Here is a 56702-nt window from a genome sequence, read left to right on the forward strand (position 1 = left end):
TCAGGTGTGATTCGTATAAGCCATGTTGATTAGGTGAAACAACAATTCTAAACCTGTTCACTCGGCGGTTCTTGGCAACAACCTTCGAGTGAACAGTGGTTGTAGTTTACTTCAAATTTATGGAGTAATTGGTTCCTTCGGGTCATTCGTAAATGCCTTACACTACCGAACACGTTTTGCGTTAACCCGATATTGCGAATAAATATTTATCAGTCAGTAAGCAATATTAGCATTTTGTTTTTTATAGAAACTAATGCCGTAGTTGCTTAATAAGATCAAAAACAGTTTATTTAAGAAAACAATGTGGATTTAATACTTATTTTGCGAAAGCTTGGATGCATGATAAAATCCCGTTCTTTTCCTGATTTTATTGTTTCCTATGTGGAAGTTTTTATATCAACTGGCTTCTCCAAAGATATTTCATTCTTTATCTGGGCGAATGATCCCCTGGTTGGCTGCAGGTGCATCATCGACTCTGATTATTGGGATACTTTGGGGTTTGATATTTGCTCCGCCTGACTATCAACAGGGCGAAGCTTATCGAATTATTTATGTGCACGTACCCAGTGCTTTTTTATCAATGGCTCTTTATGCCTGGATGGGCTTTCTTGCCGTATTGCTTTTAGTCTGGCGTATTAAAATTGCTGGACTGTTAATTAGTCTTGTTGCTCAGGTTGGCTCTTGGATGGCCTTTCTTGCTCTGATAACGGGAAGCATTTGGGGTAAACCCATGTGGGGTGCCTGGTGGGTTTGGGATGCTCGGTTGACCTCTGAATTAGTTCTATTACTTTTATATGCCGCAATTTTAGCGACCCATCAAGCGGTAAAAAATAAAGAAGATGGAGACAAAATAATAGCCATATTAACCTTGGTTGGTTTAATCGACTTACCTATTATTCACTATTCTGTGTACTGGTGGAATACCCTGCACCAGGGGGCCACTTTATCTGCTTTCGCCAAGCCCAAAATTGATCCCAGTATGCTCTATCCTTTACTTTTGACCATGCTGGGATTTTTCTTATATTGCATGTGGGTTATTTTAGAAAAAGCTCGCAATGAAGTATTGCTGCGAGAGAGAAAACAATCCTGGGTCAAGATTCAGTTTGAGGGAGAACTTAAATGAATCAATTTTTTGAGTGGTTGACTATGGGAGGCTATTCCGTTTATGTTTGGCCAGCTTATGGTCTGGTTTGTGTGGTTTTGGTAATGAATATTCTAGGAATCAAATGGCAGAAGGCCCGTACTCGAGAAAAACTCCAACGATGGTTTAAGAGATAACACAGTATGATACCAGTAAGAAGGCGCAAGATATTGATGCTACTCTTTGTTATGTCTATTTTAGCTGTGGCCTCGGCTCTGGTTTTATATGCTTTAAGACAAAATATCAGTTTATTTTATTCGCCAAGTCAAGCAGTTGCAGGACAAGCTCCTCTTCACCATGCAATTCGTGTAGGAGGGATGGTTGAAAAAGGCAGTATTATTCGTGCTGCCCAAGGCTTGGAAGTTCAATTTAAGATAACCGATTTTGAAAAAACAATTACCGTAACTTACCTCGGCATTCTTCCTGATTTGTTCCGAGAAGGTCAAGGAATAGTAGCTGAGGGACAGCTAATCGACAATCATTCATTCCGCGCATCTCAGGTATTAGCAAAGCATGATGCCAATTATATGCCGCCGGAAGTGAAAGCTGCTTTGACTAAAAAGGTGAATCCATGATAGCAGAGGTAGGGCTGTTTTCTTTAATTCTGGCATTAGTTGTATCTATAATGCTGGCCACAGTTCCTTTAGTGGGCTTGCAAAAAAAGCGTATAGACTGGATGGATTCAGCAAAAATATATGTTGGCTTGCAGTTTTTCTTTGTCGCATTGGCTTATCTTTGTTTAACTCTGTGCTTTTTAACAGATGATTTTACTGTAGTTTATGTGATCTCAAATTCCAGCTTGTTATTGCCATGGTTTTATAAAATCTGCGCGGTCTGGGGGGGGCATGAGGGTTCCATGCTTTTATGGGTTGCCATTCTCAGTTTTTGGATGATACTGGTTGGCTGTCTCAGTTCCAGCCTGGATAAAGAAATGCGCACCCGTGTCTTGGTAGTGCTTGGTTGGTTAAGTATCGGTTTTATTCTTTTTTTATTGACTACATCCAATCCTTTTTTACGCCAGTTTCAAGTGTTAAATACTCAAGGTCGCGATCTGAATCCTTTATTACAAGACCCGGGATTCCTATTTCACCCGCCCATGTTGTATATGGGCTATGTAGGATTTTCTGTAGCTTTTGCGTTTGCTATTGCCGCTTTATGGGCAGGAAAAGTTGAGGCAAGCTGGTCTAAATGGACCAGACCATGGACCCTGGCAGCCTGGTGTTGTTTAACTGCTGGTATCACCCTTGGAAGCTGGTGGGCATATAGAGAGCTGGGGTGGGGGGGCTGGTGGTTCTGGGATCCGGTTGAAAACGCTTCTTTTATGCCTTGGCTAGTTGGGACTGCGTTACTTCATTCATTGGCTGTTACAGAACAACGCCAGCAATTTAAAGCCTGGACTATGTTATTAGCTATTGCCGCGTTTTCTTTAAGCCTAATTGGAACCTTTCTAGTGCGTTCTGGAGTTTTGACTTCAGTTCATGCTTTTGCTGTAGATCCTCAGCGTGGCCTATACATTCTGGGATTTTTGCTGCTAGTGATTGGTGGTTCTTTGCTGCTTTTTTTGTTTCGAGCGCAAACCTTACAAACAGACAATAGTCCAAGCCCGTTTTCTCGCGAAAGTGCTTTATTATTGAATAATGTGTTTTTGATAGTAATCATGCTTACGGTCTTGATGGGGACAGTTTACCCCTTATTAATTGAGAGTTTGGGCTTGGGTAAACTATCAGTAGGTGCTCCTTATTTTAATGCAGTTTTTGTTCCCTTGATGATTCCTATGCTGTTATTAATGGGGGTGGGAATTCATTTAAGATGGAATAGTGATAGTTGGCGCGCTGTGTTTAAAAAACTTAATGGTATTGCTTTGTTTAGCCTGCTTCTCCCTATTGTTTTATTACTCGCCACGACCAGTGAACTTAACTATTCTGCTCTAACGGGTTTGACTCTGGCAATGTGGGTTATCTTAAGTACGGGGAATGCTGTATACAAAAAAATTAATGAGCGAGGATTGGCGGGTATTGGGCAGGCATATTGGGGTATGGTTGTAGCGCATTGTGGTGTTGCTGCTACTGTAATTGGTATTGCTGTTTCTACTGCTTATGGTGTGCAAGATGATGTACAGCTCGCTCCTGGAAAAAAATTGGATCTGGCAGGATATTCTATTGAATTCATTAGCCAAGAGCCTTTAATTGGTCCCAATTATAAAGGAACAAGGACGCAATTTAAAATAAGCCATCTGGGAACGACTAAACTGATTTATCCGGAGAAAAGACTTTATACGATTGGCCAAATGGCTATGACTGAATCAGCCATAGATGTAACTCCATTCAGAGATATTTATGTGGCACTAGGGGAGCCTTTGGCTGATGATTCCTGGTCCGTGCGTCTTTATTATAAACCTTTCGTGCGTTGGATCTGGGCTGGGGGGTTCTTGATTTTGGCAGGCGGTTTTTTTGCTCTGACGGATAGAAGATATTATCAAAAAAGAAAAGAAGTGGCTGAGCGTTCTCAGGAGTTAAAAGTATGACAAGGAACCGATGGCGTATCATTCCCATTATTCTCTTTTTACTGCTTAGCATCTTTCTGTGGCGAGGCTTGTCTATCGATCCTCATAATTTGCCTTCAGCCCAGCTCGGAAAATCAGTACCTGTCTTTACCTTGCCTCAATTACAAAAACCGGACTCATCTTTTAGCTCAACCCAATTGCGAAACCAGGTTGTGTTGTTAAATGTATGGGCCAGTTGGTGTGAGGCGTGTGTTGAGGAACAGGTTTTCATGTTGCAATTAGCACGTGAAGGCGTTCCAATTTATGGTTTAAATTATAAAGATAAATCAGTAGATGCGCTGCAATGGTTAGAGCAATGGGGGAATCCATATCAATTGATTGCTCAGGATACTGAAGGCAGGGTGGCTATTGATTTAGGTGTGTATGGAGCACCCGAGACTTTTGTTATCGATAAGAAAGGCATAATACGCTATCGACATGTGGGTATAATGAATCAGGAAGCCTGGTTAAAAGAAATTTTACCTTTAATGAAGAGCCTGGAGCAGAACTCATGAGATCAGTTCATTTCATAGGTTGGAGTTTCATTATGCTATTAATTACCTCATTAACTTTTGCAAACAGCATTTACCCTCTGGATTCAGCTAAAAAAGAAGTACAATTTAATCATCTCTTAAAAGATCTGCGTTGTTTGGTTTGTCAAAATCAGGATTTAGCCGATTCTAATGCCGAATTGGCAAAGGATTTACGATTACAGGTTTATCAATTAGTAAAAGAGGGGAAAACCGATACTGAAATAAGCGATTATCTTACCTCACGTTATGGAGATTTCATTCTATTTAAACCCCCCATAAAAGCAGTGACCTTATTACTCTGGTTTGGTCCATTTTTATTTCTATTATTGGGCTTTGTTATTTTTTGGCGAACATGTTTTAAGCGGATTCCTTATGAGTGAATGGTGGTTGGTTGGTGTACTGGTTGGTATATCATTGGTTGCAAGTGGTGTAATTATCTATCCTTTAAGGCGTAATCTTAAGGTAAGTTTGTTAGTGATGCCCATTATTTTTGCGCTGATATCAACTGGATATTTTTTTTGGGGAAGCTTTGCTGATTGGCGGAAATACCTTCACCATAATAAATCTCGGGTTTTAGCGCAAGAAATGCTTAAGTCCGTTAAGAACCCCCAGGAGTTAATTGATAAACTTGCTGCAAAATTGGATGACGCTCCCGAGAGCGCCAAAGGCTGGTATCTTTTAGGACGTTTGTATACCAGTCAAAATGATAACCAGAACGCTTCTAAAGCTTTTGCTAAAGCATATTATCTTAAACCTGGGGAGGAACAGTTTGCAGTCAACTATGCCCATAGTTTATGGGAGATAAACAGTCAGCAATTCAGCCCGAAAATAATAGAGATTTTTGATGTCTTATTAAAAAATAACCCCAAACAACCCGATGCACTAGCGATGCTTGCTATGAATGCATTCCTGAGCCATGCTTATGAAGATGCAATAGTTTATTGGCAACGTCTATTGAACTTGGCACCTGAGCAATCAGAAGAAGCTCTAGCGATACGCAAAGCCATTGCCAAAGCACAGGAACATATCAATACAGGGAGAGCAGAATGAATGATAAAGTATATGAAATTCTTGAATTAGTTGGGACATCTCAAGAGGGTATAGAGCAAGCCATTGACAATGCAATCACCCAAGCGGCAAAGTCATATGGTAAATTGGATTGGTTTGAGGTATTGGAAACACGCGGCTTTATCGATGATAATAAAGTCAAATATTATCAGGTCCATGTCAAGATTGGTTGTAACAAATAGGATGTTAGACTTCACTATCTGAGGCATTGTTATTAAGTTAAAGGATTTGATTCGTATCCGTTCGGGCTGAGAAAGCGCTTCAGCGCTGTCTCGAAGCCTTGGTGGCCTGGTTCTAGGCTTCGAGATGGCATAAATGCCTCTTCAGCCCAATTTTTAGGCTAATGTACGCCAATTCTGGGTCGTATCATGCTCATAGAAAGATCGAGGTAATTGATGCATCATGATATCTTCACTCAGTCTCACAGAACTCTTTTAATGCCTTAAGAAAATGGTTTCCATAATGTGTGAGTTTGTGTTGACCAACGCCCGAGACTGCCAGAAGCTGTTCCGTATTTTGAGGTTTTGTTTGAGTCATTGCATGCAAGGTTGCATCGCTAAAAATCATAAATGGAGGTTTATTTTCTTCTTCGGCCAGTTGTCGTCTTAAGGTGCGTAAGACTTCAAATAAGGGGCTATTCTCTGGTTTAATGGAGTTTTTGTCTTTAGTTTTCTTTTTCGTTCCTTTGAGATCATTATGAGGAATAGTAAGGGAAATTTTTTCTTCGCCTTTTAACAAAGGAATAGCTTTGGAATTTAGTTTTAACACATTGAAATGGCTGATGTCCTGAATGCAATAATCTTTATGAATGAGCTGCCAGGCAAGTTGTTTCCAATAATTGGCGGACTTATCTTTTCCTATGCCAAAAGTACTCAAACGATCATGGCCAAATTGCTTTATTTTATCAGTGAAAGCCCCTCTTAGTACTTCAATGGTATGAGTTAATCCGAAACTCTGTTTTAATCGATAAATACAGGAAAGCAATTTCTGAGCATCTACTGTTGCATCTGCCATTTCTGGTGGATTATCACAGACATCACAGTATAGGCACTCAGTGTCACAGGGTTCATCGAAATAGCGCAGGAGGATTTGGCGGCGACAATGGGTGGCTTCGGCAAAAGCCAGCATGTGATTCAATTTATTGGTTTCTACTCTTCTTTGTTCATCAAGTGGGGTATTAATTATCCATGAGCGCAATCTGGCGCTGTCAGCGGCATCGTAGAGAAGAAGAGCTTGGGCTGGTAATCCATCCCGACCTGCCCGACCAGTTTCTTGATAATAACCTTCAATGTTTTTAGGTAAATCATGATGGACAACAAAGCGTACATTAGGTTTGTCTATACCCATCCCAAAAGCTATAGTAGCAACAACTATATCAATGCGATCATGGCGGAATAAGGTTTGCACTTCACGTCGTTCGCTATGTGCAAGGCCGGCATGATAGGCTCGAGCCTTGAATCCCATGTCCTTTAATTTTTCAGCGAGACGCTCCACGCTGCTTCGTGTTCCACAATAGATGATGCCCGATTGTTGGACTTCAGATTGTAAAAATTGATTTAACTGTTTTGCTGCGTTGGTTTTAGGGACTACTTTATAATGAATATTAGGTCTGTTAAATGAGGCAACGTATTTTTTAGGTTGATAATTTAATTTGACCACAATGTCCTGGCGTGTTTGTTTATCGGCAGTCGCCGTTAAAGCAATGATTGGGACTTCCGGAAAATGTGTTTTTAACAAACCTAATGCTGCATATTCAGGCCTGAAATCATGACCCCATTGAGAAACACAATGAGCTTCGTCTATTGCAAATAAGGCAATAGGACATTCTTCCAGGCGTTCAAGAAAAGAGGCACTGATGAGGCGTTCCGGAGCGATATAGAGTAAATCCAATTCCTCATGATGCAGCTGTGCCAGTACCTTTCTGGCTTCCTCGCTGGTTAATGAGGAATTGTAATAGGCTGCACGAATACCCTGTAATTTCAGAGCTGCAACTTGATCTTCCATTAATGCAATTAATGGAGATACGACAATTCCTACCCCTGATCTGACTATTGAAGGTATCTGATAACAGAGTGACTTCCCACCACCAGTGGGCATAAGGACAAGCACATCCAGCCCTGAGATGACATCATTTATTATATTTTCTTGAGGTGCTCTAAAAGAATCGAAGCCGAAATAGTCTTTTAAAACAGCTAGGGCATTTTTATTTGCCAATTTAGGTTGCGCTAAAGTTTCCATGTGATTATTCTTGTTCTTCTTTCACAGGCGCTGAAAGTTGGCAATAATATCATCTTTTAACTCTGTATCATAAATAAACTTTCACGAGTTTTTTAAATGAATAGCCTCCTATTTGTAACAGCATTCAGATCAAATAAATTTGTTAGTTTGGATTGAGTAAAAACCTTTAGATGCACTTGTTGCTGATCAAGATTTTACGATTGAAGATCGCAGCAATATCGCGGTAAGATGAGAGTACCTAATAGTACAGGTTATAAATTTACTGGGTCTAAGGACGGTTTATGGATTTTGAATTCACAGAAGAACATTTAGCTTTTCGGGAGATGTCAGCAGATTTTGCCCAAAAAAAATTAGCCCCAATGGCGGATAGTTGGGATGAGCACTGTCAATTTCCAGTTGATGTACTGCGGGAGGCCGCCCAATTAGGTATGGCTGGAATGATGGCACGAGAGGATATTGGTGGTGCTCAGCTAACCCGTCTGGATTCTGCCTTAATATTTGAGCAATTAGCAACTGGCTGCATTAGCACGAGCGCTTATCTTTCGATCCATAATATGGTTACCTCCTTAGTAGATCGTTACGCAAGTAAAGAGTTGCGCGCGGAATGGGGGCCGAAACTCACTTCAATGGAAGCACTTTCCAGTTATTGCCTTACTGAACCCGGCGCGGGTTCAGATGCTGCTTCCTTGAAGAGCAGAGCGGTCCGGGATGGTGATTATTATGTTCTTAATGGAGCAAAAGCCTTTATCTCGGGTGGTAGCATCAGCGATGTTTATTTATGTATGGTCCGGACTGGAAATGAATCGCATTTGGGGATTAGTTGTTTATTGATTGAAAAAAATACCCCAGGATTAAGTTTTGGTAAATTGGAAAAAAAACTGGGGTGGCGCAATCAACCCACCTGCATGGTGTATTTTGAGAATTGCCGAATTCCAGTTGCTAATCGTGTGGGTGAGGATGGGATGGGGTTCAAATTGGCACTAAACGCATTAAATGGGGGGCGAGTTAATGTTGCTTCTTGTTCCTTGGGAGGAGCACTGGCTTGTTTGCGACTGACCCAAACTTATATGCATGAACGGGAACAATTTGGAAAATCATTAACAAAAATGCAATCTTTGCGTTTTTATTTTGCGGATATGTTAACTGATTATGAAGCAGCGCGATTAATGGTTTATAGGGCTGCAAGAGCAATGGATAATGAGGATGTCAATGCGCCAATGTACTGCGCTATGGCTAAACGCCTGGCTACTGATGTAGCATTTCAAATTAGTGATAAAGCCATGCAGTTGCATGGTGGTTATGGTTATTTACGTGACTATCAAATAGAAAGAATATTCAGGGATTTGAGAGTACACCAAATTCTTGAGGGTACTAATGAGATCATGCGTGAAATTATTGCTAAAGCAAGTTTGGATGAAGACTACGTTATTGGATAACAGGAGTTAAGTGATGAATTTAATAGAACAAGAATTGGATAGTAGCGGTATTTTAACGTTAATCTTGAATAGACCAGAAAAACTAAATGCGTTGAGTACTGATTTATTAGGTGCTTTAGCTGAACTATTTAGATCAGCAAAAATAAATCCTAAAGTTAAAGCTTTAATTATAACGGGTAATGGTAAAGCTTTTTGTGCTGGTGCAGATATTAACAGGCTTGCCGAATGTACTGCTCAAACAGGCTACGAATTTGCTTGTCATGGACAAGAAGTATTCCGCATTCTGGAAACCATGGGTAAACCGTCTCTTGCTGCAGTAAATGGGTTCGCTTTTGGGGGAGGATGTGAGTTAGCCATTTCCGCAACTCTCAGAGTTGCCTCATCAAATGCCATGTTTGGCCAGCCTGAAGTGAAATTAGGAGTGATCCCAGGATATGGTGGTACCCAGCGATTAGCACGCTTGGTAGGAAAAGGACGAGCATTGGACCTTTGTTTAACCGGACGTTTTATTAATGCTGAGCTTGCTTTAAATTGGGGATTAGTTAGTGAAGTTGTGGCGCCGGAACATTTGATAGAGCACAGTAAAACCTTATTAAAGAGCATATTAGGCATGGCACCTTTAGCTATAGCAGGAGTAATGCAGGTTATTGATTATGGCTATAATATGTCCCTGACTGATGCATTGCATTTGGAAGCTGTACACTTTGCCAAGTTATGTGCTTCAGAAGATAAGAAGGAAGGAGTAGATGCATTTCTTAATAAGCGTGCTGCAGAATTTAAAGGAATATAATCATGAGTGAAGAAGTGCTTTTTAGTCATGAGGGTTCGGTGGGGTTCATTACTTTAAATAGACCCGGGGCGTTAAACGCCCTTACTTTACCTATGATTATTGAATTGCAGAAGCAATTAGAACTTTGGAAAGAGGATAACAATATTCAGGCAGTAGTTTTGCGTGCCACACCTGCTAATGCTTTTTGTGCTGGTGGAGATGTACGCTGGCTCTATGAGCGACGGGGTAATGATTCCGAACAAATGCAATTTTTTTGGCATGAATACCGGTTAAATCATTTCATCCATCAATTTGGCAAGCCTTATATATCTTTAATGGATGGTATTACCATGGGTGGAGGAGTAGGCGTCTCCATGCATGGTAGTCATCCAGTGGCTAGTGAGCGCTTTATTTTTGCTATGCCTGAGTCCAGTATCGGTTTTTTCCCTGATATTGGAGCAAGTCATTTATTAACCCAATGCCGTGGTTTTTTGGGTATTTATCTGGGGCTAACGGGAAATAGATTAGGCCCACAGGATGCAATGAAAACAGGATTGGTGAAGCAGATTATTACTTCTGAAAAAATGCAGGATATGGTTAATGAATTAATCAATTTGGATTTGTCAGAAGATGCCCACGCTCGTGTAGACCAATGCTTGAATGCCTATGCCAGACCACATTCCGAAAGTGAAGTAACTCAGATTAAGCCGATGATTGATGTATGCTTTTCACATCCGACTGTTGAAATGATTAGGAGCTCTTTGCGGAGCTGCGAAGGGGTTTGGGCGGAAGGAGTAGATAACACCTTAGGGCAAAAATCACCCTTAAGTCTTAAAGTAATTCTTTTGCAACTTCAAAAGGCAAAAGGATTATCCTTGGCTGAGTGTTTGAATATGGATTTCAATTTAGTGGGGCATTTTATGGGGGATAATGACTTTTATGAAGGGGTAAGGGCATTATTAGTGGAAAAAGATAAAGATCCTCAATGGAACCCTTCACGTTTGGATTTAGTCCCTGAACACAGAGTAGTTAATTATTTTGAACAATCTTCTTTTGGATTGGAATTGATAGTGTCATAACATTGGTCAGTAATGACAAATTAGCTTGTAACCATGAAATGAAATACAGGAATGAAAAATATAAAGCACAATTAAAGCTGCAATGTATTTACTTATTTCCCCATATCTCGTTTCGAAGGGATACTTCTATAGAGATTCCTGTTTTAAACATCGTTGGTTCTTGTGTTTAGTACAGTTATGAGCAAAATAATACTTTAACCCGGATACAAATATTTCGTTTCCATTATCCATAAGAAAGATTCGTTCGGGCTGTAATTCCACATAATTGGAATCTCGAAGAACTGCTGTATACAAAGTATCTGCATAGGAATATATCCATTTGTTGAGGAAGGGGAGTATTTTCTCCGGATCGTTACTAAAGAAATTTTGATATACATCAACAAGCAATGTATTTTTCATTTCATAGTTATTTTTAAAATAAAAATTACTACGATCCTTGCGGTATTCTATAAAAAGGGGTGACTTTGGATTGTTCTTTATTCCAGCAATAATGTTTAAAGAGATAATCATTCCTTTTGCTGATTCAATTTTTAATTTTGTTCCTAAAAAATCGGTGTCATTATATTCACTAAGGTAGGAATTTAAAAAATTAATGGCGTTATCATCTAAGGGATCAAAATAGCTATGAATGGTGAATTGGGTAGCTAAGTTGGTTTCGGGATCATAACTACAAATAATGTACATGTTCACGTTAAATTTGTCAGGAGTGATGTTTTGAACTATGGTTTCATCAATTTGTTTATTTACCTGTTCGCAGTCTAATTGTTGATTTTCCAGACTGCTGGATAAGCGAATAACCTGGGTTGGATAGTCAATATAATATAGGCGCGGTTTTCTGGACACAAAAAAAGGTTTTTTAAGAGCTATTCTTCTTAATACAAAGAGGAGAATAAAATGTCTAAAAAGCGAGCTTATTATACGGCGGCCAAGAAGGCAAAAATAACGCTAGCTGCGATTGAGGGGAAACTCACACAAGCGCAAATTACCAGTGAATACGGTGTTCACGCAACGCAGGTAAAAACTTGGAAGCAATCGGCCATCAAAGCCATTAACGATTTATTCTCTGGGGCTAATGAAAAAGAAGCCAAGTCCCAAGAGCAGCTTGTTGAGGCATTATATCAAGAAATTGGTCGACTTCAAGCGCAGCTATCTTGGCTAAAAAAAAAGCATGAACTTTAGTCTGGATGAAAAGCGCGTCATGATTGATCCTCTTGCCGAGCTCACCATTCGTGAACAATGCTTGCTATTAGACTTGCCTGTTTCAAGTTATTATTATAGTGCCAAGCCCATTTCTGTCGAAGATGAAGCGCTTATGGCGCTACTTGATGAGCACTATCTGCAGTATCCATGTGAAGGTAAAATTAAGCGGGCAAGATGGCTGTCAAAAGAAGTAGGCTATCCTGTTGGTAAACGTCGAGTAAAAAAGTTGATGGAAATGATGGGGTTATCGACTGTTTACCCAAAGCCAAATACAAGCGTTCCCAATAAGGAGCATGAGGTGTTCCCTTATTTATTAAAAGAGGTGGATATCACCAAACCAAATCAGGTTTGGGCCGCAGATATCACCTACATCCGCATGAAAGGAAAGCATGTGTATTTAGTAGCTATTATGGACTGGTATAGTCGTTATGTGATTGGATGGGCTATTTCACCTACTATGGAGGCTGAATTTTGTATTGAGGCGCTTAGAAACGCTTTGCTGCATTCGCGTTGTGAGATCTTTAACACGGATCAGGGTTCTCAATTTACCTCAAAAGATTGGATAAATACGCTAAAATCTCACCACATTTCTATCAGCATGGATGGGCGAGGACGTTATTTAGATAATATATTTATCGAGCGATTGTGGCGTAGTGTTAAGCAAGAAAAAATCTACCGGTATGATTTTGATACAATTGAAGAGGTTGAGCTGGCCTTAACGGAGTATTTTGAGTATTATAATAACCGAAGGCTTCACCAGTCCTTTAATTATTTAACGCCCGCAGAGGTGTATTATGGCCGGAAAAGACCATAAACCCTAAATGAGAGCGTCATGACTTACCCACAAGGCCCACAGGCCTATACGAGAAAGTGAAGCTCTCCTGACCTGTGGACTTGTGGATAAGTCATTCTGATAGAGTTGTGGTAAAATGACCTAAGACAATTCGTAGTAGCAATCACTATTCATACGGTATTGAGTAGGTTTAAATAGGTTAATTTGAGTGAATTTTTAACTATAAATGATGGATGAATAGCTCTTATTTTTCCTTAATTTTGTTCCAGACATGCGGACCCATATCAATACTTCGCTCAAATTGTTTGTCTTTATTGACTGATTCAAGTTCATTGGAAAAAGATCTTACTATCGTGTTTTTGCTCACAGGATTTTCTGAAAAGATCATCGTGTCAGAAGGTACTTTAGATTGGCTGAAGGCACAAAGGGGTAGAATGACAGGGAGAAGAAAATACGTATGTCTCATGGTAAACTCCTTTTTATTTTTAAATTAAATCATTTAATTTTGTTACGGATTTTATAAAGACACTTAAGATTAAATTATAGTTCAGATTGTTCGTTTATATGTTGATTCGATTACTTATCACAGAATGAATTCAATCGGCTGAACATGGATTGACTTCATTACTATGTTTGGAATTGAAACTATGGGGCTAAAAAAATCAAGATGAATGAGAACAAATAACGAAAAAATTGTTACTTTCCTTCTTTTACCTTAGAATTCACTAATTGTACAAACAAACTTATTTAGAGAGCCTTATGTCTGATTTTTATCAAGACTTTAATAAAAGACGAACTTTTGCCATTATTTCCCATCCTGATGCGGGAAAAACTACTGTTACCGAGAAATTACTTTTATTTGGAGGTGCTATTCAGCTAGCTGGTACGGTTAAAGGTCGTAAAGCAGACCGACACGCCACTTCTGACTGGATGGAAATGGAAAAAGAGCGGGGGATTTCGATTACTACCTCAGTAATGCAGTTTGTTCATAATCAGCATGTGATGAATTTACTTGATACGCCGGGACACGAAGACTTCTCTGAGGATACTTATCGGACATTAACTGCTGTCGACTCTGCTCTAATGGTAATAGACGTAGCCAAAGGGGTGGAGGATAGAACAGTGAAATTGATGGAAGTATGTCGTCTGCGTGATACACCAATTATGACTTTTATCAATAAACTGGATCGCGAAGGGCGTGAGCCTATTGATTTACTCGATGAAGTAGAATCTGTACTGGGTATCCAGTGCGCGCCTATAACTTGGCCGGTAGGTATGGGTAAACGGTTTAAGGGAATTTATCATCGCTATGAGGATATAGTGTATCTTTATCAGCATGGTAAAAATGCCCAAAAACAAGAGGCTATGCAGATTAAAGGTTTGAATAATCCTCAGTTAGATGAGTTATTAGGTGATAGCGCAAAAGAATTACGTGAGGAAATTGAGCTTGTGAAAGGGGCTTCACACGAATTTAATTTAGACCAGTATTTGGCTGGTAAAATGACTCCGGTTTATTTTGGCTCTGCTATAAATAATTTTGGTATTAAAGAGCTTTTGGATGATTTCGTTCAATATGCTCCAGGCCCACAGCCTCGTGCAACTCACGAACGCAAGGTGCTGCCTCAAGAAGAGAATTTTAGTGGTTTTGTATTTAAAATCCAGGCAAATATGGATCCGAGACATAGAGACAGAATAGCTTTTTTGCGCATCTGCTCTGGAGCCTATAAAAAAGGAATGAAATTAAGTCACTTAAGAATTGGCAAGGAGGTACAAATTGCCAATGCATTAACATTCATGGCGGGTGACCGTTCCCATACTGAAATTGCACTGGCCGGCGATATCATTGGTTTACATAATCATGGAACTATCCGTATAGGTGATACCTTTACACAGGGTGAGCAATTAAAATTTACTGGTATCCCTAATTTTGCGCCTGAATTATTCCGCCTGGTACGTTTACGAGATCCTTTGAAGAGTAAAGCCTTACTTAAGGGATTAATTGAACTTTCTGAGGAAGGTGCAACACAAGTATTCAGACCATTAAACAGTAATCAGTTAATTCTGGGAGCAGTTGGAGTGTTGCAATTTGATGTCGTAGCTCATCGCTTAAAACATGAATATAAAGTTGATTGTATTTACGAAACGGTAAGTGTGTCCTGCGCTCGTTGGGTTTATGCTGAGGACGAAAAAGCGATAACTGAATTTCGAACTAGGGCTTTTGATTATTTGGCTTTAGATGGCAGTGATACTTTAATGTATCTTGCTCCCACCAAGGTCAATTTAGCTATGGCAGAAGAACGTTATCCAAAAATTAAATTCTGCTCAACCAGAGAACATTAAAATACAGAGTTTTCATCTAAAGCTCAGTAAAAGCGGTTCCGTAGCCCGATAAGTAACTTTTTTATAAATTAAGCCTGGTTCTCACCGGGCTTGCTTGACGAGTTGGAGTATCACAGTACCAAGACATAAATATTAGCTCCTATTGAGCTCCCGTGTTTCACCTCGCTTATGCAAGACTTAACCAAAAGGGATCAACAAACCAATTGGAGCCATCCACAATGTGAGAATATATGTATGTCTTGGACTCGATTTTTAATTAATCTATAGTTAATATTTTTTATTAAGAAGTACAGGTAGCACGCACTAAATGAGTTCCAAGATTAGTGATTTGAACCTTGGCACCAGAGTCAGCACTAAGTTTTATATTTTCGCCAGAGTGCAAATTCACTTGCAATGATTGTCCTACAGTTAAAGTAATGTCATTTATTTTACCTTTTTTGGCTAAGGCTTTCGCAAATAATTCAACATTCTCATCTTCCGAGGTGATCTTACAAGTGGCTTCAACTGACCAAAACATATAGTTTATAAATAATTGAGGATCATGAGGTGGCAATTCAAACTCAAGAGTGACTCCTTGTTGCAGTGAATGGCTGGTCATTGAGAAAGAGGGAGCACTAAAAGATGTTAATGCACAAAGTAAAGTAAAGCCGATTTTTCGTAACATAAAACGCTCCATAGTGAAAAATTAACGAACCAAGATACATTTTTTTTGCTGGTTTGGCAAATTTAAAAACAATAAGGCAAGAGGAGGAAATCTATGCTTTGACAGGAGTTAACAGGGGAATTATAGTTCCCCTAAACCTTTTGAGATTGATTCAGTCATGATTTTTGCATCTCCAAAAAGCATATACGTATTGTCATGATAAAATAGAGTGTTTTCAACCCCTGCATAACCTGGTGCCATGCTTCTTTTAACAAATAAGACAGTCTTTGCATTTTCAACTTCCAATACTGGCATACCATAAATAGGTGAACCAGGATCTGTTTTTGCAGCGGGGTTAGTTATGTCATTTGCACCAATAACAAAAGCCACGTCACAGGTTGCGAAATCTCGATTGATTTCACTTTGTTCAAAAACTCGGTCATACGGAATGTTTGCTTCAGCAAGCAATACATTCATATGTCCAGGCATCCGGCCTGCGACTGGGTGTATAGCAAAACGTACTTTTATGGAACGCGCTTCCAGGGCATTAACTAGCTCTTTGACGGCGTGTTGTGCATGTGCTACTGCCATACCATATCCTGGAACAATGATTACATCTTTTGCATTGCTTAAAAGAAATGCGGCATCTTCTCCATTAGCTTGTCTTATAGTCCGTGACTCATCGCCGACATTAGTTTGAGCAGCGCTTCCAGAAGAGTTAATACCTCCAAAGATCACATTAAAAATAGAGCGATTCATTCCCACACACATGATGTAACTTAAAATCGCCCCGCTAGAACCTACTAAAGCACCGGTAATGACCAATAGATGATTACTTAAAGTAAAGCCTATACCTGCAGCAGCCCACCCTGAGTATGAGTTAAGCATGGATATTACCACTGGCATATCTGCCCCGCCTATAGGTATTATTAATAAAACACCAATTAGGAAAGCGAGTCCTGTTAACACACTGAAAAGTAATAAAGTTTGATTGTTTAAAAATAAAAGAAATAAAGCTAACAGGGACAATGCTATAATCAGATTTACCAGGTTCTGACCTGGAAATTTAATTGGTATTCCCGTCATCAGTCCTTGTAGTTTTAAAAAAGCAATTACGGAACCTGAAAAAGTAATAGCACCAATGATTAACCCTAAACTCATTTCAACCAGGCTGGCTTTAGCTATATCTCCGGGAAAACCGATGTGGAAGGAATCTGGAGCCAAAAAGGCACAAAACGCCACCAGTACTGCTGCCATACCTACCAGGGAGTGGAAGGCCGCAACTAATTGAGGAATAGCGGTCATATTGATCTTTAGGGCAATTAAAGTTCCAATAATACCGCCGGCTATTATCAAGCTAATGAGGATAAGGTGATGGTGCACGTTTGGCATCATCAGTGTAGAACCTATGGCAAGTACCATACCTGAAATTCCAAGAAGATTACCTCTTCTTGATGTTGCCGGACTTGCTAACCCTTTCAATGCTAATATAAAACATATGGCTGCTAATAAATAAAATAGTGGAACAATTGAATTCATAACCGGGTCCATCCTTTAAAACATTATTTTTTATACATGCGCAGCATGCGTTGAGTTACAACAAATCCACCAAAAATATTAATTGATGTAATGAATATTGCTAGTCCTCCTAGCCAGGTAATAGTTCCTAATAATTCATTGCCCGCCGCAATGAGAGCTCCCAAAACAATAATACTGGAAATGGCATTGGTTACAGACATTAAAGGAGTATGAAGAGCCGGTGTGACCTTCCAAACCACGTAATATCCAACAAAACAAGCCAGAACAAAAATGGTCAATATGGTGATATAGGGATTGCCTAAGGTATTAATATCATGCATTTTTTAACTCCTTTGCAGCTTGGAAAGGTAAGTATTGGCCGTCATGACAAAGAAGAGCCTGTTGTATGATTTCATCTTCAGGATTAAATTGTATTTCAGAAGACTTGGCAGCCAATAGATTGATCAAATGAACCAGATTATTAGCGTAGAGATCACTTGCTGTAGCGGGTACCAGACCAGCAATATTACTTAATCCTATTATTGTTATTTCATTATGTTTAATGGTTTTATCAAGAACACTGAGCTCGCAATTTCCTCCGCGTGAAGTCGCTAAATCTACGATTACTGATCCGGGCTTCATCAGATTTACTGTTTTTTTAAGAAGTAAGATAGGGGCTTTTCGTCCAGGGATTAAGGCGGTAGAAATTACTATATCTGCTAATCTGGCGTATTGGTCTATTAGCTCTGCCTGTAATTTTTTGTACTCGTCACTAGTCTCTGCTGCGTATCCCCCTTTGGTTTCACTGTCTTGCTCCTGGCTTACTTCTATGAATTCAGCACCTAAACTTTCAACCTGTTCCTTTGCTGCTCGTCTTACATCAAATGCATAAACTACTGCTCCTAAACGCTTGGCAGTTGCAATCGCTTGAAGACCAGCTACGCCTGCGCCAAGTATTAATACTTTCGCTGGTTGAATCATACCGGCTGCCGTCATCATCATGGGTATTGCTCTATGATATTGATTGACTGCTTCCAAAACTGCCCTATAACCTGCCAGGTTTGCTTGGGATGATAAGCTATCCATACTTTGAGCACGACTGATCCGGGGAATAAGACTCATTGAAAATAAATTAACGTGTTGTTCTTTACACCATTCAATCAACGGGCTTTCAGGTTCATTATCTATATGGCCTATGATCAAGGCATGTTTTGGCAGACCTGCTAAATCTTTGGGGACAGGTTCATTAATACAAAGAAGAATATTAGTTTGTTTCAGGAGAGTCTGTTTGTTACTTATAACTTGAACACCCACTTGCTCATATTCCTTATCAGCAAAACCTGAAGAAAAGCCTGAATTTGTTTCAATGGCCACTTCAAAACCCAACTTAATATATTGTTTGGCTGAGTTAGGCGTAATTGCCACGCGAGTTTCATTGCCAGTTTCCTGGAGGGTTGCAATCATCATGGGAAATCCTTTTACCGTTTTATATAAGCTATCCTATTGTAGTTTAGAATAATTTGCTACTCGTTGCAGTATGATTTTTAAAAAACGAGGAAACTGGGCAAATAAAAAGGGCGTATAAACTACGCCCTTTTTAACAATTCGATATAGACAGCAAGATTGAGTACAGTCCTAATTCTTTAAGTGGATTCCTCCGGAGTGCTTTTTGCTTCTTAGTCTTTGCTAAGCTTGCGCACCACACTCTCAATCTGGCTTCCAAGTTTGGAATGTTGGCTGAACAATGGTTACCGCCTATGATTCTATGATAGGCTAGTCACATTGTTAATTCCACTTGTTTGGTTCATTATTTTGCAAAGATATCGTTAATTATGAGCTTAAAGCACTCTTCCTCGAAAATGAGTTAGAAAAAATGTGGAGCAGTGGTCTTTTTGCAGTATAAGCACCACTACCTGTTCTTAAGAAAATCTGCGTAAAATAGATTTTTCCATTCTTATCTCGGGCAATACCTATCCCTGTCAGATTATAATTTCCTTCAATATTTCTTTTGTGGCCTGGACTGCGCACCCAGTTATAAACTACATCTTGCGCGTCCTTGTAGTTATAGGCAACGTTTTCAGCCCCTGCATTTGAGTTTTTGATTTTTGCATGCAGACGGTTGATGCGATTGTTAAAATATTTATGACCAAAAGACATGCGATGGTTTGCCATGTCAAGAGAGTGTTGTTTCGCTTCTTTAACGATGTTGTTATCCATTTGCAGAGGTGATAGACCCTGGTTTTGTCTGTATTTATTAATATGGATTAAAATAGCATTTTGGATGGCTGCATCTCTGTCTTCTTTTTGTACTGGTTTACCAGCATGAGATGACTGAAATAAACCTAATGTAATGGAAATTATTATTGCTCTGGCCGAATGAAAATTCATCGATAGCCTCTTTTGTTATTAGAAAAAAATTGAGCTGAATGGTTACTGAAAAACAGTCATTTGTCTATAGGGTTATTGCATCAATATTTGCAACCCTGTAAATTAATCATCCATTTTTATAAAAATTGGAGCCAGAAAACGCAATGATGAATCAGATGAGCGCTTTTATTCGTTTGCTGCTATCCAGGTTTTTTCTATAAAATCGGTACATGGGTCCTGAAGGGATAAGCGGTACAAAAGTCACTTTACTAATGACTTAATTTTTTTATTGTCTCGTCAAGCTCTTCTACTTCTCCAGAGTAATGATAATAAATTCTTTTATGAAGACAATCTATAATACATAGTGGCTCTTTAGGTTGATCTCCAAATTGTTTAAAAATCCAGAAAACCCCTTCCGCATGCTCATTTTTAATTTCTTTTAATAAGTCTCGCATCTTATCTTCTTTTATTTCAGAATGGGAACAAACTATTCCAGATGAGGCAAGATTTATTTCATAGGCATAATATTTTTCTTTCATAAAAATACTCCCTTATACTCATGACTCTTTTTGAATTAGATAAAAAAATAATTTACTAATTGTTTAAATTATAGCCTTTTATGCGAAAGAGGAGTGGAAAAATATAAATGATTGTTATCTTCGACATACCGAGAAACACAACAACTTTCAAGAACCTGGTTCTGGGGTGATTGTACTGATTAAATTATCTAATTGGGATGTTGCTTAAAGATTAACAGAAAAACCTAATAATACACCGTGTAGCGATGGAATATTGGATACATGGCCTCTTTTCGTATAGGCATTTATTTTTAAATTAGCCTCGTTACTGTACACTCCCTGATAGAGCAAACTTAGAGTGGCGAGAGCAGTAATAGGATAACCAAAGCCTGCTTGTATTTCTCCTGCTAATTGGGATAAGTCATTGATTGATTTTTGTTTAATTCGCCAGTTTCTATATGCAACTCCTCCTTTGAGCTGAGCGAAGAATTCACTTCCGCACAATGGGTCGCTTTTAGCGGTAATCAATAAATCAAGCATGGTGCCTAATGTGGATTGAACAGGAATCCAATCTAAAACTTCCAATGTTTCATAAGGAATATGCAGACGAATGTGACTTCCATTTTGGACACCAAGTTCCAATCCTAATGCAATGTCACCGCTAAGCATCATTTCATTGCCTAGTGCCAGCCGGGCTAATACTGCATCACTATCTGTAGAGTAGGTATTTGGATATTTGCTTTTTCCAACACTGGCAGTTACTGACCACGGTTGGTCTTGTGAGGTTGATTCAGGATAATAACGAACACCATTAGCGAATACATTTATTGATAATATAATTCCAATTATGCCTAATTGTAATTTCATTCTCATAGGTTATGTCTCTAATCTAATCAGTATATTCTGACAAGCGAACTGAACAACTTATGGTATCTTGGCAGGGATTTTAAATTTGGCGGAGAGAGAGGGATTCGAACCCTCGATACGTTGCCGTATACACACTTTCCAGGCGTGCGCCTTCAGCCACTCGGCCACCTCTCCAACCGGGCAAGCTTATCCTTCTGCGGATATAAAAGCAAGATCATTTAAAAAGTATTCAAAAGCTATGATTTAAGTGATGTACTAAAATTGAAGGACTATGAACTGAACTTGAGCCAGAGCCTGTAAAAGAATATCAAAAGACGGTTGTTTTATACTGATTTTTAGGGTGTGACCTCGCATTAATATAAGAATATTTCCGAGCCCTTTTGTTCAACTTAAAAACAAATAGTCCTTTATTTTTCAATCAATTCAAGTATGATTTTTTCATTAATTGACCTAAGTGAATAGAAGTAAGGCGAAAAGAATTAGAATGTCATTCTGATACCGAAAATAGCCCACACACCCAGTATCAAGTGTTGGATTTCTTTCATGCAACACAATATCTGGCAAAGGCTTCTCATGCCTTTAAGGGGTAACTAAAAAGAAAATACTTTATGATAAATGGTGTTAAAATTTACTGTAAGTGTTGATTGGTGACTTTTCACGATATACTATTCGTTTTTAAATTTTTTAAAGAAAGATTATGTCTGTAGAGCGTTCGATTCAAAAAGGTATTTCTGATTTCACCTTTATTATCGGTAGAGGTTTAATGTACGGAGGCGGGGCAGGGCTTTTAGTTATGGCTGTTGTAGGTACAGTGGCAATTGACCTGGTGATTCTTGCCGCTGCGGAACGCAACCATAATTCTTTTTTAACCGGCTTTGTATTAGGGTCTATGTTTTCCAGAGGAAACGTAGATCCAGTACCTCTGCTTATTGCTTCACCAATCACTTCCATTATTGCTGTTGTTTTATCAGTTGCTCTGGGTGTCTCTGGGGTAGGTGTTGGAATATTAATAGGTTGGGGGGTAGCTGCTTCATTATTGGCTATTGGTTATGGGCTTGAACAATTGTCGAAGGCAATTGCTCCTGAACCCGAACCTGATGAAGATCTTGGTAACTGTTTTTCTCCTTGTTTTTAATCTCAGACCTATAATTTTAAGTAATACTGGTTTTAATAAGCGCTGAATTTTTGTCCAGTGCTTATTAACCTGATTTGGGCAATTCATGAATTGTCTGCATATTACCCCTGCTTTATCACCACACCGTTCGCACAATTTGTCCTGATATTGTATATACTAATAAGTATGTTGCTTTTTTTCAAAATATGGTGTGACTATGTTTATACGGACATTGATCGTATCTTTAGGCCTTAGTTGCTCCTGTGTAGTTTGGTCCTTTCCTTGTTATTATACTTTGGTTAAAGACAGTTGCTGGACTAAATACAATGTATCTGTTGATGTGATTGATCCCGTAACCTCAAGCAAATTATTAACAGTCACTGTACCCTCTGGAAAAAGCTGGGTCAGAGAAACTTTCGACTGTCATGCTGCCCAGGGCTTAATTTACATAGCAAAATTTAACCCTGTGTTTTGGAAAAATGACGCGGGAAAAACTTATCAGGGGCTAAGAAATTGGTTTCTTCCTGGAGCAATTAATCCTGGTGACACAGCATGGACTATCCCTGTATGTTATCCTAAAGATTTTTCAGAGGTGCCACTACCTCCTGAAGCTGATGGTAATTGTAAATGTGATTTTTCCGTGATCCCACCTGTGGAACCTAAATAACCAATAGCGTTACATTCTATCTTTGTGTATGATTTCTTGTATGATTTGTGATGGAGCAAACGATTGATTACCTTAAGAAACAAGATTGGACAAATGTTGATTGTTGGCTTTCAGGGCTGTGAGATAAATGAGCATAGCCCCATAGCGCACTGGTTGTCTGATGACGGATTAGGTGGTGTTTTATTATTTGATCAAGAGCTGAATACAGGTTTGTATGGAAAAAATTTAAAAAACCAGGTTCAAATTAAGCAACTGATTCGGCAACTAAATCATTATGGATCTATAAATCTTGAGCTCGGTGAGGCATTGCCCTTATTAACTGCTATTGACTATGAAGGTGGGGCTGTAGACAGACTAAGTAAAATAGAAGGATGTATGTCTACTTTGACGGCTGTGGAATTAGCTCATTTAACTGCACCTGCTTTGGAAGAAGAATTTAGTCAAATGGCATCTACTTTACAATCCTTGGGTTTTAATTTGAATTTTGCCCCGGTAGTTGATTTGGATTTAAATAACCAAGAGGGGATTATTGGTAAATTAAAACGAAGTTTTTCAAATGATCCCGCTCAGATTGTTCGTGTTGCTCATCAATTTGTTGATGTTTTTAGTCGTTATGGCATTGCCTGTGCGTACAAACACTTTCCAGGTCATGGAAGTGCTGTTGGTGATACTCACGAAGGGTTTGTTGATGTCACTGATACGTTCAAGCCTGAAGAGCTGGTTCCTTATCAAAGTTTACTTCTGGATGTTTATAAACCTACAATGGTGATGACTGCTCATGTAATCAATAAGCATTTGGACAGTAAAGGATTACCTGCAACTTTATCCTCTGAAATTTTGACGGGGATATTACGTGGCGATATGGGCTATGATGGGGTGATAGTTAGTGATGACTTACAAATGCAGGCTATTTCAAAACATTACTCCCTGGAGGAGTCTCTTAGTCTCACCATTAATGCCGGGGCTGATATGGTGATATTTGCAAATCAGTTAGGTAGTATTACCGCCCCTGAAGTGATTGACTGTGTTGAGCAATTAGTCCTTCATAAAAAAATAGATCAACAACGAATAGATGATGCCTATAGACGAGTGATGCGTTTAAAGCAACAAATTAATTGTATTGAGTTAGTTTAATAGTCGGAATGGATCCTCCCATCTTGATCTACAGTTAAAGTTCTGAATATCAAAGAGGGACCAAACAGATATAGCTAGACGACTTGGGATAGGTCGAACCTCTGTAAGAAGAATATTGAATGGAAATAATATAATTTTTGAGACTGATAAATGATGAACAACATATTGATAACAGGAAAGACAGAATTTATAAAACTACCAAGTAGAGTTAGCATCCCGTCTTCTGAGCTTTTCACAAAACGATATGTTCAAATTTAAGCTCCTGCCATGCAATCTGGTTAGCCCTAACAATTAGTTTGTACTTAATGGCAAAGTGATTTAATTGAGTTTTTATCTTTAACATTTCCAGCTTGCAATAGGCAATAATAGAAGCATAAATATGATTACACTGTGTTTTGACGGTTCTAGTGGGAGACTTGGTTAAGCTTGCGTTTTGCTTAATTGATTAGTTGTACTCTTCAATCCGCCACCGTTTCTGGTACACTTCATAAAGACGTTCGGCACTACTTAGCATGTCATTAGAAACAAGATAGAGAATTCCTGTTGAACCGTTTTCGTTTTTGAATATTTTTTTCAGGAGCCTCACTGGGAAGTCTAGGCCTTTAAGCCAGACTGTTTGGGCTGCATCCTCTTCAACATCTAATGCTCTTACTTGTTGGTACCGTCCGTTTTTGGCATCGTTTTCAGATAAAGCTAACGTGCGTTTAGACTTAATCCCAATGATAAACGATTTTTGAAGGCCTTTATGGATGTGAACCATATTGGCCTTCGAGCCAAACCAGTTGTCCGCCAGAACATAATCAAACATCACCTTGTTGATTATGGCCTGGGCAATCAGGTTTTGAAATAATTGATTCTTGGTCACTGATGATTTTCTTCTGGTTTGTCTGGTTTTAATATCACAATAAGCGATATCTTTTTTAATCACCTCATATCCTATGGGTAGGCTGAAGTCAGCGTAGCGAACCATGCACGACAAGATGTTTATCCCTTTGAGTACAGTCCCTTTCGCATGAGAATAATGCCAGCAATTCACTTCATTCTCATCGGTGTAAGGTTTTTCCTCAATGGAGTCATCAAGAATCAATACTCCACCAACTGTTTCTTGCGACCTAACTGGCTTTTTTACATAGCACCAAAGTGATTTTGAACCAAAGTCCTCAAGACGAAGAAATCGGGTTACTTTGTCATGAGCAAATGCTCCATCAACCAAATCAGACAACCCTGTAGCTGTCGCATATTTATTTTGGAAAATTAAATAATCACTATAGAGATCAAGCATATCCATTGAATCCCTCCCTAAAATTAAGGGCGGAATTCTAATGCTTTTTGTTCAATCTGCAAGTCCATGTGCGTAACATGAGTTAATAAGCGTATCTTCAACCCAGCGGATATTCCGATAACAAGCACTTTCACTGATCCCATAACTACGCGAAATATGAAAATATGTTCTATATTCGCGCATATACTCCAGCGCCATCAGCAGCCCATCTTCAATGGCTAATTTATTTGGCTTACCCCCCTTCGATTTTAATAAAGTATCAGCCTCACTCAAGATTCTTGCCATCACATCAAACGTTGTACGTTTAATACCTTTGAGCCTACGAAATCCCTATTGGGATTCATCTTTGATTTGTTCAAACTTCATCAACGCCCTTGCCAAAAACTTAGAAGCCTAATCAAATCATGGGGTTATGCAAGAGCTCTATTATCGAGGTATCTTTATCTTTTAAGCTGATATAAGTAGATTGGTTTTCGGGTTAAACGTTTTCGTTGCCATTGGCGAAATGACGAGGGCGTACTTTCTTATTAAAGCCAGCGAGGAAGTAAAACGTTCAGGGAGGGTGCCAACTTCAAAGCATTGAAGGACACCATGCGTTTATGATAATGTAATTTTTTTCGGTACGGGGTTATGAATAGGTGTTACCGGGAGAGTGCGAAGGTGCATGTTCATCGGCACTTTTAGGTGCAAAGAAAGAGGTTGTCGCGATAGTGGCTACCTTTCGAGGACGACTGCTATCGGGTCGAGTTGACATTGCATTGACAATCTCACTAAATAACGCTTGGCAATTATCTTTCTTGCTACCCCCTTCTCGTTCGGCATCAAAAATTAAGCATTCTTTATCATTTAATTTGCCCAAGTAAACCTGATGATAGGTATCACTCTTTTCCCATGGATCTTCTACTGGAAAAGTAATGATAGTATGTCCAGGCGTTGGAAGCACCGAATCCACATTTAAATCTTTGACTGCTTCTGCAGCGAAGGTCTGAACTTCATGCGGGGTCTTTGTAACCACAAAAGCAGAATGTTTGCCATCCTGACCTTGTTGACGTAAAGCGTGCTGAAGATGTTCCTCTGCCACTGCTGCAGCATAGACCTCTGTATTTTTTTTGGATAGTACGTCGGTTTCATTGGTTCCAGTAATTTGATTTCTGGCATAAAGATTGGCAAGCGGGCCGCAAAGTCCAGCTTCCTTTTCACGTCCAAGTGCTTTTAGCATTTTTCCTTGTGTACTGTAGGTGGACTCAGGGCTTACAGAAGAACCTTGTGCAGCATTGTCTGAACTTAATTCCTCGTCATGCAATGCTCTCCAAATCGAGGCTAACCTCATTATGGTCCTTATTTATACTATTTATGAATATATAATATACCATATACAGGGGATTAGCAAATGGTGTATCCGCAGCGAATTGCCTCAAATTACCTGTTGCCCAAGTACCATCTAAATAAGTATGTAAATTGCATCGTTGCCTCATTTATTAAACCCGTTGATAAAGTACGCATTGAATCAAGGATTAAGAAAAAGTAAGATAAAGCACACACTCCTTATCAACGATTAATGGCATCAAATTGCCTTAATTTAGAGCAGAAAAAAACGCTTCAGGATAAATTTATTACACTTGACCCATTCGATTTACAAAAAAACATCCAAAAGAAGCTAAAATTACTATTTAAGCAAGTGACTGTTCAAAATACAAAACAGAGAAAGGCCATTTAATAAAACAATTGAGCACTGATGGAACTAAAGCCTGTGGATATGATGGACGAATCCTTCGGACCAGCCTGCGTCCTGCGGGACGTGTGGTCAATAGCTATGGATAACGAAAAGATGTTATCCATAGCTATTGACCACACTCACAGGCTTCTCGCCCACATACCCACCAGGCTCAATAACAATTATTTTTTAACTGCAATAAAATCTCTCAAAAGCAACACCTATTTTGAGACAACGACTCAGTACTTCTTTGTCCTTCGGCAACACCTTTCATTGAGGCATCAGGCTTTTTAGGGCGGGGGGATCGCCCATTCAAAGGTATGTCATTTATATTTAACCGGTGTTCATTTTTTAATCCATCGACCCATCCCATCCCATCTCATTAGAGTTGAGCCAATGTTCCATTCATGAAAGAAAACCCTCTTAAATGTAAAGAATCAGAAAATAGGATATCCGTTAATATTCTGTTAATAAAGTGAACGTATTATGTAATTGTAAACCATTTAATTTAAATAGGATTAATTATGAAGAATGTACAAGAAGTAACAATTGGTGCGGTTATAAAAGCCATTAAGAACAATTTTATCAGTGCTCATGAGGTTGCGCGCGTTGAGAAGCAAAGCGGCATTGAGTACCCAGGTCACTCTGGCTATAACTGTTCGGAACGAGCAGACTTAAAAACTATCTTGGAACGGTTAGGTGGACCACATATCAAAGCGGTAGATGCTGTTAATAATGGCCACGACAGTAATAAAACGCCACTCCATCCATTTGCAAAAGAGGCCTTGATACAGCAAGCGAAACATAATCAGGAAAATGGGTTATCCCCGTTTCTTCCGCATAAAGACTCGCGTTCGCAAGAAAGTCTCAATCTGGACTTTGGCCATTTTCCAAAACCTGCTATGAGATAATTTAAAACCTCAAGCAATATATCGAACCCAATTCTACTCACCTCGCCTCAACCATAGCATGGAATTCGAAATGATAAATATAAATTCACTATGTACTTTTTTTGTGATACTGGTTATAATATGTGAATTATTATTAAGAGAGAATGGGTATGAAAAAATCAATCTACGATTTACCTTCAGAGATAGGAAAGGAAATTTCGGGTCACCTACCTTCGATAAAAGCCAAAACGAATGCTATATTAGATAAACATACCCGAACCTTATTTCAACCCCCTGCCATTTTATCCAAATTCCTGGAGTTTGTGGCTCATGGAAAGCAAGACCATGCAGAAAAAATATTTACAATAAGGAAAAAAAATCCCCACCAGCTCCAGGAGTTATTACTTGAACGAGGCACAGTGACCGACTATTCAGGTCGAACCTTTACCAATATTTCAGCGTATGAATACGCTTATTGGGCAAAGGACAAGCATATGTGCCGGATGCTTGAATCGCATATGGACGAGAATACAAAAGCGGCGATGCTAAAGCGCTGCGAAGCGATAGAGAGCAATGGGTTAACCTATAAGCAACATGGGGTCGAGGTTAAGAATTCAAAGCATTTTGACTTAACCCCACTCAAAACAGCACTGAACAATTATATTGATGGTTATGATAACTGGGAGAGCTCCCAGAATTGTGACGCCATGAAGGCGGCATGGATGGAGGTTGGAAAAGAGCAGCGCGATGTTCCAGTCCATGTGGCTAATGAATATTGCCGTAAAGACCGCTCGTTTGACCCAACACCTCAGTTTAATGAGGACAAATTACCCCGTAAGTTAGCGTTCCACAATTATAATACAAACAAAGGCGAATCGTGGTTCCCCTTGGTTATTTCTGATTCTTCCGGGCTTGCGGTTGATTTTGCATTAATTAGGGCGGGGCGTGGGGTGGGCGCGGCGGGGCCGTGGGGGTTGGACGCTTTCGGCGGCGCCGGATGATTTGGCGGCTATAATCCGCCTTGATGAAGTAAGAACATTAGATCTCACGCAGTCGCGTAAAAACCTGGAGCCGACAAAACCTGGGCTTGAGATTGATAACCGTATTTTTTAATGGCGTGCGTGAGCAGACCGGCGGCATAGGCCGCCGGGCTAAAATCCCAGCACACATTTAAAAACCATTCAAGTAGCTCCTGGTACTGCCAACTTTCTGTTGTTCTTACCCACCACATGACCCAGAGATGTAGGTACCTTCTGATCTTTTTGGGAGACACCCCATCTTTGACCATAAGATTAATCTGCTCTCGTGCTTTTCGTAACGTCCTTGCGTGCGGGACAATAGTGTCAAGCCCAGGCGTTTGATGATTAATTGCAATCTCTGTACCCCCCCCCACAATGAGGTTAGATTTTGCGCAGTACCCGCCGGGATAACTGCTCTATCATTTGCCTGTATCACATGGGTGTTATCCTGGGTTTGCGTCCCAGGATAGTGTATTCCGAGAAAGTGGAATCCTTTCTCAATGTTGCCTATGCGTGTCTTTTTGCGCGATAAACTGAGCCGTCTTTCATGCAACACCTCCATCATGCGCTGTTTGCAACGGTTAAGCTGACGGCTGGTTTGGCACAGAATAAGAATGTCATCCTGATACCGGATATAGGTTACATCCATCGAATTGAAGGCATCATCCAATGGCTTTAAATAAATGCCACTAAAAAACTGAGACAGCGGCCCACGTAGCGCAATTCCCTGATCGGGATTTTTATATCCGCGAGGGGTTTCAATGGGATTGATAATAATTTGTTCTAGCATGGATTGGACATTGAGATCGTTATAGTGCTTTTTGATATCTTGAATCAATTGGTGATGCGGGATGGACTTGTAAAACGATTTGATGTCAGCGCGGATGATGTATTGTGGTTTTTTTTCCAAAAGCACTTGCCGGATACGCCGCGTGGCAAGCCGTACACCACTTGGTCCATGAAGATGGTAGCAATTGGGGTTCATCACGTAAGGGAAGGTAGGTTTTATTTGTTTGAGCAAAATATTTTGGAAAATCCTGTCCGATAAATGCAGCTGATCAACCATTTCATCTGGAAAATAATGGCGCTTAAGATGGCGCGGTGTATAGCTGCCATTCACCATGGATTCAACACCCCGCACCAGCCAATCATCTATTTCTCGTGCCATGAAATGCACGTCGTGATTAGGGTTTGCATGATGTTTTTGTTTGTGAATTTTGGCGAACAACTTGCGGCCAATATTCACCATGTCGGCAATACTCCATCGTTTCATGTTGATTTTTGTTCTGTATGTTCGTGGTGTGAGGCCAAGAGCGGGATGACTCCTATTTAAAAAAATTGCTAAAGCGGATAAAGCGAGTATCTTGATGTTCGCAAAAACAATAAGGTACAAGGAGTTGCTCAACAATGACACCCGAGATTATATCCGTTTTAGCTGCTTTTGCACCTTTATTTACACGTCCTACCTGGAACAATATCAATACGCTTTTCATTGGTGCCATCCTTTGTCGAGGGGCAAGGCGTATTACGAGTATTTTACGTGTTATGGGCTTAAGCGAGGTTAAAAATTTCTCAAAATATCATCGTGTATTGAGTCGTACACAATGGAGTGGTTTAACTGCCAGCAAAATTTTATTTGGTCTTTTAATCACACTGCTTCCTGAATCATGGCCCAAGATTGTTGCTGTTGATGAAACACTGGAGCGCCGACGCGGAAAGAACATCAAAGCCAAAGGAGCATACCGTGATGCTGTTGCGTCCAGCCAATCACGGGTGGTTATTTGTTTTGGTTTGAAATGGGAATGCATGACCTTGATAGTACCGCTTCCTTGGTGTAAAAGACCATGGGCTTTGCCTTTTATGGTTATCCTTTCACCATCAAAAAAGTCAGATGAGGCCTCAGGAAAAAGACACAAAACATCGATAGACTGGACCATACAAATGGTGCGTTGTGTCAGCCGATGGTTGCACCGTACCCCTTGGATTTTGGTTGGTGATGGCGCCTATGCTTGTATGGCCCTTGCAAAAGTCTGTATAAAAAATGGTGCAACACTCATATCCAGAGTACGAATGGATGCGCAGTTATTTGAATTTCCTGAGGTCAAGCCAGCGGGAAAGCGTGGAAGAAATCAAATTAAAGGACAGCGTATCCGGCTCAAGGAATTACTAGTAGATACTAAGACATGGGATACACTTCAGGTAAAGTGGTATGGTGGTGAACAAAAAACTATTGAGTGCTTAACCTTTGAATGCCTATGGTATCATGCAGGCGTTCCACCAATAAGGCTACGCATAGTGCTTGTTAAAACACCCGATGGTAAGAATGAGGCGGAGACATTTTTCAGCACCAATACGGAAAATTCACCGACACAAATTATTGAGTGGTTTGTTTTACGCTGGAACATTGAAGTTACCTTTGAAGAAACCCGTGCCCACTTAGGCATTGAAACACAGCGTCAGTGGTCAGATAAGGCTATTGCAAGAACTACCCCTCTGCTTATGGGACTACTTTCGATATTGGTACTGGTTGCCATTAAAATGCATGAAACTAAAAAATTGTTAGTGCAAGAAACTACATCATGGTATGACAAAAAGGGCGAGCTCACCTTAGTCGACATTATTACAGCCATAAGAAGATCAATCTGGGTGAAGATGTATTTTTCAATGTCTAAAAATTACGAAAATAATACGGATTCTTTAAAAATAACCGAAAAAACTGCTAACTTATTGATTTATCAACTGGCTTTGGCTGCATAATTGGCTAAAGTCGAGATTATAAGATAAGATATAATATACTTTACGAAACAAGAATGTTGGAGTCATTAATATGCCAGGAAAAAATAAAGAAAAAATTTGCGCTCACCACAGAACTCCGCTATGCCGGATTAATAAGCCACAAAAAAACAGCAATGCCAAACAATCCTATGAGCGAATTGCTTGTGTATTTCAGGGAGGAGGGGCATTGGGTGCTTATCAAGTTGGCGCTTTTCGGGCAATTCATGAAAAAGGCTATCAACCAAATTATCTCGCTGGCGTTTCAATTGGGGCTATCAATAGCGCCATTATTGCCGGGAATCCAAGAAATACACAAATCGAAAAATTAATGACATTTTGGGAAACCATTATTCCCAAACTGTGGAGCGATCCCTTTATCGAGGATGATGTGCCTGATTTTGCACGTCATATACACAATCATTGGGGATCTTTACACGCCCTGACATATGGTCTGGAAGGGTTTTTTAAGCGCAGATCGCTTCCGCCTACTCCTCTTTCCCACGATACACCTGATAAATTAAGTTATTACGATACCAATTGTCTGCGTGGAACACTTGAAAATTTAATCGATTTTGATCGCATTAATGATAAAAAAGTTACGTTATGTCTTGGGGCCGTAAATGTTGTTTCTGGTGAAATGGATTTTTTTAATAACCAAAAGATAACGTTGACGCCAGATCACGTAATGGCAAGTGGTGCTTTACCTCCGGGCTTTCCTGCAGTTAAAATTGGCGATGATTATTATTGGGATGGCGGTATTTATGCCAACACCCCTTTAGTTACCGTGCTGGATGCTTTACCCGAACAGGATACTTTATGTTTTGTTGTGGATTGTTTCAGTCTTATGGGCAAGCTACCCAAAACCATGGATGAGTTGGAAGAAAGACAGAAAGATATCCGATACGCCAGTCATTCTCGTCGATTGACAAACGTTTATACCAGCCGTCAGAATTTACAAGCAGCCATTCAATATCTTGGCGAAAAATTAACGCCTGAAGCCAAGGCAGATCCCAAAGTGCAAAAAATTCTTGAGTTAGGACACAGCAAACATTTCAGCGTCGTTCATATTATTTATCGTGGCACTTCGTTTGCTCATTCATTTAAAGACTATAATTTTGCTCACTCAGCTGTTAATTACCGAATGAAGACTGGTTATCAGGACGCGATGGGAGTATTGAATAAACCTGATTGGGAGAGGAAGTCTGATAAAGCTTTAGCTTGTTCTATTTATGGAGTTCCCTCGGATTATTTTGAACAGCATTAGAGAGGCAAGATATCATGTATTGCGGATTAACTGATGAGTGCCCCCGTAATTGGGAAAGACCCAAATTTATTTGATTTATAATAATTAGATGATGATACGCTTGAAGAATTTTGCACGTTGCTTATATTCACAGTTGGCGGAGAGGCAGGGATTCGAACCCTGGGAAGGTTGCCCTTCAACGGTTTTCAAGACCGCCGCATTCGACCGCTCTGCCACCTCTCCGACAGGCAAGAATACTATCGTAAGCCCTGTGCTTTTGCAAATATTTTTTTTATTTTTATAAAGAAACCACGTATCCTGTCAGAATCGCCGGGTAAGTGTCTGCCACTGAGTCCGGATTAATCCGAGCCGCGCGCGTCAGCAAGCGGAATTCTTTAAAAATATTCAAAATACCTATTGACACGGTTTTTCTGTAAAACTGATGTTTTTCCATATCAAACGTAAGTCATGCAATATGCATGCCCTAAGATCCCCAAGATCACAATGTAGCCCCTTTCACTAATAAAACATCTCCCTCCTGAGGTCAGATTTTTTCTTAGCCCTTAGTGGCGTTAAAACTCGAAAAATGCGTTCAAAAAAAGTCATGTTATGATTGCCGTATCAGCATTAGTAACGCAGTGGTAGATGATGAAACGCCAAGAAATCAAACAAGTTTTAGATGAGTTAACAAAAGATATCGATAGTCTTGCCGACAAAAAGGCCGTGACTATCATTAAGGTATTGGTTAATTTGGTCGAAATGCTTGCCGAAGAAAATGCTTTGCTCAGAGAGGAAAACCAAGTATTACGTGATGAGATAAACCGCCTTAAGGGTGAACAGGGCAAACCTAATATTCGCGGTCAATCCAAAGGTAGCAATGGCGATAATACAGGCAATTCCAATCATTCATCTGAAGGAGATCGCAATAAACGTGGTAAAGGGAACAATAAAAACACAGGCAAAGACAAAAAAAACGTACGTATTGATAGACGTGTTACGATTGCTCTGGACAAAGCAACGCTGCCAGATGACGCCAAGTTCAAGGGTTTTGAGATTCGAATCATCCAGGATCTAAAAATCATCACGGATAATGTTGAATTCAAGCTGGAAACGTATTACTCACCATCTTTGAAAAAAACCTTTATTGCGCCGATTCCTGGCGAATATAAGGGCAGTGAATTTGGTCCTGGGGTTAAAGCGCTGGTCATCACATTATACCGTGATGCAGGGATGACGGAGAGCGCCATTGAGCGCTTTTTAAAAACATGTGGTATTCAAATATCACATGGTAAAATTGCTTCCATGCTGACAGAAGGCAATGATATTTTTCATCAGGAAAAAGAAGATATTGTCGATGCCGGTAGCAACGCAGGCTTGTACCAGCAGATGGATGACACAGGCAGTCGTGTTAACGGCAAAAATCACTACACCCATGTTTTATGTAATGACTTTTTTACAGCATACTTCACTCGTCGTAAAAAAGATCGCTTGACCTTATTGGAGTTGCTGTGTCGAGACCAATTAAAGTTTATGTTTAATCAGGAGGCTTATGAGTTAATGGATGAGTTTGGTCTCGCAAAAAAATGGTTGGATCAAATTAAACCAATGCTGCATGCACAACCCCTCACACGTGAATCAATCGATAGTTTGATGGGAACACTTTTTCCAAATCCAAAAAAACACAGCACGAATCGACGCATAATTCTTGAGTCAGCAGCTCTTGCCTATTATCAGCACTCGAAATACTTCATCCATTATTTAATGACAGATGATGCGCCTCAGTTTAATAAATTGGCCCTACATCATGCGCTGTGCTGGATCCATGAAGGTCGTCATTATAAAAAACTCACTCCATTCTCAGATATGAATCAGAATATATTGGCTGTATTTCTTGAGCAATTATGGGATTTCTACCATGCATTATTGACTTACAAGACGGCTCCATCTCAATCAATGGCCCAACAACTATCAATGCAATTTGATACTTTGTTCGCAACCACGACAGGCTATGATGTTTTAGATCAACGCATTGCAAAGACACGTGCTAAAAAACAAGCGTTATTATTGGTGTTAGACCATCCATTTCTGCCATTGCACAACAATGCCTCTGAATTAGGGACACGGTTTCAAGCAAGGATACGCGACATCAATCTCCAAACGGTCTCCCAAAATGGCACCAAATCAAAGGATACGTTTGCCACGATTGTACAGACGGCCAGAAAACTGAAAGTTAACGTTTATCAGTATATTTACGATAGGGTGACTAAAAAATTTGAAATGCCATCATTGGCTGAATTAATCTTACTTAAAGTGCGGCAGGTTCCATGCACCACATAAGCATCTCGAGATAATTCCGCTTGCTGACGCGCGCGGCTCGGATTAGTCCGGGCTCAGTGGCAGACACTTACCCGGCGATTCTGACAGGATACGAAACCACTTATAAACCACCAGGAATTTTGACTACACTAATTTTTTGTAAAAACGATTCCCGTTAAAATTGCAGAATATATTTATCGTAGTTTCGTTTATAAGCAGGGCTTTTTTGATACTGAAGCAATGCATTATTTATTGCATTTAACAATTCACGAGCTCCGGAATTAACTGCAATCCCTACTCCGTTACCATAAAGAAAGGAGGGACCTATTGCATAGAATTTACCTGAGGAATTGGCTTCCCAATAGATTGCTGTTGGATTATCAACCAAAACAAAATCCACTTTATCCTGGCCCAGGCTTTCCACCAAAAGCTCATCAGATTGGTATTCTTTAATGATAGGATTTTTAATTCCCATTGCATTAATCTGCTCTTCAAAAATAGTGCCTGTAGCTACACCGATTTTTTTATTTTTTAATAATTCCAAACTAAAAGTGGGTTTTACTCCCTTAGCCGGGTATTTAGTTAAAAAACGCGAATAGCTTAATAAATAGGGATTACTGAAACTAACTCGTTTAGAGCGTTCAGGTGTAATTGTAATGTAACTTACAGCAGCATCGATGTTTCTATTTTCAACTGCTGATAATAATTCCGAGAATTGCATTGTGCGAAAATCACAAGTACGGTTCATTATTTTACATAGACTGGTCATCATATCTATATCAAATCCATAACTTTCGTTGTTTGTTCCTTGCATGGCAAAAGGGGGCAGAAATCCGTCAACTCCAACTTTCAATGGAGTATTTAGGGTATTAACCTGTGCATTTAAAATGGGAATGGCGCACATCAAGGCAATTAGTATTCGTTGGATGAAATTCATTTAATCTTCATGATATATATAGTGATACTTTTTAGTATAACAAAAAAAGTCTCAATCACAACGAAGATGTTTTATTTTAGATTTTTGAAATTTCTTAAGTGGATCAAAATACTAGTGATTAGTTATTTAAATTTAAGAATAAGGTTAAGATTGTTCGCAAATTAGCTGGTCCTAGGTATAATGTCCCAATTTTCGTGTCCCTGTTGCCCTGATGCAACAGATACAATTTAAAGGTGTTGGTTATGAAACGAGTTCAGATGCTATTCTTGTTAGGTTTTATTATTGCTTTATCTTCCTGTTCAAAATGGGGAAAAGATGATGAGGACAGTAACCCCTATAAAGGAATGACCGCAAAACAACTTTACGTGGAGTCTCAAAAGGCTCTAAAGAAAGAAGAATATGCTACTGCTGCAAAAAAACTTGAAGCCATTGAATCAATGTATCCATTCAGTGATTATACAGAAAGCTCACAAATGGAATTGATTTATGCTTATTACAAAAACGAGGATTATCCTTCTGCCGCAGCCACTGCGGAGCGTTTTATCCATCTCTATCCGCGGGCAAAGAACGTGGATTATGCCTATTACATGAGAGGATTAGCTAACTTCCAGCAAACTCGAGGCGTCTTTGCCAAGATCCTGCCTTTAGATGAGTCATGGCGTGATCCTGGCACACAAACCCAAGCCTACATGGATTTTTCAATTTTGATTCAAAAATTCCCTAACAGTAAATATAAGGCAAATGCGTTACAGCGGATGATTTACTTGCGTAATATGTTCGCTCAGCATGAACTCAATGTTTCTTTGTTTTACTTTAAACGTAGGATGTATGTAGCTGCCATTGAAAGAGCAGGCCACTTGGTCAAGAACTATCCTCAGGCACCTAGTACTCAACAAGCATTAACTGTAATGTATGAGGCGAATAAGGCACTAGGCCTTAACAAAGCCGCTGAGGACGCGATGAGAGTATATCAAGCTACCTACCATACATCCAAAATGCCACGACTAACCTACACTAAAGGATAGTCGCAGCCAATTACAGACAAAAAGTGAGGCTGTAGCCAGGGATTTGATAGAATCTTCCTGGTTACGGCTATTTATTCAACCCGGCCCCAATTGATACTATTAATCTGAGAGGGGTTTAAATTAATGCCCTCAGTAATAGCCAGATTCTGCCAGAGTCCATTTGTTAAGCTGGACATGCTTCCTTGATAATTTCCTTAACAGGTGTGTCTGATTGAGTTGGACTTACTAAAACCGCTAACAAATCATTGGTTAGCTCTCTGAGTTCGCCTGCAAGCAACGTCAAAGCAGCATCTTCTCGTTGATACTCTTCATCAAGCTTTCCGAGTTCATTAAAGTCATCAATTAGAAACTCAAGGCTTTTCAATTTCTTAAAGGTGAAGTCATGGGTTAGGGTAAATTGGATTCGTTCTTTCCAAATAATGGAAATTTCGGCAGTAGCCATTCCTTGCGCTAATAAGGTTAAAATCTCTTCAGCCGGTAGTTCATATCCTTTACACAGTACCCGTTTTTTTTCATCATCAAGAGAAAAAAGAAGACACTCTGAGGCTAATTGAAAATCTGCAGGAAGTGTTTCTGGAGAATGTATCCATTCTGCAAAACGTATCGCAAGATTTTCCGTATGGGTTAGCGGCTCTATGGTGATACCTGCAACTGATTTTCTTAACAGAGACGTAAGTTGAGATGCCTGGGTATTACTCGATGTGTTGATGATTAAGCGTTTACTCACATTATCCAGAATCGCTGGAAGTCTTTTTTGGACACAGAAAGATTTTGGTAATAACTCAAATTCAAGATCTTCGGCAAGTTGTGCTTTTTCAGTACGTTTTACGGTACGTCCATGCTGCATTTCAATCATTTGAATTTTCTCTGCCAGCATCTTATTAATGACGCCACGAGGAAGTATACGCTCCTCTTTCCCCATACAAATAAGCGAACTTCCAGCCACTTCATGAACCAGTTCATCTGCAAAGGCAGGGAGCCAGCCATAAATAAAACGGGCGTGAGGTGGGCATGGCTTAAGCGTTTCTTCAGATAATGAGGCGTTCAAATCACACGCTTCATCCAGATCATATTGATATATAAGTGCATTATTAAACCACATATTTTGTCCTTTGAGTAAAATTGGAATGTTAACATGAATTAATTTTTGCTGCGAAGAGTATCCCTTGGTTTTAGCTGCTTGAATGAGGAAGCCCGTATCGAAGTCTCGCTAATCAACCATAAATAAGAGTGTTTTCGTTAGATATAGGCTCGGATTTAGTAATCATAAGATACAGTAAGTACCTATGGCTATAGTTCTATTGTAGGGCAATTTATAGAATTCAATATTTAAATTCGCAGAGTAGTTACGCATTAGAAAGGCAAAGAGCTTTTCCTGATAGAAGAAAGCAAGGGACCTCTTGGATTTTGACGCCATAACATTAGGTATTTCTACCATGTATGTTGCATGATCGACATTTATTTTAAAAGGGAGAAGGTTTTTCTTACTGGCTTTCTCCAGAGCCCAAGGGATGGAAATAGTTTCCATGAAGCCATAATGGATGGTGAGCTTACAAATTCGTTCATCCAGACATGATATTTCATAACGCTGGCTGAAATGAACATGAGGAATATTATCTACGATATAACTTACAATTAAGACATGCTCAGGGACTGAGCGGCTTAGTTTGAGGAAGTGGAGAAAACTGCCGCCACTGTTATCATAAACATCTGTTATAAAAATTGCAGTAACCCCGGGGAGTTGATTGAGGCTTTTGTATTGTAATTGTTTTAGTATTTTGTAAATATCTTCTTTATTCAAGTAGAAATTTTTTCTTAAATATTCAAGCCCATATTTCCAGGTATACATAACAAAGGCTATGAATAAGGCAAAAACTACTGGCACCCAGCCTCCAGTCAGAAATTTATGAGCATTTGCACCCAAAAAGGCCAAATCTATCACTATGAATAAGCCAAATACTAATCCTACTTTAAATTTCGACCAATACCAGATAGCTAGTGCTGTATAGGCAACCATGGCATCCACCATCAACATATCAAAATTTACAGCTATTCCATAGGCATGAGCCAGTCTATCTGATGTTTGGAAAAACAAAGCAAAGAATAATGTGCCAATAAAAAGAATCAAATTAATTTGAGGCACATAAATTTGTCCTGAACGATCTCTGGAAGTTTGTATTATGGGTATTCTGGGGCAAAGGCTAAGGAGAACAGCTTGTTTAGTTAGGGAAAAAGTGGCTGTAATTACGGCCTGGGATGCAATGATGGTTGCAATGGTAGCTATTAAAATTAAAGGCAGATAAAACCAGGGAGGAGCAATCATATAGAATGGATTCTCAATGGCTTCTGGATTATGTAATAAATTTACCCCCTGACCAAAATAGCTCAACAATAGGCAAGGAAGAACCAAGATAAACCAGCTGGTTCTGATTGGACGTTTACCAAAATGCCCAATGTCTGCAAACAAGGCTTCCCCGCCTGTCATAACAAGAAAAACACCCCCCAACAATAAATAACCATTTAAACCGGCATTATATAAAAAAGTAAAACCGTAGTAGGGATTTATGGCTTTCAGGATTATCGGATCCTGGATAATCTGTATTAAGCCAAGAGTTGCTATAGTAAAAAACCAAATTAATATTAAAGGACCGAATAGATAACCTATACTGGAGGTGCCTTTGGCCTGAAGGGAAAACAACGAAATAAAGATAAGGCATGCTGTTGGGAGAATATAAGGGGTAAATGTACTCGAAAGAGTACTAATTCCCTCTACAGCACTAATGACCGAGATGGCTGGAGTCAGCATCCCATCTCCCAATAAAAGCCCAGCTCCAAATATAGCGATAATATAAAATAATGGTTGGTATTTAGTATTCTTATGTTTCATTAAAGCCAAGAGAGCAAGAATTCCTCCCTCACCCTCATTATCTGCTCGAAAAATTATCATTAAATATTTAAAAGAAATAACAATAATTAAACACCAAAAAATCAGGGACAGAACGCCCAGTACATTTGCATAGTTAATAGGAAGGTTGTTGAGAGTTACCTTTAAGGCATACAAAGGGCTGGTCCCGATGTCACCATAGACAACACCTAAGGCACCAAGCGTGAGCCCGTATGAGAATTTATTTTTTTCCATAGCGTTACAGCCCCTTGTTAATTACCAGTAAGCATTGAGCGCTAATACATAAGTGCGAAAATGCGAGGTATTTTTCCCTGAAACGGGGAACCAGACTCCGCCAATGAGACCTACATTCGCATTGAAATTATATTCTAATGCAGGAGCTAAGGTTCTGGCAGAATAATCATTCCCACGAATATTTACAGGGGCTCCAATATTACCAATATCTAAAATACCATTAAAAACTGTTGACTGACCTCTAGAAATAGTTCCTTCCATTACCGCAACCCAATTTTGGGTAAGAGTGAATTCAAAAGCCAAATCGGCATCATATTCACCGCCACGCGCTATGCGGCCATTAGTATTTATCGTTCCTCCATAGCTGTTTAATCCATGAACTTTAACAGGAGATGCATGGAGGTAGCTAAGGATAAGACGTGTACGTAAATAATGGGATTGAATAACCTCTAATAAATACTGCAGGTCTAGACCAACCAGAGTCTGATAACTTCCAAGTCCAGTAGAGTCTGTGCCCAGGAATGCAGGATTGAGGTTCTCGTATTTGCCGGTAGGGAAAGTTTGCTGGAGCAGGATACGTACATCAGCACGCTTCGGTGAGCCATTTTGTTCCACTAGTTGAAATCCGAGTGCTGTTGTTATATCAGTCAGTCTGTTGTAACTCACTCCTCGTGTGGAGTTAAAGGTATAGGGTAAAGTTAGCTGGACATCTAACCAATCATTGAAGCCATGAGTCATGACAGGGTTGGTAACAAAGCTTCGAAACAATGGGGTATGGATTATGGTTCCTGAATCATTATACCGACCATCGGTAGAAACATGTAAACTATAAAATTCAACGTTAGTGTGGCCTTTGGGTATAGTATGTCCTGCAGGAGCAAGTATGGGACCGGTAAACCAAGGTCCGGTAAATCCAGGGTTACTAAAAGTGCAGATAAAAATAAAAATGCCCACTGTTTTTATAAATTGTTGCATGTTTGCCCTAACTCCCATTGCAGGTCTATCGACTGATAGTGTAGATTAGCCGACTTTTAGTCTTTGGGAAATAGAAAATGAAAGCGAAAGTTTATTTACATGCCACAAAGGAAAAAACGGTTTTAAGGGGTCATCCCTGGATTTTCCCCAAAGCTATTGCTCGCCATTCGGGTAAATTGGTTACAGGGCAGCTGGTTGATATTCTTACTGCCGAGGGAGAGTGTGTAGGGGTAGGTGCTTATAATGAGCATTCATTATACAGAATAAGAGTATTGGCGCTTGCAAACGAAGCAATTGACATCAGCAACTATTCGTCACTGATAACGCATCGTTTACAACAGGCAAAAAAGGTAAGAGAGTGCTTAACTTTACCAAATAAAAATACTACTGCTTACCGATTATTTAATAGTGAATCAGATGGCCTTTCCGGATTAACCGTTGATCGGTTTAATCAATTTTGTGTTGTTGCCAGCTCAGCCTATTGGGTCGAGTTGAATAGGGAGATAATCACTCGGGCTCTTCAAGAATTACTGCCTGACAATCAAGTTATTTGGATAGCCCAAAGCAGGCCTCTAGGTCAAGACGGTTGGAAGGCGATTGAGATTCCTGCAGTGCAGAAATCCGCCGAGGTTTTGGAAGAGGGTATAATCTATCAAGTTGAGTTCGCCCATGCGCAAAAAACGGGCTTGTTTCTTGATCAAAGAGAAAACCACAGTCGCATAGCCAACCTGGCAACGGGTAAGAAAGTTTTGGATCTGTATACTTATACCGGTGGGTTTGCATTGCATGCCGCCAAGGCAGGAGCTATGCAAGTAACTGCGATAGATAGTTCTGATCAAGCCATTGCTCAAGCAAAAAATAATGCCACATTAAATAATCTAACAAATATTAATTTTATAGAGGCTGATGCGCGTGATTATTTAGCACAGGCAGGAGATTATGATATTGTAGTACTCGACCCACCCAAATTAGTGCCTTCACAAAAACATTTGCAACGGGCTAAAAATTATTATCGTTTTCTACATCGCGAAGTATTTAAACACATGAAATCTGGTACGTTATTAATGACTTGTAATTGTTCTTCCGCTCTTTCAGCCTCTGAATTTGCTTCATTGGTTAGTGGGCAGGCTGCGGCTGTGGGAAAACAGGCACGGATTGTAGGGATTTATGGACCTGCCAGCTGCCATCCTACATTGGCTTCATTTCCTGAAGGTAACTACCTTACTGCAATTTTATTAGCAGTAGTATGATGTCAAATAGCATCTAAACCTTGAAGCTTGCAGTTGTAGCCATCGCAGTCCCGTATTGCTATTCTGATACGGGCATGTTGGTAACTGAGGTTGATACAGCCCATGTTTGGCTCAGTTTTACTGCCAGAATAACTCATGCAGCGGTTCATCAGGTCCCTCCCTGTATTAAGCAAATGCTAACCTCTTACAGCAGGAGTGTAAAAAACCAGTTTCAGCCCAATCAATGGAAATAGACAAGACAGGAACTGGTCAACTATTGATTAAATTGCTCTTTGTTAGTATAATGCGCGAACTAATTTTTTAATGTAAATAGGATTTGTGATAACAATTCTAAACCTGCAAATAGAGAGAAATATTTTGAATATCAAGCCTATCGTCCTTTGTGTGCTTCTATTTATTTTTCCCACCTGTTTTTATCCTGCAGAACCTGGCTTAAGAGAAAAAATTGGGCAGATGTTGATTATTGGTTTTAACGGTAAAGTGATTGATGAGCGATCTGCTATAGCGACTTCGATAGATAAAGATAATATTGGTGGCGTAATCTTGTTTGATTTCAATCAGCAATCCCAAACATTTGACAAAAATATAGAAAGCCCCGAGCAAGTTAAAAAATTAAATCAAAAATTACAACGCGTGACTCAAAATGCTAATAAATTGCATCAACGTCCTAACTTACCTTTACTAATCTCAGTTGATTATGAGGGCGGAAGAGTCAACAGATTACATCAAAGATATGGTTTTCCAGAAATCTCCTCCCCTCAACAAATAGGACAAAGGTCTTTGGATGAGGCGGATAATTGGGCTAACCTCATGGCCAAAATCTTGCGCTCATCGGGTTTCAATGTGGATTTTTTCCCAAGTTTAGATGTTGATGTCAACCCTGAAAATCCAATCATAGGCAAATTGGAACGCAGTTTTTCATCTGTACCCGACGATGTAACGCGATATGCTCAATTATACTCACGCCAGTTTCTTACTAATCAGATACAGTGTTCTTATAAACATTTTCCTGGGCACGGCAGTTCTATTGCTGACTCACATTTAGGCTTTGTTGACATTACTGATACCTGGACCGATCAAGAATTAGTCCCCTTTTTACAGTCGTTATCTCAACCTCATCATTGCAATATGATTATGGTCGCACATGTTGTCAACAAGAAATTGGATGTTACTGGAGTTCCAGCTACTTTGTCTCAAAGCATTATTACTGGCTTGCTACGTCATGATTTGCAATTTGATGGGGTAGTTATTACCGATGACATGCAGATGAAAGCAATAGCTAACTATTATGGCTTGGCAAATGCTCTAACTATGTCAATTAATGCTGGTGTGGATATGCTGATTTTTGGAAATCAGTTGGTCGATAAATTTCAGGACCCTAAAGAGCTCATTGACATTATCGAACAAAAAGTTCGTTCAGGGGAAATTCCGGAACAAAGAATTAACGAATCATATCACCGCATTATTCAGATGAAGCAATCATTGGGTAATTTATAAAAAAATTCTGAAAAGTATTCCGAATCAATCGAGTTTGAACCTCGCATTAATAGACCGATATCTCTTCTCAAATGCATCCTGATCTACTTTAAACACAGGGTGTTTATTTCTCGATGGGTTCAAGTATAATTCTCTAATTAATTTTTTCCCAAGCATAAAATGAAAAACACACAAGATATATTTAGATTTCTTGGGCAGTTACCGCAACAAATGGGGATTGAAATGGCACCTCATTTACCAACCCCTGAATTGATAAGCATTTCTATGACATCAAAAGGGCACAGGGCTTTCTTTAAGCCTGTATTGGAAGAGCGTAAGGTGTTACAAAAATTCCTATATCATACGGTGCGTGGAGAACATGATGCTGTTAAAGAAATGTTAAGTAATGATATAAGTTTAATTTTTAAAAGGGGCCAAGTGACAGATTGCTCCGGACGAACCTTTGATAACATCAGTGCTTTTGAATTTGTGCTTTGGGCTCTTGATAAACCTATGTGGACGATGATGCTCAATTGCCTTCCTATAACTGAAGATGGAAAAAAAGTGATTGTAAAGCTGCTCTGTCAATATGACAAAGTCAGCACAGAAGGAGTAACTTATGTGCTTAATGGAAAAACTGTAACCGAAACCCATTTTGATTTTAAAAATACCATTATTAAGGAGTTGCAATCGCAAGTTGATTCGATAGCCGCACAGGGGGATAAGAATTTTGCTGCCATTGATAAACAGTGGAGAGAAGGGGTTGGTGGTGCGCAAAGGCTTTTACCTATGCATGCCGTTTATGAATACTGCTCGCACGATCCTTTTCATCCCGTGTCAAAATTTACCGGGCAACCCAAATCATCAGGGCAGTTTTATAATTCTGAAACTCGTCAGTATGAAAATTGGTTCGTAGTTGATTCTAGGTTAGGTGTCGATTTTGCAATCTATAAATACCGAGCCAAACATACCCGGTCGCGAATCGAGGCACCGTTGTTTAGCTTTCGCAGTGATTTAAGCGACTTAAGGGCGTTATCTAAGGCGAGTATAAATGGCTTTATCAATCTCAAATTTCAATTGGAAAAACAGATGGCTTTGGATAGTCATCCCGGCTTTTTAAGCTTTGACTGAATTTATATAGTAGATAAAATTTTCAAATGAGTGTTCTCTTTCTGAGCTAACAGTTCCCCATGTTTTGGTTTGACAAGCAACTTGCTGCAGCTTTCACCCAATGACATTTTAAAAACTAAGTATGAATTGACCTGTCCCTGTCTTGTAAACACTGCAATACATCATAAAAATTTAACTCACAGGCTTTAAAAAGGACTAATAAGTGAAAAATTAAATCGGCACTTTCATTAATTAATTCTTCTTTGTTATTGCTTGCTGCTGCGATAACAGTTTCTACGGCTTCTTCCCCTACTTTTTGGGCGCATCGGTGAACTCCCGACTCTAGAAGCTTCACTGTATAACTGATCTCATTACTCGTTTCTGCCCGTTCATTAATTAAATCAATTAATGCATCCAGAAAACCAAGTGTACTGTAAAAAGGCGGTTGATAGCAGCTGTTGTATCCTAAATGACATGCAGCTCCTTTAGGTATCACTTGAATTAAAAGACTGTCATTGTCGCAATCAACACTGATATGCTGTAATGCCATGCTATTCCCTGATGATTCTCCTTTGCGCCATAGTCTTTTTCGACTACGGCTGTATAAAGTCAGCTGACCAGAAGTTAATGTAGCAATTAATGACTCCTGGTTCATATAACCTAACATGAGTACTTTGCCATTTTCTGCATTTTGGATAATGGCGGGCAGTAAGCCGTTCATTTTTTGCCAATCCAGAGAGTTAATTTCTAAGTCACTCATAATCTTACCTCTATTTTTTGTTCTTTAAGGGTCAGTTTAGCTTCGTTTAAGTCCATATCGTGAGCACACAGATCAGTAAAGAAATTGAGAGCTTCATCCTGATTTTCAAGCACACTAATTAAGTACATTAAATCAGGAAGAGCAGCGTGTTTTATGGTGGTAGGTAGTTTCACGTTATTGTATTAACACGCTATAATATGATTTAGACGATAATGATTATCTTTATTGTTGTCAATAATAAAATGAAGCCGAACGGACATATATGTGGCTTCTTTGACCTTAATCCTATAATAAGCAAAAATATCTTAGCTTGACGTCGATGGGGCAGTGCCCCGACATTATCTAATGTGTTATTCAATACATCCATAATTTTGCTGGTAGGATTCTAATTTTTTTACTTGTTCAAGTTCATTTTTGCTGTTTAAGTATTCAATTAAATCAAATAAATTAATAATAGAGTACACTTTAATTCTTTGATTTCTGATCTCGGCAAGGGTTGATTTTTCCGTTAAACCTCGTTCACATCTGTCCAGGGCAATAATTACTGCAGTCAGATTTCCACCATTTTCTTTTATTAAAGCTTGTGACTCTCTAAAAGCAGTTCCTGCAGTAATTACATCATCTATGATCACTGTTTTTCCAGTTAAAGGCCCTCCAATCAATTGACCTCCTTCACCATGACTTTTAACTTCTTTGCGATTAAAAGTTACAGTAATATTTTTACCCTGTTCAGCAAGAGCAACTGCAGTGGTGGTGGCAAGAGGAAGCCCTTTATAAGCAGGACCAAAAAGGTGTTCAAATTCAACTTTATTGTCTAAAAGTGTTTGTGCATAAAATTGGCCTAATTGAAGCAAAGCATTGCCTTGATAAAATAGTCCTGCATTAAAGAAATAAGGACTTAGACGACCGGACTTTAATTTAAACTCGCCAAACTGTAAAACCTGGCAATCCAGAGCTAATTTTATAAAAGATGATTTGGTATGATTCATTATTCATTCCTAAAACAAAAAATTATTGAAAACAAACACATATTTTGAAAAAAATCCTTAACAATCAATAAAAAACTGTTATGCTAATCAAAGTGTGCGTGATTGTTCGTGCATGGAGAAAGTGCTTATTATAGCGCAGATGACTCATAAGCAAGTGTTTTTTAGGGTCTTTTTCTGTTGTTCTAAAATGAGTAACTAAAGTATTCAAATAACGAAAAAAATGTAAAAAGCTTAAGACAAAGGGGATAGCTAATGTCGCAAAGAGAAATAGGCCATGTTAAATGGTTTAATGAAAAAAAAGGATTTGGATTTATTATTAATCAGCAAGGCGATGATATTTTTGTACATTACAAAGACATCCAAGGTGTTGGATTTAAAACACTTCATGAAAATGATCCTGTAACTTATGTGCTTGATAAAGGACCTAAAGGTCTTAAGGCACAGGAAGTTGTTGTAGCAACCGAATAATACCAATACAAGCCAGGTAATTTTGTCTGGCTTGTTGCTCCAATCAGTCCTATACCTGCTCCATCAAAAATAATTTCTGACTTTTTTTATCAGTGATAAAGAAATAGTAATGAAATATTGTCAATTTATACGTATCAATCAATATGTAATCTATACTTAAATAAGTTAGAAAATTACTACTACAATCAGCGTTTTAAGCTGAATGAGTCTATATTTCTATGACTAAAAATTTTGATCAGGAATAAATTTATAATTTAATAACATAGTGAGAGATCTACTCTCCCATAAAAAGGTAACGAGGGTACATTGCAAAAAAATCTATTCTACCTCATCTGGGGGATGAAATTATTATGCACTGTCAGCACTAGAGTTATCCTCTATACTATTTTATTTGCTGCTGCAAAACACAGTGCTCAACTTGATAAGTACTCTTGGATAGGGATAGCGGTTAATTTCTTTATTATCATTGCAGCATTATTAACTTATAAAATACTGGATAGATTTTTACTGCGCCAGGTATTCCAACTTATAGTATTCAGTCAGCTTCTGGTTGTTTTCCTCTTATCCCAGGTAGGGGTAAATATTCAAAATATTTACCCCATACTAATTATTATTAGTTTATTTATCTTTACTACCATTGAAACCAGTCTATTTGATAAATCAATCAAAATTCTTTTACCCGAAAAAATATGGAGCGTAGGTATATCACTTAGCTTGGTCATAACCTCTTTAAGTTATATATTGGCTCCACTTCTTGCAAATTTTTTGCAAAAAATGATATTGCCCTCTCAATTGTGTTGGATCACCATAGGGTTTTTAACTATTTACTTATTTGTACTCCATTTTATTAAAGACAATAGAAAAGCTTTAGGAACGTCAAACCAAAATTTAACAAATTTCTTTCGTTTCGATATACCAGAGAACAATAAAATTATTATTCAATTATTACTTTCATTTTCAATAGCAACGATATGGATAAATTTTATGACCCTTTTAGCCATACCTATTATCAGTTTTTACCACAGCCAACAATTTTTGAGTATAGTACTGGCAGTTAGTGGGGCAGGCCTGCTTTTTGGTGCACTATCCTTATCGTTCGTCACCGGGATACTTTGCTATATTAATGGATTATTTTTCTGTGTTCTTAGTACAGTAGCTTGTATTTTTATATTTCTTCTTCTTTGCGACAATTACTTTATTTGTCTGTTATCTGCATTTTCAGGCAGTGTTCTGTCCTACTGGGCTTATGGTTTATCGCAAAAAATAAGCCAATCCAAAATTGACTCAGAAAAATTGGCTGGCTTCTACATCCTACGCGGTGCATGTAGTGCTTTTTTATTAATAGTTTTTTATCTGGCTACAATTTTTTTCTCGGAAAATTTCACTCAACTATCATTGAGTATTCTCGGCTATTTAACTGTATTTAGTTTGATTTATACCTATATTTATATCCATCAGAAATACTATTAATAATGAAACCAAAACCCCAAAACCTGGTTTTTTCCCCCGATACGGAGCGAGGATTGATACTGATCACGGCTATGCCATTCGCTCCGAGCAGGATTATGAAATAATAAGATTACTATACAATAATTGGAGTGCCAAACCGATTAAGATAACCCCGGTAATTCGTTCAACCCAGTGACTGATTTTTTCAAACTTAGCTCTGGTTTTTTTGCCAGAGAGGCTAAAAGCTACGAAGGAAAACCAAAGCAAGGTTTCTATAAATAAGATTAAAGCTAAAAGTAACTTATTCGTTAGAGTAATATCTTTGGGAATAAGTACAGAAAATAAACTGACGCAAAAAAGCATTAGTTTGGGATTAAACAGATTAGTAAGCAAACCGGTTAAAAATGCGTTCATCGGTTTCAGATCGGTTTTTGAGTGTGCTCCGTTGATTTTGTCTAAATGACTTTGCGCTTTAAGGCTCTTGTATCCTATATATAAAAGGTATCCTGCTCCTAAATATTGAATTACATGCAGCAATACAGGAGTCTTGGTGATCAATAAAGCTAAGCCCAGAATAGTATAGCTAATATGGAATAAGCATCCTGAAGCAATGCCTAAAGCGGTTAATAAACCACTGCGTCGTGAGTAAATAAGACTGTTTCTGACTGTAATAGCAAAATGAGGGCCTGGACTAATAAGAGAAACAAAAAACAAAATAAGGAGAGGCAAGATGCTTGTAAACTGCGATATAGATGACATAAAAAATCCTTACAGCTTAAAATGAGTTTCATGCAAGTTCATAGCTGACTTTTAAAAGAGCTTGCTTCTGTTTACTTTGATGGGTGCAATTATTTTATAAAATAAATAGAAATATGAAAGTATTTTAATTAAATAATAAATTTTATGCAAATATTTAATGGAATTCTCTGCCTTTATTAGTTAAAATAGTATAAAAATGAAAGTAATTATAATAATGAGGTTATTATGGATTCTAATCCTATTGATTTATTAAGACACTTTTCCAGAAAATTAGTTCGTGAATTAGGAATGTTGCAACTGAATAAAGTCGATAAGAAAGAACAGCCATCTTATTGGCATGCTTTAATAGAGATTAATAAAGCATCTGATCTGACTATTTCCAAACTAAGCCAATTACTATTGGTTTCATTACCCACAGTTTCTCGCATTGTATGTGCATTAATTAAAAATGGATTAGTAACAATAAGAGAGGGATCAGACAAACGGGAAAGATTTCTAAGTGTTACAGAAAAAGGAAAAGACAAAATCTATTATATTGATGAATACTCTAATACAAAAATCAAAAGAGCCTTCTATTTTTTAACTATTGAAGACCGGGAGCAATTGATTCATTCCATTGAAAAATATGCTAATGCTTTGGAGCAAGGTCGAATAATTCGGGAGCAAGTTAAGATTTTAAGGCTTTCTACGTCACGTACTTTACGAAAACAAATAATTCATTTGATTGAACAAATCCAGGTTAATGAGTTTCATCTTCCTGTTACCTCGGAAATAAACGCTCCTATTCTTAAAGCAGAAGAAGAATATTGTTATCACCAATCCTGTAATTTCTGGTATGCCGTTGATGGTCAGGGTGCAATTATAGGATGTATAGGCCTAAAGAAATTAAATGAAACACAAGGTGAGATAAAAAAATTCTTTGTCATTCCAGAATACCGTGGGTTGGGGATAGCCCAACAATTAATGAATAACTTAATTAAAAATAGTATAAAACATGGTTTTACAAAGTTATTTCTTGGGACCGTTGAACAATTAAGAGCAGCTCGAAATTTTTATTTGAAAAATGGATTTACACCCATCGAGAAAGAATTATTACCTCCACAATTTAAATTGTCTCCAGTTGATACTCATTTTTATCTTGGGGACACTAAAGAAGTGGATAAAATACTGGGTAAGTTATTTTAGTCAGCAAGCTCAGATGTTCACAGCTGTTTCACTGAAGGCTTACTGGATGGAGTGAACTTGTTCACAAACTGCCGCTGTTGGTAAAAAATCCTTATCAAATCCATATTTCTTATTTACTTTATGGTATGACACCAATATTCTTAGTAATTTTTTATTTTTGTATTCCGAGGAGTTTTTAATGGGTTCAGGATATGTCTACCTATTGAAAGATAAAAGATTTTTGCCTCTTTTTCTTACTCAGTTTTTTGGGGCTTTTAACGATAATGCCTTCAAGCTAGCCATGCTTACCATGATAAGTTATCATTTAAGTCATACCCAAGCCCAATCCGAATATTATCAAGCTCTGGCTGGCGCTTTATTCATACTTCCTTTCTTTCTTTTTTCAGCAACATCAGGTCAGATAGCTGATAAATATGATAAAGCCTTAATTGTTCGGTTAATTAAAGTGGTTGAAGTAATTCTGATGATTACGGGCAGTTTTGCATTTTATTATGGTAGTATTTTTTTTATGATGTTGACTTTAACCGGAATGGGCATACATTCTGCTTTTTTTGGACCAATAAAATACGCTATTCTTCCTGATCATTTACCCAAAAAAGATCTGCTTAGAGCAACGGGTCTAATCGAAGCCAGTACTTTTTTAGCTATTTTATTAGGGACGACCCTTGGCACTTTAGCAGTTGGAACAACTAATGCGACTCCAATAATTGCTATTTTTATGACCATATTTATAGCTTTTGCGGGTTTGATTTCCAGTTTATTCATACCAAATGCCCCCTCGAGTGCTGTGAGTTTGAAAGTGGATTTAAACATTTGGCGAGCTACAATGATGATGCTGAAACTAGCCAGTAAAGAGAGTGGTGTTCTATTGGCTATTTTAACTATCTCCTGGTTTTGGCTTATTGGAGCTGTTCTACTTACCAAATTACCTGATTATACCCACTACGTATTAGGTGCCAATACCACTGTCTTTGCTGTATTTCTTGCGTTATTTTCCTTGGGTATTGCTTTTGGTTCTTTGTTGATTAATCGCCTGTTGCAAGGGCGCATTACCCTTGGTTTTGTTCCCTGGGCCATGTTTTTGCTCACTGTTTTTACTGTTGATCTGTTCTTGGCATCGCCTGTTGAGGAAGCTAAAACTCCACTTTTAACCTTGTCATCATTTTTTGCTTATTTTAACCACTGGCGTATAGCTTTTGATCTCTTTATGCTGGCCCTCAGTGCAGGTTTGTTTGTAGTGCCATTGTATGCTTATTTACAAGTTACCAGTCAGCCAGAAACCAGAGCACGAACTATAGCGGCAAATAACATTTACAATTCCCTGTTTATGGTTATGGGAACTTTGTTGGTTATGTTGTTATTGAAATTAAAAGTTGCTATCCCACAAGTTTTTTTAATCCTGAGCTTATTAAATCTTATTGCCGCATTAACTGTATGGTTTTGTTTAAGGAAACAGAAAAAAATTGTGGTAAGAGAAATATAATAACCTGGCCATAAAATAGCTCAGGTTATTGGTTTACATGTTTTTAGAGTTAGCAGGAGCAGGAGGAGAGGGATGATAAAAACTGATACTTCTGTTTTTTGCATAAGCTGATCGATTTGACGCACTTGCGTCTTCCTGTTGTTCATCTTGAGTTGATGAAGATTTTCCTGGTGTCGTGTTTCGAAGAGTAACTATTTCAATTTTTAGAGTGTCTTCACTATCAGCCAGATAACCGTTTATAGAACTCGTTTGATTGTCTTCTTCAGATTTTCCGAGACCCACAAAAGCGCGTTTTACAGATTCTTGCATCAGAGTACTGGTAACAAAATCAAATAATTCAGGACAAATTACCCCTCTTGCTAAAGGGATTATCAGGTTAATAAAAAAGCACCAGATATGTTGGGGGTAATTCTTGATAAACAAAACAGGTCTCAAGCAATGAGAGGTGATAAACGTAATTGCAACAATGGTAACGGTTTGACCAGTGTTCTAATGTTGTGTGGAGTACCGCAGTAGACTCAATACTAATTCTAGCTAATTTTTCTGGATACTTGTTGTATTTAACCAATCGCGTGCAGGCAGAAAATCTGTGTATAGTTTTGCTTCGGGACTATTTTCTTCGGGTTGCCAATTATACTGCCAACAAACTTCGGGGGGAAGAGACATTAATATCGATTCAGTTCTTCCTCCTGATTGTAAGCCAAACAAAGTGCCTCGATCATAGATTAAATTAAACTCGACATAGCGGCCGCGTCTGTAGTTTTGAAAGGCCTTTTCTCTTTGATCGAAAGGATGACACATGCGACGGGATACAATAGGAGAATAGGCTTTTATAAAATGATCGCCTATGCTTTGCATCAGACCGAAGCTATGATCAAAACTGATTTCGTTGTAGTCATCAAAAAATAATCCACCAACACCACGAGCTTCCTTGCGATGTTTAATATAAAAGTAATCGTCACACCATTGTTTAAACTTTGGATAAATCTCATTGCCAAAAGGTTGGCATGCTTGTTGCGCCATTTGATGCCAATGTTGACAGTCCTCTTCAAACCCATAATAGGGGGTTAAATCAAAACCACCGCCAAACCACCATACAGGATCAGCCCCTTCTTTTTCTGCAATAAAAAAGCGCACATTGGCATGAGTAGTTGGAACGTATGGATTAATAGGATGAATCACCAGGGATACGCCTAAAGCGCTAAAATTTCTACCAGCTAACTCAGGTCTTTGCGCAGAGGCTGAAGCGGGAAGTTGTTCACCGGATACGTGAGAAAAGCTGACCCCTGCCTTTTCAAATACTGCACCATTGGTCAGCACTCGAGTAATCCCGCCGCCGCCAGCTGGTCGCTCCCAGGCATCCTCAATAAAACTTGCATTTTTGTCTAAAGATTCAAGTGTAAAACAAATAGTATTTTGTAAGTGAAGGAGGTAAGATTTTATTTGAGGTAGTGCATTTGGTGGAAGCATTTTAGAGTGTGGCATGATGTATTCCAACTATTTGCCGATTTAATTGCTTTATTTTCTCATTTTTTCGAAATTGGCACAATGTTTGCTTTGGTTAAAGTAACTTAAAAACAGGAGTGTTTATGGCCCTTAATCTCGATTCTTATCTGGGGATTCATGCAAAAGCTCTGATAGCACGAGATCAACGTGCATCGCAGCTGGCAAATAATTTAGCAAATGCAAATACCCCAAATTATAAAGCGATGGACGTAGATTTTAATGAGTTGTTGGCTGCCAGTATGGGTGGTGACACTCAAAGCGTTCAAGTAACTGCACCCAATCATATAAATACCAATGTAGATTTTAGTGCCAATTTAAAGTATCGCACCACGAATAATACTTCCTTAGATGGAAATACGGTGGATAAGGATATAGAAACTACAGAATTTGCAAGGAATGCACTTAATTATCAGGCAACTTTGAGTTTCCTGGATGGTAAAATTAAATCTATGGTATTGGCATTGAAAGGGGAGTAATAATTATGTCGTTAAATACAGTCTTTGACATTGCTGGATCTGCGATGAGCGCAGAAACAACCCGTTTGAGTACCAGTGCAGAAAACATGAGTAACGCAAACGTATCCAGAGGAAGTCCGGAGGAAGTTTATCAACCAAAATATCCAATCTTCGAAACAGTTCAGGAGAAGCAAAGTCAATGGATGGGCGATCAGATAAAAGCGGGTGTTCAGGTTAAAGGAATTTATGAAAGTACTATCGAACCGACCAAACGATATGAACCCAACAATCCTGTTGCTGATGAAAAAGGTTTTGTTTACTCATCGAATGTGAGTTATGTTGAGCAGATGGCAAATGTGATTTCCGCATCTCGATCGTATCAAATGAACATCGAATTGATTAATACAACAAAGCAACTGATGCAGCGCACACTACAACTGGGTCAATAAGGGGAAAAGGATGACAACAAATTCAGTAAATGGGTCCAATTCTGCAGCAAACCTGGGTCTAACTCAGCAAGACTCTGCTTCAAGAACAAGTCTGGGGCAAAAGGATTTTCTACGTCTGATGGTGGCGCAAGTTCAAAATCAAGATCCGATGCAACCACAAGCTAATGGCGAGTTTCTATCACAATTAGCTCAGTTTAGTACTAATGATGGAGTAACGAAAATGCAGGAATCTTTACAGCAAATGGCCTCGTCATTACAGTCGAATCAGGCTTTGCAGGCTTCTGCTCTGGTGGGGCGTAAGGTTCTGGTTAACAGCGATCATCTGGGTTTGAGCACTGAAGGGGACGTAAAAGCCGCCATTGATATGCCCGCAGGTCTTAGTAACTTGACTGCCTCAGTATACTCGGAAAGTGGGGAATTGATAAAAACAATTCCTTTGGGACAACCAGATCCTGGTTTTTTTCAATTTGCCTGGGACGGTACTGGGGAAAGTAACCAACGTCTTGCGGCAGGTAATTATAAAATTTCTGTACGAGGTACCTACTCTGGAAAGGAGGTATCCTTAAATACAATGACCTCAGCTAATGTTGACAGTGTCAGTCTTGGTCAAAATGGAGAAGGCTTAAAATTAAATGTTGCTGGAGTAGGATCGGTCTCCTTAGATGAGGTAAGACAAATAACAGTATAGATTTTAAATCAATCTGCAGCCCCTTTATTACTAAAGGATTATAAATTATAAGCAGGAGGCTAATATGAGTTTTAATACAGGCTTAGGTGGTATTCAAGCAGCAAGTAAAGCTTTGGATGTAACCGGAAATAATATCGCTAACTCTTCAACCGTGGGATTTAAAAGATCACGAGCTGAATTTGCGGATGTTTATAATTATAATGCATACGGTGTAAGCAGAACGGCTGTTGGAGGTGGGGTAAGTCTGTCTCGAGTCAGTCAATCCTTTGCTACCGGTGATATCTATGGAACAAATAATGCTCTGGATCTTGCAATCAATGGATCAGGATTTTTTATTCTGAACGACCAAGGGGCTAAAGCGTATACTCGTGCAGGTCAATTTAGCTTAAACAATCAGAACTATGTTGTAAATGATAAAGACCAGCGTCTAACCGGATTGCTCGCTGATGATGTTGGTAATATCACTGGCGTTTCTGGTGATTTACAAATAAACACTGCGAACATAAAACCCAGGGCAAGCTCTACCGTGACAGCAGGTTTGAATTTGTACTCTGCAAGTACTCCACCTGGTGCAAATTGGACTGGAGGGGCTACACCGGTTAGCGATACGTATAACAATACTACTTCATCAACTATTTATGATAGTTTGGGTAATTCACATGTCTTAAGTATGTATTTTATAAAAGCCGATCCTGATGCATTAGCAGGCGCACCAAATGCTGCGTCACCTCCGGGCACACAGGGGCAATGGTATGTTGCTTTTCAAATAGATAATCAAGATGTTCCCGCCCTTGGTGGGCCAGGGAACACGGACAATCTCTTTAGAGCAGCTTTTAATCCCGATGGGTCTTTTGCAGGAGCCCAGGACACAACCAATACTGGATTACCCAATAATTTAATCCCTTTGACCATGAATCTTAATAATGGATCCAATCCATTAAGTATCAATGTTGATTTAACTGACAGTACTCAATTTGGCAGTGGCTTTGCTGTGCAATCAACCTTCAATGATGGTTTTACTACTGGCAGTTTGGCTGGGTTAGATATAGACATAACAGGCGTCATTTTTGGTCGTTATACTAATGGTCAGGCTATGGCTATGGGACAAATCCAGTTAGCCAATTTTGCTGATACCGGAAGCTTACAGAATGTGGGTAATACCAACTGGGCTGAAACAACGGGTTCTGGTCAGGCATTAATTGGTGTTGCTGGAACTGGCGGGTTGGGTTCAATTAATGCGGGCAATCTTGAGCAATCCAATGTTGACATCACCACTGAGTTAGTGGACTTGATAACGGAACAGCGTAATTTTCAAGCTAATGCTCAAACCATACGGACAGGTGATGCTGTGACCCAAACCATTATTAATATACGCTAGGAGATAAATGATGGA

58 protein-coding genes, 2 tRNA genes and 2 pseudogenes (2 of these 62 running past the window's edge) are annotated in these 56702 nt (G+C 39.0%); 36 read left to right on the forward strand and 26 right to left on the reverse strand.

Annotation, left to right across the window (positions count from 1 at the left end):
• The 9 genes from ccmB to HRS36_RS07265 form a co-directional block, all read left to right on the forward strand.
• Positions 1 to 33, forward strand: the 3' portion of a protein-coding gene (gene ccmB / locus HRS36_RS07225; RefSeq protein WP_173236778.1) for a heme exporter protein CcmB. The gene continues 648 nt to the left of window position 1, outside the view; only the last 33 of its 681 coding nucleotides appear in the window; its start codon lies beyond the left edge, outside the window; its stop codon occupies positions 31 to 33.
• A gap of 346 nt (positions 34 to 379) precedes the next feature.
• On the forward strand, positions 380 to 1123 hold the full coding sequence (gene ccmC / locus HRS36_RS07230; protein ID WP_173236779.1) for a heme ABC transporter permease CcmC: 744 nt from the start codon (positions 380 to 382) through the stop codon (positions 1121 to 1123).
• Complete coding sequence (gene ccmD, locus HRS36_RS07235) at positions 1120 to 1278, forward strand: heme exporter protein CcmD (protein WP_173236780.1); 159 nt, start codon at positions 1120 to 1122, stop codon at positions 1276 to 1278. Before ccmC ends, ccmD begins: the two co-directional genes overlap by 4 nt.
• A gap of 6 nt (positions 1279 to 1284) precedes the next feature.
• The gene (ccmE, locus tag HRS36_RS07240; protein WP_173236781.1) at positions 1285 to 1716 is read left to right on the forward strand and encodes a cytochrome c maturation protein CcmE; all 432 of its coding nucleotides are present in this window, start codon (positions 1285 to 1287) and stop codon (positions 1714 to 1716) included.
• Positions 1713 to 3665, forward strand: a complete 1953-nt coding sequence (locus HRS36_RS07245; RefSeq protein WP_173236782.1) for a heme lyase CcmF/NrfE family subunit — start codon at positions 1713 to 1715, stop codon at positions 3663 to 3665. The genes ccmE and HRS36_RS07245 overlap by 4 nt, the downstream gene beginning before the upstream one ends.
• Positions 3662 to 4198, forward strand: a complete 537-nt coding sequence (locus HRS36_RS07250) for a DsbE family thiol:disulfide interchange protein (RefSeq protein ID WP_173236783.1) — start codon at positions 3662 to 3664, stop codon at positions 4196 to 4198. Before HRS36_RS07245 ends, HRS36_RS07250 begins: the two co-directional genes overlap by 4 nt.
• Positions 4195 to 4596 (forward strand): cytochrome c-type biogenesis protein, encoded by a 402-nt coding sequence (locus HRS36_RS07255; protein ID WP_173236784.1) that lies wholly within the window; start codon positions 4195 to 4197, stop codon positions 4594 to 4596. Before HRS36_RS07250 ends, HRS36_RS07255 begins: the two co-directional genes overlap by 4 nt.
• Positions 4589 to 5266: a tetratricopeptide repeat protein gene (locus HRS36_RS07260; RefSeq protein WP_173236785.1), complete on the forward strand. Its 678-nt coding sequence runs from the start codon at positions 4589 to 4591 to the stop codon at positions 5264 to 5266. Before HRS36_RS07255 ends, HRS36_RS07260 begins: the two co-directional genes overlap by 8 nt.
• Positions 5263 to 5466 carry a dodecin gene (locus tag HRS36_RS07265; RefSeq protein WP_173236786.1) on the forward strand — a complete coding sequence of 68 codons (204 nt, stop codon included), beginning with the start codon at positions 5263 to 5265 and terminating at the stop codon, positions 5464 to 5466. Before HRS36_RS07260 ends, HRS36_RS07265 begins: the two co-directional genes overlap by 4 nt.
• Positions 5467 to 5695: 229 nt before the next feature.
• Here the strand turns inward: HRS36_RS07265 and recQ are convergent, their stop codons facing one another.
• Positions 5696 to 7522, reverse strand: coding sequence for a DNA helicase RecQ (gene recQ / locus HRS36_RS07270; protein WP_173236787.1), 1827 nt, complete (start codon positions 7520 to 7522; stop codon positions 5696 to 5698).
• 281 nt (positions 7523 to 7803) lie between these two features.
• Here recQ and HRS36_RS07275 point away from each other — a divergent pair, with 281 nt between their 5' ends.
• The 3 genes from HRS36_RS07275 to HRS36_RS07285 are packed head-to-tail and all read left to right on the forward strand — an operon-like array spanning position 7804 to position 10806.
• Positions 7804 to 8958, forward strand: coding sequence for an acyl-CoA dehydrogenase family protein (locus HRS36_RS07275; RefSeq protein WP_173236788.1), 1155 nt, complete (start codon positions 7804 to 7806; stop codon positions 8956 to 8958).
• Positions 8959 to 8971: 13 nt separating this feature from the next.
• Complete coding sequence (locus HRS36_RS07280) at positions 8972 to 9748, forward strand: enoyl-CoA hydratase/isomerase family protein (protein WP_173236789.1); 777 nt, start codon at positions 8972 to 8974, stop codon at positions 9746 to 9748.
• Between the two features lie 2 nt (positions 9749 to 9750).
• Positions 9751 to 10806, forward strand: a complete 1056-nt coding sequence (locus HRS36_RS07285) for an enoyl-CoA hydratase/isomerase family protein (protein ID WP_173236790.1) — start codon at positions 9751 to 9753, stop codon at positions 10804 to 10806.
• 126 nt (positions 10807 to 10932) lie between these two features.
• Here HRS36_RS07285 and HRS36_RS07290 read toward each other — a convergent pair whose 3' ends face one another.
• Positions 10933 to 11649: an Lpg0189 family type II secretion system effector gene (locus HRS36_RS07290; protein ID WP_226905604.1), complete on the reverse strand. Its 717-nt coding sequence runs from the start codon at positions 11647 to 11649 to the stop codon at positions 10933 to 10935.
• A 51-nt stretch (positions 11650 to 11700) separates the two neighbouring features.
• On the opposite strand from HRS36_RS07290, the gene HRS36_RS07295 reads away from it, so the two are divergent.
• Together HRS36_RS07295 and HRS36_RS07300 are read left to right on the forward strand one after the other, a co-directional pair.
• Positions 11701 to 11985, forward strand: coding sequence for a transposase (locus HRS36_RS07295; protein WP_173235475.1), 285 nt, complete (start codon positions 11701 to 11703; stop codon positions 11983 to 11985).
• Positions 11975 to 12820, forward strand: a complete 846-nt coding sequence (locus tag HRS36_RS07300; protein WP_173235473.1) for an IS3 family transposase — start codon at positions 11975 to 11977, stop codon at positions 12818 to 12820. Before HRS36_RS07295 ends, HRS36_RS07300 begins: the two co-directional genes overlap by 11 nt.
• 223 nt (positions 12821 to 13043) lie before the next feature.
• Here the strand turns inward: HRS36_RS07300 and HRS36_RS07305 are convergent, their stop codons facing one another.
• Positions 13044 to 13265, reverse strand: coding sequence for a hypothetical protein (locus HRS36_RS07305; protein WP_173236791.1), 222 nt, complete (start codon positions 13263 to 13265; stop codon positions 13044 to 13046).
• Positions 13266 to 13558: 293 nt separating this feature from the next.
• Between HRS36_RS07305 and HRS36_RS07310 the strand changes: the two genes are divergently transcribed.
• Complete coding sequence (locus HRS36_RS07310) at positions 13559 to 15139, forward strand: peptide chain release factor 3 (protein WP_173236792.1); 1581 nt, start codon at positions 13559 to 13561, stop codon at positions 15137 to 15139.
• 280 nt (positions 15140 to 15419) lie between these two features.
• Here the strand turns inward: HRS36_RS07310 and HRS36_RS07315 are convergent, their stop codons facing one another.
• The 8 genes from HRS36_RS07315 to HRS36_RS07350 all read right to left on the reverse strand — a co-directional run bounded on the left by HRS36_RS07315 (position 15420) and on the right by HRS36_RS07350 (position 21226).
• Positions 15420 to 15803: a hypothetical protein gene (locus tag HRS36_RS07315; RefSeq protein ID WP_173236793.1), complete on the reverse strand. Its 384-nt coding sequence runs from the start codon at positions 15801 to 15803 to the stop codon at positions 15420 to 15422.
• A 120-nt stretch (positions 15804 to 15923) separates the two neighbouring features.
• A complete protein-coding gene (locus tag HRS36_RS07320; RefSeq protein WP_173236794.1) occupies positions 15924 to 17321 on the reverse strand; it encodes an NAD(P)(+) transhydrogenase (Re/Si-specific) subunit beta in 1398 nt (465 codons plus the stop codon).
• Positions 17322 to 17344: 23 nt separating this feature from the next.
• Entirely contained in the window at positions 17345 to 17641 is a 297-nt protein-coding gene (locus tag HRS36_RS07325) for a proton-translocating transhydrogenase family protein (protein WP_173236795.1), read from the reverse strand.
• On the reverse strand, positions 17634 to 18767 hold the full coding sequence (locus HRS36_RS07330; protein ID WP_173236796.1) for a Re/Si-specific NAD(P)(+) transhydrogenase subunit alpha: 1134 nt from the start codon (positions 18765 to 18767) through the stop codon (positions 17634 to 17636). Before HRS36_RS07330 ends, HRS36_RS07325 begins: the two co-directional genes overlap by 8 nt.
• A 363-nt stretch (positions 18768 to 19130) precedes the next feature.
• Positions 19131 to 19688: a CAP domain-containing protein gene (locus HRS36_RS07335; RefSeq protein WP_173236797.1), complete on the reverse strand. Its 558-nt coding sequence runs from the start codon at positions 19686 to 19688 to the stop codon at positions 19131 to 19133.
• A gap of 248 nt (positions 19689 to 19936) precedes the next feature.
• A complete protein-coding gene (locus HRS36_RS07340; RefSeq protein WP_173236798.1) occupies positions 19937 to 20206 on the reverse strand; it encodes a hypothetical protein in 270 nt (89 codons plus the stop codon).
• Positions 20207 to 20410: 204 nt separating this feature from the next.
• Complete coding sequence (locus tag HRS36_RS07345) at positions 20411 to 21058, reverse strand: hypothetical protein (RefSeq protein WP_173236799.1); 648 nt, start codon at positions 21056 to 21058, stop codon at positions 20411 to 20413.
• 80 nt (positions 21059 to 21138) lie between these two features.
• Positions 21139 to 21226, reverse strand: a tRNA-Ser gene (locus HRS36_RS07350).
• Between the two features lie 523 nt (positions 21227 to 21749).
• Between HRS36_RS07350 and HRS36_RS07355 the strand changes: the two genes are divergently transcribed.
• From HRS36_RS07355 to HRS36_RS07365, 3 genes are all read left to right on the forward strand, one after another.
• Positions 21750 to 22187: a hypothetical protein gene (locus HRS36_RS07355; protein ID WP_173236800.1), complete on the forward strand. Its 438-nt coding sequence runs from the start codon at positions 21750 to 21752 to the stop codon at positions 22185 to 22187.
• 196 nt (positions 22188 to 22383) lie between these two features.
• Positions 22384 to 22833, forward strand: coding sequence for a hypothetical protein (locus tag HRS36_RS07360; RefSeq protein ID WP_173236801.1), 450 nt, complete (start codon positions 22384 to 22386; stop codon positions 22831 to 22833).
• 63 nt (positions 22834 to 22896) lie between these two features.
• The gene (locus HRS36_RS07365) at positions 22897 to 23967 is read left to right on the forward strand and encodes a glycoside hydrolase family 3 N-terminal domain-containing protein (protein WP_173236802.1); all 1071 of its coding nucleotides are present in this window, start codon (positions 22897 to 22899) and stop codon (positions 23965 to 23967) included.
• A 232-nt stretch (positions 23968 to 24199) separates the two neighbouring features.
• Here the strand turns inward: HRS36_RS07365 and HRS36_RS07370 are convergent.
• The 3 genes and pseudogenes from HRS36_RS07370 to HRS36_RS07380 form a co-directional block, all read right to left on the reverse strand.
• Positions 24200 to 25255 (reverse strand): annotated as a pseudogene (locus HRS36_RS07370) (IS701 family transposase).
• 78 nt (positions 25256 to 25333) lie between these two features.
• A pseudogene (locus tag HRS36_RS07375) lies at positions 25334 to 25558 on the reverse strand (helix-turn-helix domain-containing protein); the annotation flags it as partial.
• Between the two features lie 319 nt (positions 25559 to 25877).
• Positions 25878 to 26579 (reverse strand): hypothetical protein, encoded by a 702-nt coding sequence (locus HRS36_RS07380; protein WP_173236805.1) that lies wholly within the window; start codon positions 26577 to 26579, stop codon positions 25878 to 25880.
• 908 nt (positions 26580 to 27487) lie between these two features.
• Between HRS36_RS07380 and HRS36_RS07385 the strand changes: the two genes are divergently transcribed.
• Positions 27488 to 27874, forward strand: coding sequence for a hypothetical protein (locus HRS36_RS07385; protein WP_173236806.1), 387 nt, complete (start codon positions 27488 to 27490; stop codon positions 27872 to 27874).
• A 149-nt stretch (positions 27875 to 28023) separates the two neighbouring features.
• Complete coding sequence (locus HRS36_RS07390) at positions 28024 to 28854, forward strand: hypothetical protein (protein WP_173235463.1); 831 nt, start codon at positions 28024 to 28026, stop codon at positions 28852 to 28854.
• Positions 28855 to 28898: 44 nt separating this feature from the next.
• On the opposite strand, the gene HRS36_RS07395 is transcribed toward HRS36_RS07390, so the two are convergent.
• Positions 28899 to 29084, reverse strand: coding sequence for a hypothetical protein (locus tag HRS36_RS07395; RefSeq protein WP_173235382.1), 186 nt, complete (start codon positions 29082 to 29084; stop codon positions 28899 to 28901).
• Positions 29072 to 30145 carry a reverse transcriptase/maturase family protein gene (locus tag HRS36_RS07400; protein ID WP_173235461.1) on the reverse strand — a complete coding sequence of 358 codons (1074 nt, stop codon included), beginning with the start codon at positions 30143 to 30145 and terminating at the stop codon, positions 29072 to 29074. Before HRS36_RS07400 ends, HRS36_RS07395 begins: the two co-directional genes overlap by 13 nt.
• 134 nt (positions 30146 to 30279) lie before the next feature.
• Between HRS36_RS07400 and HRS36_RS07405 the strand changes: the two genes are divergently transcribed.
• Both HRS36_RS07405 and HRS36_RS07410 read left to right on the forward strand, forming a co-directional pair.
• The gene (locus HRS36_RS07405) at positions 30280 to 31629 is read left to right on the forward strand and encodes an IS701 family transposase (protein WP_173235460.1); all 1350 of its coding nucleotides are present in this window, start codon (positions 30280 to 30282) and stop codon (positions 31627 to 31629) included.
• A gap of 205 nt (positions 31630 to 31834) precedes the next feature.
• Entirely contained in the window at positions 31835 to 32911 is a 1077-nt protein-coding gene (locus tag HRS36_RS07410) for a patatin-like phospholipase family protein (protein ID WP_267313942.1), read from the forward strand.
• 134 nt (positions 32912 to 33045) lie between these two features.
• On the opposite strand, the gene HRS36_RS07415 is transcribed toward HRS36_RS07410, so the two are convergent.
• Positions 33046 to 33133, reverse strand: a tRNA-Ser gene (locus HRS36_RS07415).
• A 402-nt stretch (positions 33134 to 33535) separates the two neighbouring features.
• Here HRS36_RS07415 and HRS36_RS07420 point away from each other — a divergent pair.
• Entirely contained in the window at positions 33536 to 35227 is a 1692-nt protein-coding gene (locus HRS36_RS07420) for an IS66 family transposase (protein ID WP_173235423.1), read from the forward strand.
• Between the two features lie 154 nt (positions 35228 to 35381).
• On the opposite strand, the gene HRS36_RS07425 is transcribed toward HRS36_RS07420, so the two are convergent.
• Positions 35382 to 36143 (reverse strand): transporter substrate-binding domain-containing protein, encoded by a 762-nt coding sequence (locus HRS36_RS07425; protein WP_173236808.1) that lies wholly within the window; start codon positions 36141 to 36143, stop codon positions 35382 to 35384.
• Positions 36144 to 36385: 242 nt separating this feature from the next.
• Here HRS36_RS07425 and HRS36_RS07430 point away from each other — a divergent pair, with 242 nt between their 5' ends.
• Entirely contained in the window at positions 36386 to 37168 is a 783-nt protein-coding gene (locus HRS36_RS07430) for an outer membrane protein assembly factor BamD (RefSeq protein WP_173236809.1), read from the forward strand.
• Between the two features lie 163 nt (positions 37169 to 37331).
• Here the strand turns inward: HRS36_RS07430 and HRS36_RS07435 are convergent, their stop codons facing one another.
• The 3 genes from HRS36_RS07435 to HRS36_RS07445 all read right to left on the reverse strand — a co-directional run bounded on the left by HRS36_RS07435 (position 37332) and on the right by HRS36_RS07445 (position 41282).
• Positions 37332 to 38270, reverse strand: coding sequence for a recombination-associated protein RdgC (locus HRS36_RS07435; RefSeq protein WP_173236810.1), 939 nt, complete (start codon positions 38268 to 38270; stop codon positions 37332 to 37334).
• Between the two features lie 162 nt (positions 38271 to 38432).
• Positions 38433 to 40307, reverse strand: coding sequence for a potassium transporter Kup (locus HRS36_RS07440; RefSeq protein ID WP_173236811.1), 1875 nt, complete (start codon positions 40305 to 40307; stop codon positions 38433 to 38435).
• 21 nt (positions 40308 to 40328) lie between these two features.
• Positions 40329 to 41282 carry a hypothetical protein gene (locus HRS36_RS07445; protein ID WP_173236812.1) on the reverse strand — a complete coding sequence of 318 codons (954 nt, stop codon included), beginning with the start codon at positions 41280 to 41282 and terminating at the stop codon, positions 40329 to 40331.
• Between the two features lie 77 nt (positions 41283 to 41359).
• On the opposite strand from HRS36_RS07445, the gene HRS36_RS07450 reads away from it, so the two are divergent.
• The 3 genes from HRS36_RS07450 to HRS36_RS07460 all read left to right on the forward strand — a co-directional run bounded on the left by HRS36_RS07450 (position 41360) and on the right by HRS36_RS07460 (position 45139).
• A complete protein-coding gene (locus HRS36_RS07450) occupies positions 41360 to 42532 on the forward strand; it encodes a class I SAM-dependent rRNA methyltransferase (RefSeq protein ID WP_173236813.1) in 1173 nt (390 codons plus the stop codon).
• A 357-nt stretch (positions 42533 to 42889) separates the two neighbouring features.
• Positions 42890 to 44029, forward strand: coding sequence for a glycoside hydrolase family 3 protein (locus tag HRS36_RS07455; RefSeq protein ID WP_226905605.1), 1140 nt, complete (start codon positions 42890 to 42892; stop codon positions 44027 to 44029).
• Positions 44030 to 44188: 159 nt separating this feature from the next.
• Positions 44189 to 45139: an F-box protein gene (locus tag HRS36_RS07460; RefSeq protein ID WP_173236814.1), complete on the forward strand. Its 951-nt coding sequence runs from the start codon at positions 44189 to 44191 to the stop codon at positions 45137 to 45139.
• Positions 45140 to 45254: 115 nt separating this feature from the next.
• Here the strand turns inward: HRS36_RS07460 and hisIE are convergent, their stop codons facing one another.
• Positions 45255 to 45878: a bifunctional phosphoribosyl-AMP cyclohydrolase/phosphoribosyl-ATP diphosphatase HisIE gene (gene hisIE, locus HRS36_RS07465; RefSeq protein WP_173236815.1), complete on the reverse strand. Its 624-nt coding sequence runs from the start codon at positions 45876 to 45878 to the stop codon at positions 45255 to 45257.
• Between the two features lie 350 nt (positions 45879 to 46228).
• Complete coding sequence (gene pyrE / locus HRS36_RS07470; protein WP_173236816.1) at positions 46229 to 46867, reverse strand: orotate phosphoribosyltransferase; 639 nt, start codon at positions 46865 to 46867, stop codon at positions 46229 to 46231.
• Positions 46868 to 47119: 252 nt separating this feature from the next.
• On the opposite strand from pyrE, the gene HRS36_RS07475 reads away from it, so the two are divergent.
• Positions 47120 to 47335, forward strand: coding sequence for a cold-shock protein (locus HRS36_RS07475; protein WP_173236817.1), 216 nt, complete (start codon positions 47120 to 47122; stop codon positions 47333 to 47335).
• 306 nt (positions 47336 to 47641) lie between these two features.
• Positions 47642 to 48805 carry a hypothetical protein gene (locus tag HRS36_RS07480; protein ID WP_173236818.1) on the forward strand — a complete coding sequence of 388 codons (1164 nt, stop codon included), beginning with the start codon at positions 47642 to 47644 and terminating at the stop codon, positions 48803 to 48805.
• Between the two features lie 93 nt (positions 48806 to 48898).
• Here the strand turns inward: HRS36_RS07480 and HRS36_RS07485 are convergent, their stop codons facing one another.
• Entirely contained in the window at positions 48899 to 49543 is a 645-nt protein-coding gene (locus tag HRS36_RS07485) for a LysE family translocator (protein ID WP_173236819.1), read from the reverse strand.
• 225 nt (positions 49544 to 49768) lie between these two features.
• Here HRS36_RS07485 and HRS36_RS07490 point away from each other — a divergent pair, with 225 nt between their 5' ends.
• Positions 49769 to 50728, forward strand: a complete 960-nt coding sequence (locus HRS36_RS07490; RefSeq protein ID WP_173236820.1) for a bifunctional helix-turn-helix transcriptional regulator/GNAT family N-acetyltransferase — start codon at positions 49769 to 49771, stop codon at positions 50726 to 50728.
• A 178-nt stretch (positions 50729 to 50906) separates the two neighbouring features.
• Positions 50907 to 52211, forward strand: a complete 1305-nt coding sequence (locus HRS36_RS07495) for an MFS transporter (RefSeq protein WP_173236821.1) — start codon at positions 50907 to 50909, stop codon at positions 52209 to 52211.
• A gap of 33 nt (positions 52212 to 52244) precedes the next feature.
• Here HRS36_RS07495 and HRS36_RS07500 read toward each other — a convergent pair whose 3' ends face one another.
• Both HRS36_RS07500 and hemF read right to left on the reverse strand, forming a co-directional pair.
• Positions 52245 to 52634, reverse strand: a complete 390-nt coding sequence (locus tag HRS36_RS07500; RefSeq protein WP_173236822.1) for a hypothetical protein — start codon at positions 52632 to 52634, stop codon at positions 52245 to 52247.
• A 111-nt stretch (positions 52635 to 52745) separates the two neighbouring features.
• The gene (hemF, locus tag HRS36_RS07505) at positions 52746 to 53696 is read right to left on the reverse strand and encodes an oxygen-dependent coproporphyrinogen oxidase (RefSeq protein ID WP_173238489.1); all 951 of its coding nucleotides are present in this window, start codon (positions 53694 to 53696) and stop codon (positions 52746 to 52748) included.
• 104 nt (positions 53697 to 53800) lie between these two features.
• On the opposite strand from hemF, the gene flgB reads away from it, so the two are divergent.
• The 5 genes from flgB to HRS36_RS07530 all read left to right on the forward strand — a co-directional run.
• Complete coding sequence (flgB, locus tag HRS36_RS07510; RefSeq protein ID WP_173236823.1) at positions 53801 to 54193, forward strand: flagellar basal body rod protein FlgB; 393 nt, start codon at positions 53801 to 53803, stop codon at positions 54191 to 54193.
• Positions 54194 to 54198: 5 nt separating this feature from the next.
• Positions 54199 to 54621 (forward strand): flagellar basal body rod protein FlgC, encoded by a 423-nt coding sequence (gene flgC / locus HRS36_RS07515; protein WP_173236824.1) that lies wholly within the window; start codon positions 54199 to 54201, stop codon positions 54619 to 54621.
• A 10-nt stretch (positions 54622 to 54631) separates the two neighbouring features.
• The gene (locus HRS36_RS07520; RefSeq protein ID WP_173236825.1) at positions 54632 to 55309 is read left to right on the forward strand and encodes a flagellar hook assembly protein FlgD; all 678 of its coding nucleotides are present in this window, start codon (positions 54632 to 54634) and stop codon (positions 55307 to 55309) included.
• Positions 55310 to 55373: 64 nt separating this feature from the next.
• Complete coding sequence (gene flgE / locus HRS36_RS07525) at positions 55374 to 56687, forward strand: flagellar hook protein FlgE (protein WP_173236826.1); 1314 nt, start codon at positions 55374 to 55376, stop codon at positions 56685 to 56687.
• A gap of 10 nt (positions 56688 to 56697) precedes the next feature.
• On the forward strand, positions 56698 to 56702 hold the beginning of the coding sequence (locus tag HRS36_RS07530; RefSeq protein WP_173238490.1) for a flagellar basal body rod protein FlgF. 742 nt of this gene lie beyond the right edge of the window; 5 of the gene's 747 nt are visible here — the first part of the coding sequence; it begins with the start codon at positions 56698 to 56700; its stop codon lies beyond the right edge, outside the window.

Source organism: Legionella antarctica (genome assembly GCF_011764505.1).
GTDB lineage: Bacteria > Pseudomonadota > Gammaproteobacteria > Legionellales > Legionellaceae > Legionella > Legionella antarctica.

What these genes read in the sequence shown, in the direction of transcription:
- ccmC (WP_173236779.1), top strand. Translation starts at nt 380, where the DNA reads ATGTGGAAGTTTTTATATCAACTGGCTTCTCCAAAGATATTTCATTCT.
- ccmD (WP_173236780.1), top strand. Translation starts at nt 1,120, where the DNA reads ATGAATCAATTTTTTGAGTGGTTGACTATGGGAGGCTATTCCGTTTAT.
- ccmE (WP_173236781.1), top strand. Translation starts at nt 1,285, where the DNA reads ATGATACCAGTAAGAAGGCGCAAGATATTGATGCTACTCTTTGTTATG.
- HRS36_RS07245 (WP_173236782.1), top strand. Translation starts at nt 1,713, where the DNA reads ATGATAGCAGAGGTAGGGCTGTTTTCTTTAATTCTGGCATTAGTTGTA.
- HRS36_RS07250 (WP_173236783.1), top strand. Translation starts at nt 3,662, where the DNA reads ATGACAAGGAACCGATGGCGTATCATTCCCATTATTCTCTTTTTACTG.
- HRS36_RS07255 (WP_173236784.1), top strand. Translation starts at nt 4,195, where the DNA reads ATGAGATCAGTTCATTTCATAGGTTGGAGTTTCATTATGCTATTAATT.
- HRS36_RS07260 (WP_173236785.1), top strand. Translation starts at nt 4,589, where the DNA reads ATGAGTGAATGGTGGTTGGTTGGTGTACTGGTTGGTATATCATTGGTT.
- HRS36_RS07265 (WP_173236786.1), top strand. Translation starts at nt 5,263, where the DNA reads ATGAATGATAAAGTATATGAAATTCTTGAATTAGTTGGGACATCTCAA.
- recQ (WP_173236787.1), bottom strand. Translation starts at nt 7,522, where the DNA reads ATGGAAACTTTAGCGCAACCTAAATTGGCAAATAAAAATGCCCTAGCT.
- HRS36_RS07275 (WP_173236788.1), top strand. Translation starts at nt 7,804, where the DNA reads ATGGATTTTGAATTCACAGAAGAACATTTAGCTTTTCGGGAGATGTCA.
- HRS36_RS07280 (WP_173236789.1), top strand. Translation starts at nt 8,972, where the DNA reads ATGAATTTAATAGAACAAGAATTGGATAGTAGCGGTATTTTAACGTTA.
- HRS36_RS07285 (WP_173236790.1), top strand. Translation starts at nt 9,751, where the DNA reads ATGAGTGAAGAAGTGCTTTTTAGTCATGAGGGTTCGGTGGGGTTCATT.
- HRS36_RS07295 (WP_173235475.1), top strand. Translation starts at nt 11,701, where the DNA reads ATGTCTAAAAAGCGAGCTTATTATACGGCGGCCAAGAAGGCAAAAATA.
- HRS36_RS07300 (WP_173235473.1), top strand. Translation starts at nt 11,975, where the DNA reads ATGAACTTTAGTCTGGATGAAAAGCGCGTCATGATTGATCCTCTTGCC.
- HRS36_RS07305 (WP_173236791.1), bottom strand. Translation starts at nt 13,265, where the DNA reads ATGAGACATACGTATTTTCTTCTCCCTGTCATTCTACCCCTTTGTGCC.
- HRS36_RS07310 (WP_173236792.1), top strand. Translation starts at nt 13,559, where the DNA reads ATGTCTGATTTTTATCAAGACTTTAATAAAAGACGAACTTTTGCCATT.
- HRS36_RS07315 (WP_173236793.1), bottom strand. Translation starts at nt 15,803, where the DNA reads ATGTTACGAAAAATCGGCTTTACTTTACTTTGTGCATTAACATCTTTT.
- HRS36_RS07320 (WP_173236794.1), bottom strand. Translation starts at nt 17,321, where the DNA reads ATGAATTCAATTGTTCCACTATTTTATTTATTAGCAGCCATATGTTTT.
- HRS36_RS07325 (WP_173236795.1), bottom strand. Translation starts at nt 17,641, where the DNA reads ATGCATGATATTAATACCTTAGGCAATCCCTATATCACCATATTGACC.
- HRS36_RS07330 (WP_173236796.1), bottom strand. Translation starts at nt 18,767, where the DNA reads ATGATGATTGCAACCCTCCAGGAAACTGGCAATGAAACTCGCGTGGCA.
- HRS36_RS07335 (WP_173236797.1), bottom strand. Translation starts at nt 19,688, where the DNA reads ATGAATTTTCATTCGGCCAGAGCAATAATAATTTCCATTACATTAGGT.
- HRS36_RS07340 (WP_173236798.1), bottom strand. Translation starts at nt 20,206, where the DNA reads ATGAAAGAAAAATATTATGCCTATGAAATAAATCTTGCCTCATCTGGA.
- HRS36_RS07345 (WP_173236799.1), bottom strand. Translation starts at nt 21,058, where the DNA reads ATGAGAATGAAATTACAATTAGGCATAATTGGAATTATATTATCAATA.
- HRS36_RS07355 (WP_173236800.1), top strand. Translation starts at nt 21,750, where the DNA reads ATGTCTGTAGAGCGTTCGATTCAAAAAGGTATTTCTGATTTCACCTTT.
- HRS36_RS07360 (WP_173236801.1), top strand. Translation starts at nt 22,384, where the DNA reads ATGTTTATACGGACATTGATCGTATCTTTAGGCCTTAGTTGCTCCTGT.
- HRS36_RS07380 (WP_173236805.1), bottom strand. Translation starts at nt 26,579, where the DNA reads ATGAGGTTAGCCTCGATTTGGAGAGCATTGCATGACGAGGAATTAAGT.
- HRS36_RS07385 (WP_173236806.1), top strand. Translation starts at nt 27,488, where the DNA reads ATGAAGAATGTACAAGAAGTAACAATTGGTGCGGTTATAAAAGCCATT.
- HRS36_RS07390 (WP_173235463.1), top strand. Translation starts at nt 28,024, where the DNA reads ATGAAAAAATCAATCTACGATTTACCTTCAGAGATAGGAAAGGAAATT.
- HRS36_RS07395 (WP_173235382.1), bottom strand. Translation starts at nt 29,084, where the DNA reads ATGTGGTGGGTAAGAACAACAGAAAGTTGGCAGTACCAGGAGCTACTT.
- HRS36_RS07400 (WP_173235461.1), bottom strand. Translation starts at nt 30,145, where the DNA reads ATGAAACGATGGAGTATTGCCGACATGGTGAATATTGGCCGCAAGTTG.
- HRS36_RS07405 (WP_173235460.1), top strand. Translation starts at nt 30,280, where the DNA reads ATGACACCCGAGATTATATCCGTTTTAGCTGCTTTTGCACCTTTATTT.
- HRS36_RS07420 (WP_173235423.1), top strand. Translation starts at nt 33,536, where the DNA reads ATGATGAAACGCCAAGAAATCAAACAAGTTTTAGATGAGTTAACAAAA.
- HRS36_RS07425 (WP_173236808.1), bottom strand. Translation starts at nt 36,143, where the DNA reads ATGAATTTCATCCAACGAATACTAATTGCCTTGATGTGCGCCATTCCC.
- HRS36_RS07430 (WP_173236809.1), top strand. Translation starts at nt 36,386, where the DNA reads ATGAAACGAGTTCAGATGCTATTCTTGTTAGGTTTTATTATTGCTTTA.
- HRS36_RS07435 (WP_173236810.1), bottom strand. Translation starts at nt 38,270, where the DNA reads ATGTGGTTTAATAATGCACTTATATATCAATATGATCTGGATGAAGCG.
- HRS36_RS07440 (WP_173236811.1), bottom strand. Translation starts at nt 40,307, where the DNA reads ATGGAAAAAAATAAATTCTCATACGGGCTCACGCTTGGTGCCTTAGGT.
- HRS36_RS07445 (WP_173236812.1), bottom strand. Translation starts at nt 41,282, where the DNA reads ATGCAACAATTTATAAAAACAGTGGGCATTTTTATTTTTATCTGCACT.
- HRS36_RS07450 (WP_173236813.1), top strand. Translation starts at nt 41,360, where the DNA reads ATGAAAGCGAAAGTTTATTTACATGCCACAAAGGAAAAAACGGTTTTA.
- HRS36_RS07460 (WP_173236814.1), top strand. Translation starts at nt 44,189, where the DNA reads ATGAAAAACACACAAGATATATTTAGATTTCTTGGGCAGTTACCGCAA.
- hisIE (WP_173236815.1), bottom strand. Translation starts at nt 45,878, where the DNA reads ATGAGTGACTTAGAAATTAACTCTCTGGATTGGCAAAAAATGAACGGC.
- pyrE (WP_173236816.1), bottom strand. Translation starts at nt 46,867, where the DNA reads ATGAATCATACCAAATCATCTTTTATAAAATTAGCTCTGGATTGCCAG.
- HRS36_RS07475 (WP_173236817.1), top strand. Translation starts at nt 47,120, where the DNA reads ATGTCGCAAAGAGAAATAGGCCATGTTAAATGGTTTAATGAAAAAAAA.
- HRS36_RS07485 (WP_173236819.1), bottom strand. Translation starts at nt 49,543, where the DNA reads ATGTCATCTATATCGCAGTTTACAAGCATCTTGCCTCTCCTTATTTTG.
- HRS36_RS07490 (WP_173236820.1), top strand. Translation starts at nt 49,769, where the DNA reads ATGGATTCTAATCCTATTGATTTATTAAGACACTTTTCCAGAAAATTA.
- HRS36_RS07495 (WP_173236821.1), top strand. Translation starts at nt 50,907, where the DNA reads ATGGGTTCAGGATATGTCTACCTATTGAAAGATAAAAGATTTTTGCCT.
- hemF (WP_173238489.1), bottom strand. Translation starts at nt 53,696, where the DNA reads ATGCCACACTCTAAAATGCTTCCACCAAATGCACTACCTCAAATAAAA.
- flgB (WP_173236823.1), top strand. Translation starts at nt 53,801, where the DNA reads ATGGCCCTTAATCTCGATTCTTATCTGGGGATTCATGCAAAAGCTCTG.
- flgC (WP_173236824.1), top strand. Translation starts at nt 54,199, where the DNA reads ATGTCGTTAAATACAGTCTTTGACATTGCTGGATCTGCGATGAGCGCA.
- HRS36_RS07520 (WP_173236825.1), top strand. Translation starts at nt 54,632, where the DNA reads ATGACAACAAATTCAGTAAATGGGTCCAATTCTGCAGCAAACCTGGGT.
- flgE (WP_173236826.1), top strand. Translation starts at nt 55,374, where the DNA reads ATGAGTTTTAATACAGGCTTAGGTGGTATTCAAGCAGCAAGTAAAGCT.